Annotated in this window: 51 protein-coding genes and 1 pseudogene; 46 read left to right on the top strand and 6 right to left on the bottom strand. The window is 43.0% G+C overall.

Translation table 11 applies throughout. The annotated features are described in order from the left end of the window. The first annotated feature begins 9 nt into the window (after positions 1-9). Positions 10-1,584, top strand: a complete 1,575-nt coding sequence (locus tag G630_RS0104690) for an ATP-binding protein (RefSeq protein ID WP_049946089.1) — start codon at positions 10-12, stop codon at positions 1,582-1,584. Between the two features lie 43 nt (positions 1,585-1,627). Here the strand turns inward: G630_RS0104690 and G630_RS0104685 are convergent, their stop codons facing one another. Beyond that, positions 1,628-1,855 carry a hypothetical protein gene (locus G630_RS0104685; protein WP_026497904.1) on the bottom strand — a complete coding sequence of 76 codons (228 nt, stop codon included), beginning with the start codon at positions 1,853-1,855 and terminating at the stop codon, positions 1,628-1,630. A 591-nt stretch (positions 1,856-2,446) separates the two neighbouring features. On the opposite strand from G630_RS0104685, the gene G630_RS0104680 reads away from it, so the two are divergent. Continuing rightward, positions 2,447-2,872, top strand: coding sequence for a hypothetical protein (locus G630_RS0104680; protein WP_026497903.1), 426 nt, complete (start codon positions 2,447-2,449; stop codon positions 2,870-2,872). A 100-nt stretch (positions 2,873-2,972) separates the two neighbouring features. Further along, positions 2,973-3,722: an O-antigen ligase family protein gene (locus G630_RS0104675; RefSeq protein ID WP_026497902.1), complete on the top strand. Its 750-nt coding sequence runs from the start codon at positions 2,973-2,975 to the stop codon at positions 3,720-3,722. Here the strand turns inward: G630_RS0104675 and G630_RS0104670 are convergent. Beyond that, positions 3,715-6,036: a putative bifunctional diguanylate cyclase/phosphodiesterase gene (locus G630_RS0104670; protein WP_081667795.1), complete on the bottom strand. Its 2,322-nt coding sequence runs from the start codon at positions 6,034-6,036 to the stop codon at positions 3,715-3,717. The two genes, G630_RS0104675 and G630_RS0104670, sit on opposite strands and share 8 nt — an antisense overlap. A gap of 132 nt (positions 6,037-6,168) precedes the next feature. Here G630_RS0104670 and G630_RS0104665 point away from each other — a divergent pair, with 132 nt between their 5' ends. The 20 genes from G630_RS0104665 (at position 6,169) to G630_RS0104570 (ending at position 27,734) form a co-directional block, all read left to right on the top strand. Next, positions 6,169-7,704 (top strand): hypothetical protein, encoded by a 1,536-nt coding sequence (locus tag G630_RS0104665; protein ID WP_026497900.1) that lies wholly within the window; start codon positions 6,169-6,171, stop codon positions 7,702-7,704. 135 nt (positions 7,705-7,839) lie between these two features. Further along, complete coding sequence (locus G630_RS0104660) at positions 7,840-8,319, top strand: fibronectin type III domain-containing protein (protein WP_026497899.1); 480 nt, start codon at positions 7,840-7,842, stop codon at positions 8,317-8,319. A gap of 163 nt (positions 8,320-8,482) precedes the next feature. Next, the gene (locus G630_RS0104655; protein ID WP_026497898.1) at positions 8,483-9,847 is read left to right on the top strand and encodes a transglutaminase domain-containing protein; all 1,365 of its coding nucleotides are present in this window, start codon (positions 8,483-8,485) and stop codon (positions 9,845-9,847) included. A 149-nt stretch (positions 9,848-9,996) separates the two neighbouring features. Then, positions 9,997-10,635 carry an NUDIX hydrolase gene (locus tag G630_RS0104650; protein ID WP_022760707.1) on the top strand — a complete coding sequence of 213 codons (639 nt, stop codon included), beginning with the start codon at positions 9,997-9,999 and terminating at the stop codon, positions 10,633-10,635. Positions 10,636-10,657: 22 nt separating this feature from the next. Next, entirely contained in the window at positions 10,658-11,923 is a 1,266-nt protein-coding gene (locus G630_RS0104645) for a serpin family protein (RefSeq protein WP_026497896.1), read from the top strand. Positions 11,924-12,027: 104 nt separating this feature from the next. Next, on the top strand, positions 12,028-12,270 hold the full coding sequence (locus G630_RS20710; protein ID WP_022760705.1) for a hypothetical protein: 243 nt from the start codon (positions 12,028-12,030) through the stop codon (positions 12,268-12,270). A 391-nt stretch (positions 12,271-12,661) separates the two neighbouring features. After that, a complete protein-coding gene (locus G630_RS0104635; protein ID WP_026497895.1) occupies positions 12,662-13,240 on the top strand; it encodes a glycerol-3-phosphate responsive antiterminator in 579 nt (192 codons plus the stop codon). 53 nt (positions 13,241-13,293) lie between these two features. Continuing rightward, complete coding sequence (glpK, locus tag G630_RS0104630) at positions 13,294-14,793, top strand: glycerol kinase GlpK (protein ID WP_022760703.1); 1,500 nt, start codon at positions 13,294-13,296, stop codon at positions 14,791-14,793. 92 nt (positions 14,794-14,885) lie between these two features. After that, positions 14,886-15,608 carry an MIP/aquaporin family protein gene (locus tag G630_RS0104625; RefSeq protein ID WP_022760702.1) on the top strand — a complete coding sequence of 241 codons (723 nt, stop codon included), beginning with the start codon at positions 14,886-14,888 and terminating at the stop codon, positions 15,606-15,608. Between the two features lie 296 nt (positions 15,609-15,904). Further along, entirely contained in the window at positions 15,905-17,365 is a 1,461-nt protein-coding gene (locus G630_RS0104620; RefSeq protein ID WP_022760701.1) for an NAD(P)/FAD-dependent oxidoreductase, read from the top strand. Then, positions 17,365-18,627 (top strand): NAD(P)/FAD-dependent oxidoreductase, encoded by a 1,263-nt coding sequence (locus G630_RS0104615; RefSeq protein WP_022760700.1) that lies wholly within the window; start codon positions 17,365-17,367, stop codon positions 18,625-18,627. The genes G630_RS0104620 and G630_RS0104615 overlap by 1 nt, the downstream gene beginning before the upstream one ends. A gap of 2 nt (positions 18,628-18,629) precedes the next feature. Further along, positions 18,630-18,995 carry a DUF1667 domain-containing protein gene (locus tag G630_RS0104610; protein WP_026497894.1) on the top strand — a complete coding sequence of 122 codons (366 nt, stop codon included), beginning with the start codon at positions 18,630-18,632 and terminating at the stop codon, positions 18,993-18,995. Between the two features lie 162 nt (positions 18,996-19,157). After that, the gene (locus G630_RS0104605; RefSeq protein ID WP_026497893.1) at positions 19,158-20,273 is read left to right on the top strand and encodes a phosphate/phosphite/phosphonate ABC transporter substrate-binding protein; all 1,116 of its coding nucleotides are present in this window, start codon (positions 19,158-19,160) and stop codon (positions 20,271-20,273) included. 227 nt (positions 20,274-20,500) lie between these two features. Continuing rightward, positions 20,501-21,274 (top strand): phosphonate ABC transporter ATP-binding protein, encoded by a 774-nt coding sequence (gene phnC, locus G630_RS0104600; protein ID WP_022760697.1) that lies wholly within the window; start codon positions 20,501-20,503, stop codon positions 21,272-21,274. A 5-nt stretch (positions 21,275-21,279) separates the two neighbouring features. Further along, positions 21,280-22,101, top strand: coding sequence for a phosphonate ABC transporter, permease protein PhnE (phnE, locus tag G630_RS0104595; RefSeq protein WP_026497892.1), 822 nt, complete (start codon positions 21,280-21,282; stop codon positions 22,099-22,101). Between the two features lie 61 nt (positions 22,102-22,162). Then, positions 22,163-22,972, top strand: coding sequence for a phosphonate ABC transporter, permease protein PhnE (gene phnE / locus G630_RS0104590; protein ID WP_022760695.1), 810 nt, complete (start codon positions 22,163-22,165; stop codon positions 22,970-22,972). 3 nt (positions 22,973-22,975) lie between these two features. Then, positions 22,976-24,562, top strand: a complete 1,587-nt coding sequence (locus G630_RS0104585) for a bifunctional metallophosphatase/5'-nucleotidase (protein ID WP_026497891.1) — start codon at positions 22,976-22,978, stop codon at positions 24,560-24,562. Positions 24,563-24,851: 289 nt separating this feature from the next. Beyond that, complete coding sequence (locus tag G630_RS0104580; protein ID WP_026497890.1) at positions 24,852-25,910, top strand: FIST signal transduction protein; 1,059 nt, start codon at positions 24,852-24,854, stop codon at positions 25,908-25,910. A 13-nt stretch (positions 25,911-25,923) separates the two neighbouring features. Beyond that, on the top strand, positions 25,924-26,883 hold the full coding sequence (locus G630_RS0104575) for a methyl-accepting chemotaxis protein (protein WP_022760692.1): 960 nt from the start codon (positions 25,924-25,926) through the stop codon (positions 26,881-26,883). Further along, on the top strand, positions 26,880-27,734 hold the full coding sequence (locus G630_RS0104570) for an MATE family efflux transporter (RefSeq protein WP_026497888.1): 855 nt from the start codon (positions 26,880-26,882) through the stop codon (positions 27,732-27,734). Before G630_RS0104575 ends, G630_RS0104570 begins: the two co-directional genes overlap by 4 nt. Positions 27,735-27,821: 87 nt before the next feature. Here G630_RS0104570 and G630_RS0104565 read toward each other — a convergent pair whose 3' ends face one another. Next, complete coding sequence (locus G630_RS0104565; RefSeq protein ID WP_026497887.1) at positions 27,822-28,943, bottom strand: hypothetical protein; 1,122 nt, start codon at positions 28,941-28,943, stop codon at positions 27,822-27,824. A 599-nt stretch (positions 28,944-29,542) separates the two neighbouring features. Between G630_RS0104565 and trpD the strand changes: the two genes are divergently transcribed. From trpD to G630_RS0104480, 17 genes are all read left to right on the top strand, one after another. Further along, positions 29,543-30,577, top strand: coding sequence for an anthranilate phosphoribosyltransferase (gene trpD, locus G630_RS0104560; protein ID WP_026497886.1), 1,035 nt, complete (start codon positions 29,543-29,545; stop codon positions 30,575-30,577). A 116-nt stretch (positions 30,578-30,693) separates the two neighbouring features. Beyond that, entirely contained in the window at positions 30,694-31,470 is a 777-nt protein-coding gene (trpC, locus tag G630_RS0104555; RefSeq protein WP_022760688.1) for an indole-3-glycerol phosphate synthase TrpC, read from the top strand. A gap of 152 nt (positions 31,471-31,622) precedes the next feature. Next, on the top strand, positions 31,623-32,246 hold the full coding sequence (locus G630_RS0104550; protein WP_026497885.1) for a phosphoribosylanthranilate isomerase: 624 nt from the start codon (positions 31,623-31,625) through the stop codon (positions 32,244-32,246). A gap of 70 nt (positions 32,247-32,316) precedes the next feature. Further along, the gene (trpB, locus tag G630_RS0104545) at positions 32,317-33,507 is read left to right on the top strand and encodes a tryptophan synthase subunit beta (protein ID WP_026497884.1); all 1,191 of its coding nucleotides are present in this window, start codon (positions 32,317-32,319) and stop codon (positions 33,505-33,507) included. Then, positions 33,500-34,276: a tryptophan synthase subunit alpha gene (gene trpA / locus G630_RS0104540; RefSeq protein WP_022760687.1), complete on the top strand. Its 777-nt coding sequence runs from the start codon at positions 33,500-33,502 to the stop codon at positions 34,274-34,276. Before trpB ends, trpA begins: the two co-directional genes overlap by 8 nt. A 59-nt stretch (positions 34,277-34,335) precedes the next feature. Beyond that, positions 34,336-35,808 (top strand): anthranilate synthase component I, encoded by a 1,473-nt coding sequence (gene trpE / locus G630_RS0104535; RefSeq protein ID WP_022760686.1) that lies wholly within the window; start codon positions 34,336-34,338, stop codon positions 35,806-35,808. Positions 35,809-35,810: 2 nt separating this feature from the next. Next, entirely contained in the window at positions 35,811-36,374 is a 564-nt protein-coding gene (locus tag G630_RS0104530; protein WP_022760685.1) for an anthranilate synthase component II, read from the top strand. A gap of 203 nt (positions 36,375-36,577) precedes the next feature. Continuing rightward, positions 36,578-41,335, top strand: a complete 4,758-nt coding sequence (locus tag G630_RS23355; RefSeq protein ID WP_022760684.1) for a leucine-rich repeat protein — start codon at positions 36,578-36,580, stop codon at positions 41,333-41,335. A gap of 113 nt (positions 41,336-41,448) precedes the next feature. Further along, entirely contained in the window at positions 41,449-42,513 is a 1,065-nt protein-coding gene (srtB, locus tag G630_RS23350) for a class B sortase (RefSeq protein ID WP_022760683.1), read from the top strand. A gap of 71 nt (positions 42,514-42,584) precedes the next feature. Then, positions 42,585-43,766 carry a flavodoxin family protein gene (locus tag G630_RS23345; protein ID WP_022760682.1) on the top strand — a complete coding sequence of 394 codons (1,182 nt, stop codon included), beginning with the start codon at positions 42,585-42,587 and terminating at the stop codon, positions 43,764-43,766. Positions 43,767-43,774: 8 nt separating this feature from the next. Then, on the top strand, positions 43,775-44,767 hold the full coding sequence (locus G630_RS0104510) for an AEC family transporter (RefSeq protein WP_026497883.1): 993 nt from the start codon (positions 43,775-43,777) through the stop codon (positions 44,765-44,767). Between the two features lie 43 nt (positions 44,768-44,810). After that, on the top strand, positions 44,811-46,199 hold the full coding sequence (locus G630_RS0104505) for a TrkH family potassium uptake protein (protein WP_242829903.1): 1,389 nt from the start codon (positions 44,811-44,813) through the stop codon (positions 46,197-46,199). Positions 46,200-46,214: 15 nt separating this feature from the next. Further along, positions 46,215-46,874 (top strand): potassium channel family protein, encoded by a 660-nt coding sequence (locus tag G630_RS0104500; RefSeq protein WP_026497881.1) that lies wholly within the window; start codon positions 46,215-46,217, stop codon positions 46,872-46,874. Between the two features lie 10 nt (positions 46,875-46,884). Further along, positions 46,885-47,643 carry an SDR family NAD(P)-dependent oxidoreductase gene (locus tag G630_RS0104495; protein ID WP_026497880.1) on the top strand — a complete coding sequence of 253 codons (759 nt, stop codon included), beginning with the start codon at positions 46,885-46,887 and terminating at the stop codon, positions 47,641-47,643. Between the two features lie 5 nt (positions 47,644-47,648). Continuing rightward, a complete protein-coding gene (locus G630_RS0104490; protein WP_022760677.1) occupies positions 47,649-47,948 on the top strand; it encodes an ATP-dependent Clp protease adaptor ClpS in 300 nt (99 codons plus the stop codon). Between the two features lies 1 nt (position 47,949). Beyond that, complete coding sequence (locus G630_RS0104485; RefSeq protein ID WP_026497879.1) at positions 47,950-50,163, top strand: AAA family ATPase; 2,214 nt, start codon at positions 47,950-47,952, stop codon at positions 50,161-50,163. Positions 50,164-50,175: 12 nt separating this feature from the next. After that, on the top strand, positions 50,176-50,913 hold the full coding sequence (locus G630_RS0104480; RefSeq protein ID WP_026497878.1) for a nucleoside/nucleotide kinase family protein: 738 nt from the start codon (positions 50,176-50,178) through the stop codon (positions 50,911-50,913). 11 nt (positions 50,914-50,924) lie between these two features. On the opposite strand, the gene G630_RS24570 is transcribed toward G630_RS0104480, so the two are convergent. After that, positions 50,925-51,074, bottom strand: coding sequence for a hypothetical protein (locus tag G630_RS24570; RefSeq protein WP_155831936.1), 150 nt, complete (start codon positions 51,072-51,074; stop codon positions 50,925-50,927). 319 nt (positions 51,075-51,393) lie between these two features. Between G630_RS24570 and G630_RS24985 the strand changes: the two genes are divergently transcribed. From G630_RS24985 to G630_RS0104445, 6 genes and pseudogenes are all read left to right on the top strand, one after another. After that, complete coding sequence (locus G630_RS24985; protein WP_196805750.1) at positions 51,394-51,561, top strand: hypothetical protein; 168 nt, start codon at positions 51,394-51,396, stop codon at positions 51,559-51,561. After that, positions 51,531-52,721 carry a Gfo/Idh/MocA family protein gene (locus G630_RS20690; RefSeq protein ID WP_049946088.1) on the top strand — a complete coding sequence of 397 codons (1,191 nt, stop codon included), beginning with the start codon at positions 51,531-51,533 and terminating at the stop codon, positions 52,719-52,721. The genes G630_RS24985 and G630_RS20690 overlap by 31 nt, the downstream gene beginning before the upstream one ends. An 81-nt stretch (positions 52,722-52,802) precedes the next feature. Continuing rightward, positions 52,803-53,051 (top strand): GIY-YIG nuclease family protein, encoded by a 249-nt coding sequence (locus G630_RS0104455; protein WP_026497877.1) that lies wholly within the window; start codon positions 52,803-52,805, stop codon positions 53,049-53,051. Positions 53,052-53,084: 33 nt separating this feature from the next. Beyond that, a pseudogene (locus tag G630_RS25940) lies at positions 53,085-53,147 on the top strand (zinc-ribbon domain-containing protein); the annotation flags it as partial. Between the two features lie 48 nt (positions 53,148-53,195). Continuing rightward, entirely contained in the window at positions 53,196-54,050 is an 855-nt protein-coding gene (locus G630_RS0104450) for a PrsW family intramembrane metalloprotease (RefSeq protein WP_242829902.1), read from the top strand. Between the two features lie 229 nt (positions 54,051-54,279). Then, positions 54,280-55,080, top strand: a complete 801-nt coding sequence (locus G630_RS0104445; protein WP_049946087.1) for an Rpn family recombination-promoting nuclease/putative transposase — start codon at positions 54,280-54,282, stop codon at positions 55,078-55,080. Positions 55,081-55,378: 298 nt separating this feature from the next. On the opposite strand, the gene G630_RS0104440 is transcribed toward G630_RS0104445, so the two are convergent. Further along, entirely contained in the window at positions 55,379-56,758 is a 1,380-nt protein-coding gene (locus G630_RS0104440) for an IS4 family transposase (protein WP_026497874.1), read from the bottom strand. A 345-nt stretch (positions 56,759-57,103) separates the two neighbouring features. Next, positions 57,104-57,349, bottom strand: coding sequence for a hypothetical protein (locus G630_RS20685; protein WP_044958674.1), 246 nt, complete (start codon positions 57,347-57,349; stop codon positions 57,104-57,106). Positions 57,350-57,671 lie beyond the last annotated feature (322 nt).

Below are 57,671 nucleotides of genomic sequence, written 5' to 3'. Positions count from 1 at the left end.
AAATCTGCCATGGAGAGGAAACTTCCGGTAGGAATACAGGGGTTTGAGAAATTACGCACCGACAATTTCTTATATGTAGATAAGACAAAATACATTTATAAGTTGGCGCATAATAATGTACCCTATTTCCTTAGCAGACCAAGGAGATTCGGAAAAAGCTTGCTACTTTCTGCTATGAAGGCCTATTGGGAAGGGAAAAAGGAACTCTTCACAGGTTTGGAGATAGAGGAACTTGAAAAAAATAATGAGGATGCATGGGCGGAGTATCCTGTTTTTTACTTCGATTTTAATGGTGAAAACTATAATGAAACATCTATCGAAACTGTTTTGGATGGAATGCTTTCCGATTGGGAAGAGGTGTATGGGACGCAGTATAATCAGCGTACATTAGGAGACCGATTTCAGAAGGTACTTGAACTTGCGGTAGAAAAGACCGGGAGAAGATGTGTTGTTCTTATAGATGAGTATGACAAACCTCTTCTGGATACGCTTGATCATAAGGAACTTCAAAATCATATAAAGGATGTTTTCAAGGGGTTTTTTAGCCGCCTTAAAAAAGCTGATGAATCTATACACTTCATTTTTATAACCGGAGTATCAAAATTTCATAAGGTTAGTATTTTTAGTGACTTAAATCAGCTTCGGGATATATCTTTAGATAGAGATTATGCCGCTCTGTGTGGGCTTACAGGCAAAGAGATTCGCGATACTTTTTGGCCTGAGATAGAGACGCTTGCCAAGTATCAGGAACTAACTGAAGAAGAGTGTTTTAATGCTTTGAAAATGAATTATGACGGATATCATTTTCATTTGTCAGGAGAAGGAATTTATAACCCTTATAGTGTACTGTCTGCTTTGTTCGCAAAAGACTTTGGAGCATATTGGTTTGAGACAGGTACCCCCACTTTTTTGATTCATCAGATTAAGGAAAGAGGGTTTGATCTTAGAAAATTTACTAATAATACTATATATACAAATGAAGCTGCTCTGAAAGATTATACCGGTGACACTTTAGATCTTGTTCCGCTGTTATATCAAACGGGATATCTTACAATTGCTGATTATGATAAGGTAAAGAAAAGATATACGCTGTGCTTTCCAAATGAAGAAGTTAAGTACAGTTTTATGGAAAACCTTATGCCGGCTTATGTCCCCAAAGCAAATGCCGGGAATGGACTGGATATATTTACTTTAGATGAGTATATCGAGAGCGGAAAGCTCGAGAATATCAAAGATTTTCTTACTGCACTGTTCGCAAATATTACATACACTATCAAAGATGATCCATTTGAACATTATTTTCAATCGGTTATCTATTTGGTGTTTACTTTGCTTGGGAAGATTGTGCAGTGCGAGATGCATACATATACCGGTCGTATAGATTGTAAAGTTGAAACATCTGATTATATATATCTGTTTGAATTTAAGAGGGATGGTTCTGCTGAGGCAGCATTAAAGCAGATAGATACAAAGGATTATGCTCTTCCGTTTGTCGCTGATTCCAGAAAGCTATACAAGATAGGCGTATCATTTGATTCTGAAAGTCGAAAACTTATAGGCTGGGAAGTGGCTGAAAAAAACTAAGATGAGATGAGCCGGCGCGTCAAGCGCCGGCTCTACTTTTGCTTTAAATCAGACCTTCCTTATCATCCAGGAAAATCTCAAACAAATCATATCTTTCCAGAAACTCATAGGCTGCAAGAAGCTCATCACGTAGGAGATTGCGAGAGTGCTGGAGATAATCAAGTTCATCTCTTACATACTTATAGGTTTCTGTAGTATGCATCGCATGGATAATGGCTTTCCCGAGTTTTCCTCGTTTAAAGAGTATTTCTTTAATTTTGTTATAATTCATAAACGAAATCTCCTTTCTTTATCATCGCAAACAATAGCTATACGAAAGATATAAAGGAGAGAACGTTTTCGTAGTAAGACGTACAAAGTAGCATTCAGAATGAAAAAACGGACGATAGTAACTGTTTTTAGGGAAGATTAATTTTATGGGGTAAGAATTTAATTATTATTTAATAGAAATGTTTCTTCAAGAAAACACAATAAACACAAATGTGAGATATTAAAGGATGCATGAAACGGTATAAATATGATTGTAAATATCTTGAAAATTTAACGGCTCCGGCTTGTTGCAGGAAGCCGGAGCCAAGAAAAGTGATTCAAGGATACTATCATAAAGCTGTCCTTGTTTATATAATTATATACTATAGATATCAAAATATGCAATAACTACACAATAAGCATGAAAGGACAGTTCAAATTTAAAAAGAGAAAGAAATGATTTTATATAATAACGTGAAATTAAATATACGAAAAAAAGTATAAAATAATAATAGTGACTATTGACTTTATAAAAGCTAAATCTGTACTATAGATATGTTTTGAAAATCAAAACGCTCAAAAATACAATAAAATGAAAAGGGAGAATGTGATTATGAAGAGACTTATTGCAATGGCCCTTGCAGCAGTAGTTGTTGCTACCTCTGCACCGGCAGTCGGAAATGCAGCTAACGTTGATGCAACAGTACTGAAGGCTGAAAGCGTATCCGTTCAGGAGAAGGATCAGCAGGAGAAGTTCGAGAAGGGTGAAGTTGCTACCGTTAAGGATGAGGACGTTGAAGAGAGCGTTCAGCTTAAGGATGGTGAAGTAACTGTTACAGCTGTTAAGTCTGATGCAAAGACTGTTAAGATTAAGGGCGAAGTTAACGGCAAGCCTGTATCAAAGATCAGTGCTAAGGCACTTAAGGGCTTCAAGGGTAAGAAGATTGTTCTTGAGGACGTAAGCAAGAAGACCTACAAGAAGCTTGTTAAGAAGCTTCAGAAGAGTGCTCCTAAGGGCGTTAAGTTTAAGAGAGGATAATATCCATCTTTCATAAGAACAAGTATAAAAGAGACTGGCAGGGCTATTAAGCCTGTCAGTCTCATTCTTTATATAAAGTTTTTTGGGGAGGTTTGTTTTTTTGAATATTTCACTTACTAAACAAAATGCATCACGTGTTTATTTTCTAATGATTCTTTTGGTCGCACCCTTATATATGACTAATGGATTCAATAATACTCATGCTGATGGCATATATGTTGGTGTGATTATCGGCGGAGGATGTTTTGCACTTTTACTGCTTCACATGTATCTTGAGATGAAGCTTTCGAAAGAACAGCTTGAGTCCATTTTTAAGCGGGTATTTTGGGTATATATTGTAGTGGCGGTATTATGCTGTCTTGGCGCGATTGTTTGGGCTGTGAAAAATTATGATATGAACTTCCTAAACAGAAGAGGACTGTTGTGGTTTATTGCAGTTGATGGCTTTTTTACTCAGGAACTTCCACAGCAGATTATAGGAGTTGGCCCTGGATGTATAGACGCGATATCCATGGACTATTACTTTGAAATTGAAGAAGCTTATGGGGCATTCTATTTCATTGAAAATGCTCACAATGATATTCTTGAATATCTTTTCACAACAGGACTTTTGGGTGCTATTGCTTATCTTGGAATATATTTAAGCGTCATCGTGAGTTTTGTTAGAAGTCTTATTAAGAATGAAAATTTAGAGGGTATTGAGCTTTATGCAACTATTGGACTTGTTGGTTATATGGCTCAGTCTTTAATGAACGGACCTCATCCTTTAACCACAGCGATGTTTTTTGTACTGCTTACAATATACCGGGGGAGTAAATTACGGAAATCACAGATTTCCAACCTCACTTAAGGTAATTTTCCTCAAACTCCTCAGCTGAGCAGGGCTTACCGTAATAATATCCCTCAGCGTAGTTGATACCGATTTCACGAATCTTGTCAGCTTGTTCCTTGGTCTCAACGCCTACTGCGCAGCTGATTATATCCAGTGACCGGGCCAGGGCATGAATGGATTTTAAAAGTATAAGCGAATTATCATCTCTGTAGGCTCGTGATACTAGAGAGTGGGATATTTTTATTACCTTGAAAGTGCAGTCCAAAAAGTTGGACAGACGAAGTTCTCCGCCGCCAAAGTCGTTGAGGCAGAGAGGAAAGCCGAAATTGTAAAGATCAAGAAGGGCTTCCTTGGAGGTTTCTTCGGCGCTCAGCATAACACTTGTACTGATATCAAGCCCAAGGTTACCAACAGGAAAGTTCATATCCTTTGTGACTTTTTTTAAATGATTTATAAAGGTTGTATCCAGCAGCTGAAGTGCAGACAAATTGATAGATATATTGAGAGCCTCATCCCTGTTGCTGTTCCATGTGTTCATACGGCTTACGGCTTCGGTAACAATCCATTTTCCGAGAGAGTCCATGAGACCACATTCTTCCGCAATGGGAATCAGCTCGCCTATTGAATACTCAAAATCTGTATTCTGCTTAAGCCTGGGATATACCTCAGCGCCAAGCAGCTTACCTGTGGACATGTTAACTATAGGCTGATAGTGAAGGACGAAATCCTTCTCGGGGTCAGCCTTTTTAATTATGGATTCAAGCAGTCTGTGTTTTTCAATAGAGGCTACCAGTGCTTTGTCAAAGAATTTGTAATCATCCCTTATGGTGCTTCTTTTTACGGAATACATCGCGGCATCCGCGTAGGAGACGACGAGATTGACATCATTGGAGTCCTCGGGGTAGATAGCTATTCCGATACTTCCCGAAAGATTGAAACTGTAAGTATCAAGTGTGACAGGGGTATTGAAAAGCTTTTGAAGCTTCTCAGCTGCCTCAAGCACATCCTTTCTGCCGATAACATCCTCCATTACGATCATGAATTCGTCTCCGCCGGTTCTGAAAGGAATAAGATTTTTCGGAAGGTCTAGCATTCTCTGGCCGAATTCTGCAAGTACGCGGTCTCCCATATCATGTCCGTAGGTGTCATTGATAGGCTTGAAGTGATTTAAGTCTATAGCAAAAATCGCATAGCGCTGACCGCTCGCCGCATATTCTGAGGAGAGCTTTCTAAGATACATCGCATTGTAACGTCTGTTGTAGATTCCTGTCAGAATATCGGTTGATGAAAGCTTTTGAAGGTTTTCATAGGCAAACTGAAGGTCCTTTGTTTTTTCTTCAACCTGCTTTTCCAGAATCTGGTTCTGTTCTCTCTGCTGCTTTAAAAGCTGCTCGTCAAGCATGGAATTATCATGCGTCGCAGACATTATCCAGTATCCCATGACTGCAATGAGTATGTAGAAAAACTCATTTTCCGACAAAAATCCAATAAAATAGAAGAAACCGTCAAGGAGCACTAGGGTTGAAACCAGTACCTTGAGAAAAGTTGTACTTTTTTTGCCCCGCTGATAATTGACTATATCAAAGGAATACCCGAATTCCGCCTGTGAATATGTGCCGTGAGCAATCATGATCATGAAAAGCATATAGAGAAGATTCATATATACGTTCTCAGGATCCCGGCCCATCGCTTCTTTGTATGTGTAATCAAAGTCAATGAGAATATAGAGGAAAATCCCCAGAGGAACAAAGCAGGTTCCCTTTTTTAGGGATAGTCCCGTCACCATGGTGAGCAGGAAAAACAGAATCATCATGATGAAGAAATTAAGAAAAATATAGATAAGAGCGCGTGCGTACTGTATTGGACTTGGATAAACTCCTCCAAGCAGAACGTCAAGGAATTTACGAAGGAGAACAAAACCTATAATGGTAATTGCAAAGGCGCTGTATGCGATCCTGTTAAGTGATGACCTGTTCAGCTTTTTAAACAAGTATAATACCAGTGCCAGCCCGAAGAAATAGTTTGGGAATATGAAAAATATCGAGCCGATGGTTTCGATGGCGGGAGAGGGATTTACATACTCGAAAATGAAAGTCATCAGATCCCCTGCAACCCATGCCAGTATGCCAAGTCCAAGAAGCGTCATATGCTTTCTGTAGGCTTCAGATATATACGCGCTGATATAAGTTACAGCAGCGGCAAGACAGGCTGTGATCGGGGAAAAAAGCGTCAATAAAAGAGAAGCCCCCGCAAAGGTGCTTACCACAAAACATCCATATGAGACCATAAGTGCAATCAGGATGGTCTTGTGAATTCTCTTCATCTTTTCCATAACTCAGTCACGTGCGCTCGTTAATGATATTACGTTTATATTATAATTCAGAAGAATAGGCTATTTATAAATATAAAATGAAAAGATTATTTAAATTATGCTAAAATTGCATAGATGGGAGACAGTGATAAAATGCGAAAGAAGAATAATCTTTTTATATACATATATCTTGGAGTTTCAGTAGTTTTATGTCTTATGCTGGCAACTAGATCGTCTTTTTTGTATCCTCTGAATAACTGGGACGATGCAAACAGCTATTTTTCCATGGGTAAGGCCATTTTCAACGGGAAAATGCCCTATAGGGACGTCTTTGATCAGAAGGGGATGTATCTGTATTTTCTTTACGGGCTTTCTTACCTGATTTCACATACAACTTTTATAGGGGTATTTGTACTTGAATGTGTGCTCGGATTTGCGGACGTGATTGCTTTTTACGGGATAATCAGACTGTTTGACGCAGGGAAGAAGCCTGACTCTTTGGAAGGAAAAGTTCTTTCTGCAATCCTGGCCGTACTGACCTTTGCGGTTATTGTTTGCTCCAGGAGCTTCTGGTGGGGCGGAGCGGCTGAGGAGATATGCCTTCCGTTCTATGCCGCGGGCTTATACCTTTCACTTGCATATTTTAAAAATGATTACAACAAGGCAGTCATGCCGTTTAAAAGTGTTTTTTATGGTGGAATTCTTGCGGGCTTCATCGCGAATATCAAGTTCACCGGACTTGGATTTTTCTTTGCATGGATGATGCTGGCGTTCTTTTCATTCCTTGCACATGGTGAATTTTTGAAGGGGATAAAAGCCTGTTTCGTTTTTTTGTTTGGGATGTTTCTGCCGTTTGTTCCGTGGATAGTATACTTTGGAATTCAGGGTGGTCTCTATGAGTGGTACTGGGGATATGTGTATGTAAATGTTTTTGTGTACACCAAGGTGGAGAGCGAAGTTCCGGGAGTTATGGGGCGCCTTCTCTATATGGCGAAGACACTGTACTGGCTGATTAGAGATGACTGGCAGTATTTTGTGCCGCTTATAGTTGGAATGATCTGGAGCGTATTTGGAGTTAAGTACTCGAAAAACAAGATAAATATGCTTGCAAGACTAAATGTGCCGGTGCTTTTTGCTTTTATGTTTTTGGGATTTTTCGGAGGAGGAAGAGACCTTCCCTATTATTCGCTGCCGCTCGCTATCTTTGCGGTACTTGGCTTTTCATTTGTGGGAAATTTTGTTTCAAAGGCGGGATTTTCCGGAAAGATATTTATTCCCGCTATTTGCACAGCACTTGCAATGCTTTTTATTGCGAATAATTCCATGAACATTCCTTTCATGAAAGTGGATAGGGACAGCTATTTTATGTACAGATTCCGCGATGAAGTTCTTGAATCAGAGAATCCGACACTCTTAAATGTGGGGTGCCTTGATGCCGGACTTTACACTTTGTGCGATATTGTTCCAAGCTGCAGATGGTTTCAGACTCAGACTCTTAATGTTGACGAACCTGAAAATAATCCCTACCTCGAACAGGAGAGATATGTCAGGGAGGGGCTTATAGACTACGTCCTTGTGCGCGATCATATACCGGATTCCATTGGTGACCATTATGACCTTATCGACAAGGAGACTTACGGATGGGACGGAGCAGAGTTTAATTATTATTTATATAAAAAGATAAAATAATATTTTTATAAAAAACACAGGCACGTTTTGTGCCAGAACCATAGTCATTGACAAATAGTGTCTGCATGTTGAAGGACAATAATACAAATGACAAAATATATAGTAGATTACTATTTCTTACGAGGAGGTAACACTATGAGGAAGAGACTATTTAAGGTTCTTGGTGCAATGCTTGCGACAGCTATGCTCTTTACGGCTGTTCCGGTTTCTACATTTATCGGTCCGGATAAGGTAAATGCCGAAGAGGACGAAGATGTCGATGAAGAGCTGAAAATAAAAGCTCCTGCCAAGGTAAAGGGCGTTAAGGCTACAAAGATTAAGAAGACCTATAAGATTACCTGGAATCGTATAGCTAAAAACTGTAAGGGATACGAGATACAGGTTTCTCCTTATAAGAACTTCGAGATGCCGGAAGAGGACGACGAGAGCGATGAAGATATTGAATATGAGGAGATTCAGGAATTCACAAATGAAGGAAAAGGGAAGACCTATGTGAAGGTATCCGGTCTCACCAAGAAGAAGGTCTATTATGTAAGGGTCCGTGCTTTTAATGAGAATGATGACGGAACAAAGTACGGAAAATGGTCTAAGGTGAAGAAGTTTAGGTATAAATAAGCAGATTAAAAAAATCGGCACTGTTTTAATATTTAAAGGAATATTTATGTTTTTTTAATATCAATATCTTGCGTGAATTACTATAATAATAGTGAAAGGGGGCTTATGGCTCCCTTTCGTTTTCGGTTAACGGATTAACGATTTTTCACAAGGATGTGATGATATGAGGATATTAGAGAACATTGCTTACGGATTAATGGGATTAGTATTTGCATGCCTTGCTTTTATTCTTGCATGCGTGGTAAATCCCGATATTGGGGTATGGGTTGGTGCCCTCCTGCAGCCTGCGGATGAAGAAGAGGTTCAGGTGGACACTTCTAATAAGTATTATGTCGAGGTCCCGGACTGGGACTATATCTACGGCAATTCTGAAGAAACTGATTCCCACGATGTTGAAAGTGAAGAAAATTCTTCCTCCGGTTTAGGTGACATGATTACAAATGCAGTCACCGGTATTTCTGATGCCATTGCGGAGCTTGAAGCAACCGAGGTTGATAATCCTGCAGACAACGACGTTACCGTTGAGGATGTTGCAAACGCTGCCGATGCTATGGTTGACGTACTCAAAGGAAAAGGAATTCATGTCGTTGTTGAGTCTGATGATAATAAGACCAAAGCAGAAGATACAGTCTCTTCGGATGGTTCAGACAATGCGGAAGCTGTGGCTTATGCTCCCGGGGTTCCCGTTGGAAAGAGCGGCTATGCAGCTTTTGATCCTGAGATAATTGAGCTTGATGATGAAGGGCTTGCAAGACAAGCCATAAACAGTGTGGACTACGGAGATCTGGGAGAGGGTCTGACCTTTGATTCGCAGTTTTATCCCTATTACAATATGCTAAGTGAAGAGGGAAAATCTCTTTACAGGCAGATATATGCGAATACAAGAGCTTTGAATCCTGCCTTCAGACCGGTTCAGCAGGTAACAATGGACACGATGCAGATGATAATCATGAGTGTTGTGCTTGATCATCCCGAGCTCTTCTGGCTTGATACAACTTTTTATCAGGAATATGACTATCAGGGAGTGGCTGTGAAGCTTCGCCTTCGATACTACGATAAGATAAAGGACATTCCTTCAGCGAACAGTCAGTTCCTGGCTGCGGCTGATCAGATTGTGGCAGGTGCAAGCGGGCTCCCGGATGATCTTTCGAAAGAGGTTTATATCCATAATTTGCTTGCGGAAAAGCTGAACTATAAGCATAATCCCCTCGATCAGAGCGCTTATAGTGCTATTGTCGGAAATGATACAGTGTGCGCGGGCTATGCCAAAGCGTTCCAGTATCTGATGCAGAGACTTGGCGTTCCGACTTATCTCTGTGCGGGCTACGCCGGACAGATGCATGCCTGGAACATAATAAAGCTCGGCGATAACTACTACAATGTGGATGTAACCTGGGATGACCAGGATCCTACAGTCTACGATTACTTCAATCTCTCCGACCGTGATAATTACAATCACAAGAGGATGTATAATTCGGTCTATCTGCCAGCATGCAATGAAGGCGTGTTCATCGCTGTGGCGGATTAAGGGGAAGCAATTGGCCGAGTCATGACATGGGATTATGTAAAACTTAAGGGAAAGTCTTAGCGGTTGGATTTATCTCCAACCGCTTCTTCATGGACAAAAAAATATGGCTGAACTATTATTAGTAAAGTAATAAAGGAGATGGAACAACTATGAATAAATTTCCGTTCAACAAAGAAAACGACAAAAATTTGATTTGGGAAGAGGTTAAGACCGAGCACATAATTAAGAATGAGTGGATTGATTTCAGACAGTCTGCCTTCAGGTTCCCTGACGGAACTGAATTTGAGCCCTACTACAGCTACAGCAGAAGAGATTATGTGGTAATTGTACCCTTTGATGAGGATGGGAATCTGATCTGCGTAAGGCAATACAGGCAGGGGATTAGACAAGTGACCACAGAGTTCCCGGCTGGTGGAATAGAAAGAAGTGACGGAAAAGAGTACAGAGATTTTTCACAAAATGGTGATAACATCAATTGTAGCAAAGCGGAGGAGGCACTTGAAGCTGCAAGGCGTGAACTGACCGAGGAGACAGGGTATGAGTCGGACGATTGGACACATCTCATAACAATTCCTTCAAATGCAACAATTGCTGATAACTATGCATATGTTTTCATGGCAAAAGGATGCAAAAAGGTCTCCGGGCAGCAGCTTGATGACACTGAATTCCTGAACGTTTACAGTATTAAACCGGAAGAAATTGATGAGCTTATAAAAAGCGGAGAGTTTCAGCAGGCGGTGCATGTGATGGCCTGGCTTATGGCATTAAGAGCGCTCGGACAAAAATAATTATTACTTGAGGAGGACATATATGAGGAATGTTTTAAAGGGACTGGCGGTAATAGTGGCCGGCATACTGTTTTTTATAGCCAGCCTTTCAGCTATAAAAAGCATAGGAAGCAGGAGAGCTGTAGCTTCGGACGAAAAATCAGAAAATACAGATATCGAAGAAGACACAAATGATTCCGCTGAAACTGCAGATACTACCCCCGAAGGAGACGATGATATGACAGAAATATCCACTAACTTTGACGAAGAACTCATTTCTTTTCTCGAAAAATCCGGATACAGCGATAAAAACTATATGGTGTCACCGGCATCCTTCAGAGCGGTTCTTGCTCTGGCTGTGGCAGGCGCAGACTCAGACACAAAGACGAGTCTAATAAAAGCTATGGGATTTGAAAAAGAGGAGGAGATGAACGAATGGTATAACAATGTATTGTTTGCGCCAGATACGGCAAGTGGATTTATAACCTTCAAAATGCTGAACTCTGCATGGCATAATACCGCATCAAAGGGCAGCATAAACAAAGCATATAAACAGAACATCAGGCAGCTGTATCATGCTGATGCGGAGGATGCTGCACCCGATAAGATCACAGATGCTGTTAACGACTGGGTTAATGAAGGAACTGAAGGCCTGGTTCCCAAGATGAGTGATGATCTTTCTCAGGTAGATATGGTCCTTGCAAATACAATCTATTTGAAGAGTAGCTGGGTAGAAAATTTTGAAAAAATGAATACGAAGGAAGGCGACTTTAAGAGCATAGACGGAGATACCGTTAAGAAGGATTTTATGGAGCAGACCGATCACTTCCGATATTATGAGGATGCTGATGGGAAATTTGTAATCCTGCCTATGCAGGGAGATGTCGATGTTATCTTTATGCTGGGAGACATTGAGGATGTTTGCGGCAAGATAGATGATTGCAGATCGGAAAATGTCCATGTCAAGCTTCCGAAATTTGAAACAGAGGCATCTTTTGACAATGGCGAGTTGACAGAATTCATGAAAAGCAGGGGAGCAGGGATTGCTTTTTCACCAGAGGCAGATTTTTCAGCTATGATAAGCGATTCGGAAGTTTTTATTTCCGACATTATTCAGAAGACAAAGATCAAAGTGGATGAAGAAGGAATTGAAGCTACTGCAGCGAGCATAATAGCAGTGCTTGGGGCGGCGCCTCCCGGTGAAAAGATTGAAGCAAAGGAATTTATAGCCGATGAGCCCTTCAAATACTATATTGTCACAGATAACGATGATCCGAAGATACTTTTCTACGGGCAGATTGTAAAATGATGAAAAGGTTATCAATTTGTTATCGTTATTTAATAGAATTTTATAATTATTCGGATATAATTATCATAACAACACTGTTTCTTATGGAAAGGGGAATTCTTATTATGAGCAGAGTATCAGAAGTTACAGGATTGCAGCAGCAGAGAATAATGAAATATGATCAGGTAGTAAAAAAGGGCGATGATGCTGAGATTCAGAAAATGGCGCTGGAGAACATGATGATGGCTCTCAATGATATTTCGCAGACTCTTGCCATGATCGCAGACAGAGATTCAGCAAATCAGCATGATACATTTGAGTCGATGGCACGAAGCCTTGCAATGATGGCTGATGCGGGGAAAAAGTAACGTATCCGAATGCTTTAAAGATAATTCATTAATGCCGGCAAAACATGTCAGATACTGCATTTGACAAGTTTTCGCCGGCATTGTTTGTGATAAAATCTATACATTTTGACTATGCCTTATGAAAAAGGTAGACAAATAGCACAAACAAAAATCGATTTAACGTGTTAAAGTGTAAAAAATACACATAAAAAATAAAAAAACTATAAATTTTATGTTGAAAATTTCATAAAAGGGCGTTATCATAGATTCATAAGTTAATGAGCGCCGGTGAGATTAGAGAATGTGGCTTTTACAAATATACAGGCTGAAACCTGTTTGTTAGACATGTTCTTTTTTTGCGCCATTTTTTAAATAAATACGATTTAATAAATTGAGATAAGGCTGAATTTTAATGCATAGAGATTTTATAGATAAGATAGAAGAAAATCCGGTAATCGCCGCAGTTAAGGATGACAAAGGATTATCGGCAGCACTGAAGACAGACTGCGGAATCATTTTTATTCTATATGGTGACATTTGTACCATTGGTGAAATTGTACAAAAAATAAAAGATGCCGAACGAATAGCGATGGTTCATGTAGATCTGGTGACGGGCCTGAACAACAGTAAGGACGTAAGCCTTGATTTCATCAAGAACAACACTAAGGCAGACGGAATTATAACCACTAAGAGCAATCTTATACAGCATGCCAGAGATTTGGGGCTTTATTCAGTGCTCAGGTATTTCGTAATAGACAGTATGGCTCTGGTGAACATTGAGAAACAGGCTCAGTACGGATCATGTCAACCGGATGTGATTGAGATTCTTCCGGGAGTTGTGGTTTCAAAGATTATAAAGCGCGTCAACGGAATAAGCAGAGTGCCTGTTATTGCAGGCGGACTTATTTCAGACAGAGATGACGTTATGAATGCGCTCTCAAGCGGAGCGATGGCGGTTTCCACTACCAACAAAGAGGTATGGAACATGTAAATGTGCCTAAAGCCGAAACGGCTATATAAATAGACTAAAGGAGGATAAGAAAAATGGCAAAATATGTAATGGCTCTGGATGCAGGAACAACCAGTAACAGATGTATCCTTTTTAACGAAAAAGGTGAGATGTGTTCTGTAGCTCAGAAGGAGTTCACACAGTATTTCCCGCAGCCCGGTTGGGTTGAGCACGATGCCAACGAAATCTGGCAGACACAGCTTTCCGTAGCACGTCAGGCTATGCAGAAGGTTGGAGCTAAGGCTGAAGATATCGCAGCAATCGGTATTACTAACCAGCGTGAGACAGTTATCGTTTGGGATAGAACAACAGGTCAGCCCGTTTATCATGCAATCGTTTGGCAGTGCCGTCGTACTGCAGACTATGCTGAGCAGATGAAGGGCAAGATCCCCGGAATCGTTGAGAAATTCCAGCAGAAAACAGGTCTTAAATTTGACCCTTACTTCTCAGGAACAAAGATCCGTTGGATCCTTGAGAATGTTGAAGGCGTTCGTGAAAGAGCAGAGAAGGGTGAGCTTTGCTTCGGTACTGTAGATACATGGCTTATCTACAAGCTGACAAAGGGTAAGGTTCATGTAACCGATTACTCCAACGCTTCAAGAACACTCCTTTACAACATCAATACACTTGAGTGGGATGATGAGCTCTGCCAGATCCTCGAGGTTCCGAAGAGCATGCTTCCTGAAGTTAAGCCTTCAAGCTGCATCTATGGCGAATCTGATCCTGAGTTCTTTGGCGGCCCTATCCGCATCGCAGGCGCAGCCGGCGACCAGCAGGCAGCTCTGTTCGGACAGACCTGCTTCCAGGAAGGCGAAGCAAAGAATACTTATGGTACAGGTTCCTTCATTCTTATGAACACAGGCGAGAAGCCGATCTTCTCCAAGAACGACCTTCTTACCACAATAGCATGGGGCCTTGACGGAAAGGTTACCTACGCTCTTGAGGGTTCTGTATTCGTAGCAGGCGCAGCTATTCAGTGGCTCCGTGATGAGCTTAAGATCGTTGATTCCTCACCGGATTCAGAATACTTCGCAACAAGAGTTAAAGATACAAACGGATGTTATGTAGTTCCCGCATTTACAGGACTCGGCGCTCCCTATTGGGATCCTTACGCACGCGGAGTTATCACAGGACTTACACGTGGCGTAAATAAGTATCATGTAATTCGTGCAACTCTTGAGTCACTTGCATATCAGAGTTATGACGTGCTTCACTGCATGGAACTTGACTCCGGCAAGCACCTTACATCCCTTAAGGTTGACGGTGGTGCTTCCATGAACAACTTCCTCATGCAGTTCCAGTCAGATATCATCAACACCAACGTTCTTCGTCCTTGCTGCGTTGAGACAACAGCTATGGGTGCTGCATATCTTGCAGGTCTTGCAGTTGGCTATTGGACAAGCAAAGAAGACGTTATCAAGAACTGGGCAGTTGATAAGGAATTCAAGCCCGAGATGGCTGACGAAGACAGAACAAAGGCTCTTAAGGGCTGGTCACAGGCTGTTGCAGCTACACGTGGATGGGCAAAAGAGTGATCCACACTGGGATGAAAAAGTTTGTATGAAAAGTTAATAATCGGTCCGCCATAGTGGCGGACCGCAATAAAAAGAAACGGGGGTAACCGAATATGTCAGTTTATATTGGCGAGTTTATTGGTACTTTATTACTTGTTTTACTTGGCGATGGTGTTTGCTGTAACGTTTCGCTTGAGAAGTCCGGCTTCAAGGGCGGCGGAGCAGTACATATCCTTATCGGATGGGGTATGGCAGTTATGGTTCCTGCATTTGCAATGAGCAATTTCACAGGATGCCCTTCGGCTTTTAACCCTGCTGTAACAATCGGTCTTGCAATCAGATCAGGTGACTGGAGCACAGTTGCTGGTCAGATCGTAGCTCAGATGCTTGGTGGTTTCTGCGGCGCAGCTATCCTTATGGTTCTCTATGGAGATCACATCAAGGCTACAGCTAATGATGATGTTGTTCGCGGATGCTTCTGCACAGCACCTTCAATCCCGAACCAGGTATTGAACTTCCTTTCTGAGTTCGTAGCTACATTCGTTCTTGTATTCACACTTGCTCTGATCCCTGCTGGCTCAGATCGTACTGTATGGGTACTTGTATACGGCGTAATCGTTGCTTGCGGTGCTTCCTTCGGAGGACTTACAGGATACGCAATGAATGCAGCAAGAGATACAGCTCCTCGTCTTGCTTATCTTGCACTTGCTCCCAGCTTTGGCAAGAAGAACGGCAACTGGAGCTATGGATGGATTCCTGCTGTAGCACCTATCTGCGGCGGTATCGTTGCATCTCTTCTTTACAACGCACTTGCAGCTGCTCACATGTTTGGCTAATTTCTAAATTTTTTAAAAACAGTAATCTTGTATTACTTTTCTGATTCAATAGGGATTATAATATGAGAAGAAGTTCCTATTCTGAAATGGAAATAACTTAATAAAGATACACTGAGGGATGGAGTCGGTATGAAACGTATGATGAGATACGCTTATTAACCGACTCCATTTTTAATGTAGCTAGGGCCGAAAGGCCTGTCTCCGGGGCGAAAAGGCAAGTATACTATATGAGCCACGGAGAGCAACGGAGGCAGGCCTTTCGGCCTTAATATAATAAAGAAATAGGAGATAAAACTATGTTATATGATGTAATTGTCATAGGCGCAGGAGTTTCGGGAAGCGCGATTGCCAGAGAACTCTCCCGTTATGAAGGCAACTTCTGTGTCCTTGAAAAATGTGAAGATGTTTGTGAGGGAACATCAAAAGCAAATTCCGCAATTGTGCATGCAGGCTTTGATGCTGCTGCAGGTTCACTTATGGCAAAACTGAATGTGCGCGGAAATGAGATGATGGATGATCTTTGCCGCGATCTGGACATTCCATTTAAGAGAAACGGATCCATGGTTGTATGCATCCATAAGGAAGCACTTCCCGGACTTCAGGACCTCTACGACAGAGGAATCAAGAACGGCGTTAAGGATATGAAGATTCTTAGCCGCGAGGAAGCTCTTGAGATGGAGCCTAATCTTTCAGACAACGTAGAGGGTGCTCTCTATGCACCTACCGGTGGAATTATCTGCCCGTTCAAGCTTTGCATCGCTATGGCTGAAAATGCAAATGAGAATGGAGTTGATTTCAGATTCAATACTAAGGTTGAAGATATTAAGAAGAAAGAAGACGGATTGTGGCATATTCGCACAAACAACGGCGAGTATGTTTCAAGATATGTAGTAAACGCAGCAGGCGTTTATTCCGGAGTAATCCACAATATGGTATCTCAGGATGACGACAAGATTGAGATTATCCCGAGACGCGGAGATTACTGCCTGCTTGATAAGGAAGTTGGCGGACATGTAAGTCATACAATTTTCCCGCAGCCTACTAACCTTGGTAAGGGCGTACTCGTATCACCTACTGTTCACGGCAACCTCATTGTAGGACCTACAGCTATTGATATTGAAGATAAGGAAGGAACAAACACAACAGCAGCCGGAATCAATGATCTTATTGCAAAGGCTAATGACCATGTAAAGAATCTTCCTATGAAAAAGGTTATTACTTCCTTCGCAGGACTCCGTGCGCATGAAGCTCGTCATGAGTTCATCATCGGAGAGGTAAAGGGCGCTGAGCACTTCATCGACGTAGCAGCCATCGAGTCACCCGGACTTACATCCAGCCCTGCTATCGGTGAGATGGTTGGAAATATGCTGAAGGATATGATGAGTCTCACAGCTAAGAAAGAATGGAAGAGCACAAGAAAAGACATCATGAATCCTGCAGATCTTTCTGTAGAAGAGAGAAATGAACTTATTAAAAAGAATCCCGCATATGGCAACATCATCTGCCGCTGCGAGTCTATTTCCGAGGGAGAGATCCTCGATGCAATCCATAGACCTTTGGGAGCAAGATCACTTGATGGTGTAAAGAGAAGAACAAGAGCAGGAATGGGAAGATGCCAGGCAGGCTTTTGCTCACCACGTACAATGGAAATCCTTCATCGCGAACTTGGACTTTCATATGAAGAAATAACCAAGAGCGGCGGGACTTCCAACATTGTAATGGAACGCACCAAACACCAGAAGGGAGGAGAGCAGTAATGACTTCTTATGATATCGTAATCGTTGGTGGTGGCCCTGCAGGCCTTGCTGCCGCTATCTCCGCAAGAAAAGCAGGAGTAGATAAAATTCTTATATTAGAGCGTGACAGAGAACTTGGTGGAATCCTTAATCAGTGCATCCACAACGGATTCGGACTTCACACCTTCAAGGAGGAGCTCACAGGTCCCGAGTATGCACAGCGTTTCATCGATCAGGTTCTTGATGAAAAGATCGAGTACAGACTTCATACCATGGTAATGGATATCTCAGCTGACCGCGTTGTTACGGCAATGAGCCGTGAGGACGGAATGTATCAGATAAAGGCTGGTGCTGTTATCCTTGCAATGGGTTGCAGAGAGCGTCCGAGAGGAGCCCTCAATATTCCCGGATATCGTCCGGCAGGTATCTTCTCAGCCGGTACCGCACAGAGACTTGTAAATATGGAAGGCTATATGCCGGGCCGCGAGGTTGTTATCCTCGGTTCCGGTGATATTGGACTTATCATGGCAAGACGTATGACTCTTGAGGGAGCAAGGGTTAAGGTTGTTGCAGAGCTTATGCCTTATTCCGGCGGACTTAAGAGAAACATCGTTCAGTGTCTTGATGACTTTGGCATCCCGCTTAAGCTTTCACACACTGTTGTGGACATTGAAGGAAAAGAGCACCTTACAGCAGTTACAATTGCTGAGGTTGATAAAAACATGAAGCCCATACCTGGAACAGAAGAGCGCTACACCTGTGATACACTTCTTCTTTCCTGCGGACTTATTCCCGAGAACGAACTTTCAAGAAATGCAGGCGTAGAGATGAATCCTGTTACATCAGGACCTGTTGTTAATGAGTCTCTTGAGACCAACATCCCCGGAGTATTCGCTTGTGGTAACGTTCTTCATGTTCATGACCTTGTTGACTACGTTTCTGAGGAAGCAACAAGAGCCGGTGCAAACGCAGCCAAGTTCGTAAAGGGCGGCGAGACAGCCGGAGATAAAGTGGTAGAACTTTTTGCTACAGACGGAGCCCGCTACACAGTTCCTTCAACAATTAACGTTGATCGCATGGATGATCTTCTTACTGTAAGATTCCGTGTAGGTGCTGTTTACAAGGATTCATACGTTAGTGTTTACTTCGATGATGAGCGTGTTATGCACAATAAAAAGCGCATCATGGCTCCCGGAGAGATGGAACAGGTAATACTTCAGAAGACAAAGCTTCAGGAAGCTTCTCCGAAGAAGATAACAATCAAGATTGAGGCGGAGGACTGATCATGGAAAAAAGAGAACTTACATGTATCGGCTGCCCCATGGGCTGCCAGATCACAGTAGAATTGGAAGAGAGCGAAGTTATAGCCGTAAAGGGCAACACCTGCGCCATTGGTGATAAGTATGCAAGAAATGAGGTTACTCATCCCGAGCGCACAGTCACAAGTACTGCAGTTATCGAGGGAGGAGACAAGCCACGCGTATCAGTTAAAACTGCATCAAATATCCCGAAGGATAAGATTTTCCAATGCATGAAAGAAATTGATGATGCATGTGTTAAAGCACCCGTCCACATCGGCGATGTTGTGGTAAAAAATGTTGCGGGAACCGGAGTTGATGTTGTGGCAACAAGAGAAGTTGCTGCTAAGTAATTTGGAAACTTAAGAATATCTTAATATTTTCCGAAACATCATCTCGTTGACATTAATTTGTAAGTTAAATATAATTTTAATGGTTGTTGTATGGAGCTCATGTGGGGATTCTGCATGGGCTCTTTTTACGAAAAAAAGGAATATTTTTTAGCAGGAGGAATTATGAAGAGATTATTAGCAATGATGATCGCAGGTGTCAGCACAATCACAATGCTTGCAGGCTGCGGAGCTAAGACAACAGACACAGCTACTGAGACTCAGACAACAGAGGCTACAGAGGCTACAGAAACCACAGAGGCTACAGAAGACACAGAGACTGCTGCAGCACCTGCTGAGACAGTTAAGATTGATAAGCTTACAATCGGTTTTGTACCTTCACGTGAGCCCGATGAGATCGTAACAGCTACTGAGCCCCTTAAGCAGCTCCTTACAGACGAGCTTGCAGGCCTTGGCTATGAGGTTGGTACAGTTGACATCACTGTTGGAACAAGCTATGAGGCAGTTGGTGAAGGCCTTTCAGCAGGCACTATCGATATCGGACTTATCCCCGGTGGTACCTTTGTTCTTTACGAGGATGGCTGCGATGTTCTTCTTACAGCAACAAGAGACGGCCTTTCAATCGAGAGCCCCAATGCTAAGGATTGGAATGACAACAAGCCCACAGAGCCCACAGAGGATCAGGTTACTTTCTACCGCGGACTTATCATTGCAGGTCCTTCAGAGGCAGGTCAGGCTGTAGCTGAGAAGGTTAACAACGGTGAGAGCCTTACATGGGAAGACCTCGACGGACTTAACTGGAGCGTAATGAACTCTTCATCTTCTGCAGGATATATTTATCCTTCACTTTGGCTTCAGGCAAACTATGAGAAGCATGTAACAGATCTTTCACACGCTGTACAGGCTGACTCTTACGGTAATGCATTTGCAAGACTTGCTTCAGGCCAGATCGACGTTGTTTGCTGCTATGCTGATGCAAGACGTGACAACGAGGACAAGTGGACAACAGATTACGGCAGAGAAGCCAGCATCTGGGATGAGACAAACGTAATTGGTGTAACAGACGGTATTTACAATGATACAATCAGCGTAAGCAAGACATCTCCTGTTATGGATGATGCTTTCAAGGCTGCGCTCAAGACTGCATTTATCAATATCGGCAATTCAGACGCAGGAAAAGAAGTTATCTCAATCTACAACCACAACGGTTATGTGGAGGCTAATTCAGCAGATTACGACGCTGAGAGAGCTGCGCAGGAACTTATCAAGTCTATGAACTAACACCGGTTTCAGTCATAATATAGTACACAAAGGGAAGGTGTTTTAGGATACCTTCCCTGTTTTATTGTGTTTTAGCCTTCCCCTTGGGGGGCGCTCGACGTCCAGGGGACGTCGGTTCAGCGCGGACCGAAACGGAGTGAAGACAGGTGTCAGCGCAGCTGACGGATGAGGGGATACAATAGGCCAGCCTAATATAATTGATTTTGTAAGAATTCAGGAGAAATATCATGATCAGGTTTGAAGATGTAGGAAAAAAATATCCCAATGGTTTCGAGGGCTTAAAGCATGTTAACCTTGAAATTGAGCAGGGAGAATTTGTAGCAATTATCGGACTTTCAGGTGCAGGTAAATCCACACTTATTCGTACCATCAACAGGATGCACGATGTTACGAGCGGAAAACTCACCGTGGATGATGTTGATGTGATGAGTCTGTCCGGAAAGCAGCTCAGAAGGTTTCGCAGAAAGATTGGTATGATATTCCAGTCCTTCAACCTGATCACAAGAACTACCGTAATCAAGAACGTACTTACAGCATTTGTTCCGGATATGCCTTGGTTTAGATCTACCTTTGGCATATACACAAAGGATGAAAAGATGAAGGCGCTTGAGTGTCTTGATAAGGTTGGGATCCTTGACAAGGCTTTTGTTCGTGCAGATCAGCTTTCAGGTGGTCAGCAGCAGAGAGTTGCTCTTGCGAGAACTCTTGCACAGAGTCCGCAGATAATTCTTGCGGATGAGCCGGTTGCTGCTCTTGATCCTGTAACAGCTAAGCAGGTTATGGATGACTTTAAGCGTATTAACGAAGAGATGAATATTTCAATTCTTATCAATATTCACCACGTAGATCTCGCGCTTCAATATGCTACAAGAGTCGTTGGAATCAGAGAAGGAGAGATTGTATACGACGGTCCTGCCGGCGAAGTAGATAAGGAGGTACTCAGCCTTATCTATAAGGGAAAAGTGGATGCACAGGGCAATGTCCAGGATGAAGAGGGGTGATTACAGTGAGCATATACGATAAGATTTTCAAACCTAAAGTATATACACTGCCTAATGGGAAGACTGTGGAAAAGAAAGCATCAAGAATGCCGGTTTATTTTATTCTTGTTTTTCTTATGTGTGCTGTTTCCGTAAAAGTCACAGGCTTTGATATGAAGATATTATCCGAGCGAATCGGACAGTTTTTTGTAATTCTGGGAGAGATGTTCCCGCCTAACGTTTCTTATATTGAGAAGGTGTGGTCACCTCTTTTCGACACTATAAAAATGTCACTTCTGGGATCTGTTCTGGGAGCGCTTTTATCAGTACCATTTGCGATGCTTGCAAGTACTAACGTATGTCCCAATAAGGTGGTTGTATCAGTGATAAGAGTTATGTTTTCACTAATAAGAACTCTTCCTACACTGGTTACAGCGCTTGTAGCAACACTTGTTTTCGGACTCGGAACCCTCGCGGGTACTTTTGCGATTGCGGTATTTTCCTTTGCATATATCGGTAAGCTCACCTACGAAGAGATTGAGACGGTAGACATGGGAGCGTTCGAGGCTATGGAAGCTATGGGAGCAACAAAGGCGAGAGCATTTATATCTGCAATTGTTCCGCAGGTGCTTCCGTTCTATCTTTCAAACTGCCTCTTTAACTTTGAGGGTAACGTAAGATATGCAGCTGTTCTCGGATATGTAGGAGCAGGCGGTATCGGTCTTATTCTTAATGAAAAAATCTCCTGGAGAGAGTATTCAAGCGTGGGAACCGTGCTTGTTGCACTTTTCATAGCAGTATTTATCATTGAGTCAATCAGCAGAATGCTTCGTAAGAAGCTTGTATAAGTTCACTGCTTAGAGGACTTGATGAGTTTTTTTAACACGGTTGATTTTTTAGGAGATAATTATGAATCAAAGAATTAAAGAAGCATATGAAAAGCGTCCACGTACTTGGATATATCATCTTGCTATTGCAATTATATTTGTCGGACTTATGGTTTGGAGCGGAACTGCTGTTGAAACTGCCGGAACCACTATGGATGGCGGTGAGATAGCCCTGAATATCATAAAGGGAATATTCCAGCCGGATCTGTCCTTCCTTTTTAACCTGACTACAAAAGGCGTTCCTTATCTGATGCTCGAGACTATATGTATCGCATTCCTTGGAACAATTGTCGGAGCTATACTTTCAGTTCCGCTTGCCTTTATATCAGCATCAAATCTTACACCTAAGCCGATAGCTTTTGCAGGCAGAATCATTATTATGGCTGTCCGCACAATACCGGCAGTTGTGTATGGTCTTATGTTTATCCGTGTAACGGGTCCCGGACCTTTCGCAGGTCTTCTCACAATGGGCGTGTGCTCCGTCGGAATGATCAGTAAGATGTACATCGAGGCAATAGAGGACCTCGATACTCGTGTTGTAGAGTCTCTTGATGCTGCAGGTTGTGATACCTGGCAGAAGATCCGCTATGGTATTTTGCCTCAGCTCTTACCCAACTTTGCATCAACAGCAATATACAGATTCGATATCAACCTTCGAGACGCTACAATCCTTGGTATGGTTGGAGCCGGTGGTTTTGGTGCACCTCTTATTTTCGCAATGAATTCCTACAAATGGAACGAAGCAGGCGCTATCCTCGCCGGACTTATCGTACTAATTCTCATAATAGAGTATATTTCTACACAAATTAGAGTTAAACTAACAAGAGGATAAACCATGCGAATAATATTCACTTCAGACACACACGGACACGTCTTTCCGATCAACTATGCTACAAACAGCCATGAAAACTCAGGCCTTTTTGGCATAGCGGCCCAGATGAAGGGTGAGAAGGAAAAAGACGGTAATACACTGGTTATAGACGGCGGTGACAGCCTTCAGGGAACGCCGCTTTTAGCCTATTATCTTAGCCACATGGATGAGTGTGAGCTTAATCCTATGGCTGAGGGCTTTAATGCCATGGGACTGGATTGCTACACATTGGGTAATCACGATTTCAATTTCGGTTATGAAGCAATCAGGGATTTTGCCAAAGCTATGAGAGCTACTCTTGTGTGCGCCAATGTAACTGACAAAAAAGGCGACCTTGGAATAAAGAAGCACATAGTTAAAACTCTTGAGGACGGAACCAGGGTTGGAATTACAGGTGCTGTAACAAGCTATGTAAACGTATGGGAGCAGAAGAAAAATCTCGTCAATTTTGAGATTGAAGATCCCGTCACTGTTTTAAAAGATGAGCTTGCTGAACTTAAAGGACAGTGTGATATCACTGTTTGTATCTATCACGGCGGCTTTGAGGAGGATATGACCACAGGCGATAAACTTTCGGAATCGGATGAGAACCAGGCCTGCAGGATCGCCAGAGAACTCGATTTTGACATCATACTTACAGGACATCAGCATCTGCCGATAGAGGGAATATTCCTGGATGGAACCTTCGGAGTTCAGCCTCCGGATAAGGCGATGAGATATTGCGTTATCGACGCCGATTATGTGGGCGACAGCGATGAGAAGGTTTTGAAGGGAAGTACCAGAACCTCCGGTGGATGGAGCGTTGTTTCATATCTTATCCCTGTGGAAAAAGAGTATGCGGATTTTGATAAAATACAGGCAGAGAATCCGGGACTCAAGGAGATGAACGAGAAGCTCCAGGTATGGCTTGATGAGCCCATCGGAAGCCTTGAAGAGGAGATTCTCCCCGAGAAGAAGTTGGATGTTGCTCTTAAGGGTAGCAGAGTTGCTGCAATTTTTAATCAGGTTCAGCTGGAGCTTACCGGCGCTGATTTTTCATGCACAAGTCTCTCAAATGAGCCGCTTGGACTGCACAAGGATATAACGGTCAGAGATGTACTTGGAATTTATCAGTTTGCAAATACTGAGGAGGTCAAGGAGATGACCAAAGCTGATCTGAGGGCGGCCCTTGAGAGATCAGCAGAATATTATGATTATGATGAGACTACCGGTGAAGTAAAAATTTCAGAAGCATTTCTTCAGCCCAAGGTTGAACATTATAATTACGATATCTATGCAGGACTCTGGTATGAATTTGATATCAGAAGACCTGTGGGCGACAGAGTGGTCGTTATGAGAAAGCTGGATGGAACAGAATTGTCCGATGATGAGACCTATACGCTGGTAACCAGTAACTACAGGGCGACAGGAACCGGAGGTTATTCGAGCATCGGTAAGGCTAAGACCATAAGGACCTATCCTGATGAAATGCCGGATCTGGTTATCGATTTTGTAAGGAGAAACAGCCCTGTAGGCAATATTTGCAACAACAAATTTAAATGTATTTACTAAATTCTGGATACATATTTAAACGGTCTGAATCAAGCAAGACATCCTTTGAGATTGATAAATAATCTCAAAGGATTTTTTTCTATATTTTTGTATGGGGTGTTTATGAAATTTTAATAGATTCTTTAATGAAATATTGTTTTTAGGGCATTGTTACCCTATATATAAGAATGTTATCATTTATGTTAAGTGGAGAAATTATGTTTTAATTTTCTGCGCTTATGTAGTGTGATAACAATTTATGCGGCAGATTTCGTTATGAAGGAGCCAGAGTGTAAGGAGTATATGCCTTATGAAAATGTTTAACGCGAAAAGTTCATCAGCTGATGTGTCGGAAGCTACAAGAGGATTATCCGGACCGAAGCTTATTTTATTCACAAGCGATGCAAATCACTTTGATGCGAATGTAGCGGAGATTGAAAAGAAATATCCGGGTGTTCCAAGTATTGGCTGCGTAGCTATGGGCTACGACTCTTCGATTCAGGAGAGTGGGCTTATTGTTACTGCTTTCACTGAGGGAGTTAAGGTTAAGACCGGAGTTCTTGAGAAGGTATCCAAAATGCCTGCCCGCTATATCGGAAGGCTTGAAAAGGATATAGAGGAAATCAGACCAGGAAAAGAGAATACTGCGATAATCGATTTTTGCGCAGGAAATGATGCAGCGGTTCTTACAACTCTTCGCGGACTTATTGATAAATATAACCTTCAGGTTATGGGCGCGACAGGCGATGCCGGAAAGGTTTCCGTAAACGGCAAAATCTATGAGGACGCAATGACCTATGCGGTAATAAGAAATGAAGGCGGTAAGGTTAAAGCCTATAAGGAAAATATTTATGAGCCCAAGGATAACAGACAGCTTATCGCGTCAAAGACAGATAAGGCGAAGTATTACCTGGGTGAACTTAACGGTCGTTCCTCCAAACAGGTATACATGGATCTTACCGGCGCGACAAGCGATAAGCAGATTATAGACCAGACCTTCCAGAATCCTCTCGGAAAGATGATAGGTAATGATGTCTGCATCTGTTCCATCAAGGATGTATCGGGTAGCGGACTTATTCTCTACAGACAGATCAACGATTCGGATATCCTGACGCTCCTTGAAATGAGAGATCCCATGGAGGTTGCTCAGCATACGGTTGAAAAGATTAAGAACGATTTTACAAGGATTTCATGCATCTATTCCGTTAACTGCATCTTCAGATATCTGGTACTGAAGGAAAGAGGCGAGCTGAATACGTACCTGTCAAAAATTGCTTCGCTTGGACCTTCCTGCGGACTTATCGGATTCGGAGAGCATTACAATACACAGTTCGTTAATCAGACAATGACCTGTATAGTCTTTGAATGAGGGAGATAGAAATATGCTGACAGATATTTTTAAGAAAAAAACTGAAGAAATCGCAGAAACTGTTGAAACTCCGAAATCCGCATCGGATGATGAAAGGCGCGAATCCCTTATTTACATAGCGGATTCTGTTAAGAAATTCCAGCGCGAACTCGTGGAAAACGAAGTTACTTCACTTACAGAAATCCATGATATGGGTGAAGCTATTGAGGATGTAATTGAAAGCAATACTCAGCTTCATGATCAGATGGACGCATTTAATGAAATGTTTGCGGCAGTAAATGACAGTGCAGGTAAATTCGAGGACGTTAAGGTCAATATTTTAAATAGCGTTCAGAATGCTCAGAATAAAGTTTCAGAGCTTAAGGACAGTTCCAATGAAGTACGTGCCACTTTTGATGAAATGACACAGAGCTATGAAAACTTTAAGAGTGCGGTCGATCAGATTTCCGATTATATGAAGAAGATTATCGGAATCGCAACCCAGACCAATCTGCTTGCACTTAATGCTTCAATTGAGGCTGCAAGAGCCGGCGCTGCAGGAAAAGGCTTTGCAGTAGTTGCTACCGAAGTAAGAGAACTTGCTGATGAGATTAAGGTCATGATCAGCCAGGTTAATGCTTCTATCGAGGCAGCAGGAGAAGAGAGTGAAAAACTCTCTCAGAATATTCAGAACTCTATAGCAGCCATGGATAAGAGTATTGAAGAGGTAGACGAGACCAACGCAACCTTTGATGAAATTATTGAAAGTGCAAACGGAGCAAATGCGGTTCAGCAGGAGATTTCAGATACTGCTGATACAGCTTCCGATGAGCTTAACAGAATCGGCAGCAGCTTTTCTGATATCAACAGCAAGTATGATGCTCTTGTTAGACAGCTTGAACGCGTTAATTCCCTTGGAACAACAAAGAGCAGTGTATTTGAGCATATCGACAATCTGATTTCACAGATTGAGCCTATTGTAAAGGATAGATGAGTAATGAATTATTTGAGAAAGCACCGATAAGAACCGCATATTTGAAGCTTGCAATTCCTGTTGTACTCAGTATGGTGGTGTCACTTGTTTACAGTATGGTTGATACATACTTTATAGCGTTGACGGGAAACACGGCACTTATCGCGGGAGTATCTATCTGTGCGCCTCTGTTTACATTGTTCCTTGCATTTGGAGATATGTTTGCACTTGGAGGAACCTCTTATATTTCGAGACTTCTTGGAGCTGGAAAAGGGGAGGATGGAAAGAGACTGAGCGTTTTTTGTCTGTATGGTTCAGTGGCATTTTGGTTCATAGCAGCAAAATGTGATGGTTTGTCGGTTGATCCCCGTGACTTTGGCCTTAAGGAAGGTGAACTTGCAAAAATCTTTGCAGTAGGTCTTCCCGCATCGGTAACGAATTTTACTCAGACACTTGGAATTACACTTACTAATCGTGCCTTGTCGGCTTACGGCAGTGATTCCATTGCCGTTATGGGAATTGTAATAAAAATTGTAAATATAGTCATGTTGATAATCGTGGGACTTGCCTTTGGCGGACAGCCGCTTACAGGATATATATACGGATCCGGTAAGAAGGAGCGTCTGCGCAAGGTTCTTTCCTTTGCCTACAGAATTGTTGCGGGCACAGCTGCAGTTCTGGCAACAGTAGTTGCGCTTTTGGCGCCGCTTTGCAGGCAGGGAGTTGTGTACGCAGCAGTAATAGCTGCATTCTCCGCACTTTTCGGCTACATGGGAGTCGTTTCCGCTCAGCTCGGTTCGGATGTCATATCAGTGGTTATTGCAGCTGTTCTTTTTTGGATGGTAATAAAGCCGGAACTGGCTTCGAATTAGGTCGTGATCGCTATATAAAGATAAAAAAGGAGTCAGTCGGGAATTGTATCACAATCCCAACTGACTCTTCGTTTTTTTGTATGCGCTTTATTCTACAACTGTAGGATTAACAAAGAATGCTACATCAGCACAAGTGCCATTAAATTCGGATTTATAGAACTGTAAGGTTCCTGTGATTGATTTGCCTTCGTCTGCGCTGTAATCATAGACGTAATCAATTACATAGCCGTTCTCATCGAGAACAAGTGCCTTAATATATCCGGGGGTGAATTTGTCAGCTGAATACACTGTATAATCAATCTTCAGATCACCGTTATCTGTGCCGACAGACCAGTCACTTTCCCAGTATGCATCTTTGAAGCTGGAATCAGGTATCTGGATTTCATCCCAGTGAATCTCACCGGTAGGAACATCAGTACAAGGAACATCAAAAATTGCTGTGTTTCCGGGACCTACAGCTGATTCATAAAGTGAAAACTCGCCAATATTTTCTCCGGAAGAACCCTTTGCATAACCTGTGCCGTCAAAAACAATAGCCTTGTTATACAGATTTGTTACGCCAACAATGAGATGATAATCATCTTCTGTGTAGAAAGGTGTTACGGAGATTACAAGGTAATCCATACCGGTGGGAGAATACTGAACACCCCATTTTACTTTGTTGTAATCAGATTCAAGCTTATCAAGAGTTGCCTGTGCATCTGCATTCAGATAGCTTGCTGTATTGGCAGATGTATTGCTGCTTTCGCTATCTTTTTCTGTAGTCCCGGGATCGGAAGCTAAGGTGTTATCCATATCCTGATCGCCTGCAGTCTCATCCGTAGTATCATTTGAAGCTACATCGGAATTGTCATCGGATTTGTCTTCGGTGGCAACGGAGCTATCGATAGTTTCATCAGTAGTGTCGATAGGATCCTCAGGTGCATCGCTGGCAGCATCTTCCTGACCATCAGTTACATCCTCAGACTCAGGTGTGAGCAAATCGTTGTCCTCAGTAACGATTTCTTCTGTAGTCTCATCAGTGGCTACTTCATCATCATAGTTGGTATTCCCGGGATTTTCTGCTGCAGCATCTTTATCCTTTTTTGCATCCATTGCTACTTTTGCAACGTCATATGCGATTCCGACAAAACCGCAACCTGTAAGGCTTGTGGCTATAGTCACAGCGCACATCCCTGTTAATAAAATCCTAACAATCTTATTTTTCATACTTTACTCCTTTTATTACAATGTATTGTTTTTTTGCTCTTATACCATATATACAGACTGGGTCATGAAAATGTTGCAGCCCCTTCATAAATTTTTTAATTATATTTCTCAGACTTACCGCATAATTCCGGCAAACGCCTTACTATCTTACCATATTTGGATGAGAGAAACTAAAAAAGTTGTTGACAATCTATTTCACAGACAGTATCATGTATAACAAGTTAATACTTTAAACCGATGAAGCGGGGATAAAGGTAATGATGCCTACACAGAGAGTCCGGGGTGGTGAGAGCCGGGTAAGAAACAAGTTATCAAATGGACCGCTGAGGGTACGATACAAAAGTGAGTAATTGCTGAGTATATCGTAACGTGATGGCATACGTCAGTTGCCGGGGATATGTTGGTATCCTGCTAAGCGCGTAGCACATAGCTATGAATTCAAGGTGGCACCGCGGATAATAGATTATTCGTCCTTGACAGAAATATATTTCTGTCAAGGATTTTTTTATTGGCTCAAACCTTGTAATAGCAAGAAACTGAACAAGTACAATCCCTAAATACAAAGAATAGTTGGACCGGCTTAAAAGGAGGAAAGGAACATGATTAAAGAGGCAATCGTAAAAATCGTAAACAAAGAGGATCTCACATATGATGAGGCATACGCTGTAATGAACGAAATAATGGGCGGCGAGACAACTCCCACTCAGAATGCTGCATTCTTATCTGCACTCTCAACAAAGAGTGCAAGAGCAGAGACAACCGAGGAAATCGCAGGCTGTGCGGCAGCCATGAGAGACCACGCGACCAAGGTAGATACAGGAATGGATATATATGAGATTGTTGGTACAGGCGGTGACAACGCTCACAGCTTCAACATCTCAACAACCTCAGCACTCGTTGCGGCAGCAGGCGGAATGAAGGTTGCAAAGCACGGAAACAGAGCTGCCTCATCAAGCTGCGGAACAGCTGACTGCCTTGAGGCTCTCGGAGTTAACATCCAGCAGGATCCCGAAAAGTGCATAGAGCTTCTTAATGAAGTAGGAATGTGCTTCTTCTTTGCTCAGAAATATCACACATCAATGAAGTACGTCGGTGCTATCAGAAAAGAGCTTGGATTCAGAACTGTTTTCAACATCCTTGGGCCACTTACAAATCCCGGTTCACCTAAGATGCAGCTCCTTGGCGTATATGATGAATATCTTGTTGAGCCACTGGCACAGGTGCTTGTAAGCCTTGGTGTAAAGAGAGGCATGGTTGTATACGGAATGGATAAGCTTGATGAAATATCCTTAAGTGCACCCACCAAGGTTTGCGAAATCAAGGACGGATGGTTCAAGACTTACATGATAAAACCTGAAGATTTCGGACTTACAAGCTGCACCAAAGAAGATCTTAAGGGCGGTACACCTGAAGAAAACGCCAAGATCACAAGAGAAATTCTTGCAGGAGCCAAAGGCCCCAAGAGAGATGCGGTTCTCATGAATGCCGGCGCATCACTCTATATCGGTGGAAAAGCAGAAAGCTTTGCAGACGGAATTAAGCTTGCAGCAGAGATCATCGATTCCGGCAAGGCAACCGAGACACTTGAGAAACTAATTGAAGTAAGTAATAAATCGGTAGAAATGACTGCGTAAACCAGCCTTCCCCTCGGGGGGCGCTCGACGTCCGGTGGACGTCGGTTCAGCGCGGACCGAAGCGGAGCGAAGACAGGTGTCAGCGAAGCTGACGGATGAGGGGACAAGGAGCGAAAATGACAATACTCGACGAACTCGCAGAATACGCCCGCGTACGCTGCGATCAAAATAAAAAAACAATCTCTGCCTCTGATTTACGAAGAGAGGCAGAGAACCTCCCTAAAGGCGATTTCGCTTTTGAGAAGGCTCTGAAAAAAGAAGACATATCCTTTATATGCGAGTGTAAAAAAGCTTCCCCGTCTAAGGGACTTATAGCAGAGGATTTTCCTTATCTTGAGATTGCAAAGGATTATGAAAAAGCAGGAGCCGATTGTATTTCGGTCCTTACCGAACCCAAGTGGTTCCTGGGAGATGACAGATATCTTAAGGAGATAACACAGGCGGTCACTATCCCCTGCATAAGAAAAGATTTCACAGTGGATGAGTATATGATCTTCGAAGCAAAGATACTCGGAGCATCGGCAGTCCTTCTTATATGTTCAATCCTTGAGAAAGAGGAGATCAGAGAGTACATAAATATCTGCGATGAGCTTGGCTTATCCGCACTTGTTGAAACTCATGATGAAAAAGAGATTGAGAGTGCCATTGATGCCGGAGCAAGAATAATCGGGGTAAATAACAGAAATCTCAAGGACTTTTCGGTTGATACGACAAACAGCATGCGACTTAGAAAACTGATTCCGGAGGACGTGATCTATGTCTCAGAGAGCGGCATCAAAACCGCAGAGGATATAAAACGCCTTAGAGAAGCCGGAGTGGACGCGGTACTTGTCGGTGAAACACTTATGAGAGCGCCAGACAAAAAGGCAATGCTCGCCGAACTGAAATCCTAAAGAATAATGCCTTCCCCTAGGGGGCGCTCGACGTCCGGGGTTGCTACTCGTCCGGGGGACGAGTGCTTAGCAACGACCGGAGTGGAACGTAGACCGTCGGTTTAGCGCGGAGCGGAGCGAAGACAGGTGCCCGAAGGGCGGATGAGGGGCCTATGACAAAAACCAAATTTTGTGGTCTCACGAGACCCGAAGATATCAAAATTGTAAACAGGCTTAAACCGGATTACATCGGTTTCGTATTTTTCAAAAAGAGTAAGCGAAACGTGGAGCCGGAGGAAGCAAAAAAACTAAAGGAAAAGCTTGATTCTAACATAAAAGCGGTTGGCGTATTTGTTGATGAAAAACCGGAGTTCATTGCAGGACTTGCAAACGAAAACATCATCGAAACAATACAGCTCCACGGAAATGAAGATGAGAAATATATTGGACAGCTAAGAAAACTGACAGCTGCAAAAATCATAAAAGCTTTTCAGATAAAAAATTATAACTGTACTAAAAACGGGACAGAAGATTTTTTGGAAGAAGTTCAAACATCCTCTGCTGACATGGTTCTTATTGACTCAGGACAGGGCACCGGCACAGCCTTCAACTGGGAGATACTAAAACAGATTACAAGACCATACTTCCTCGCTGGTGGAATTAACACTGAAAACATCGAGGAAGCTGTAACAGACATAAAGCCTTACGCCATCGATGTCAGCTCCGGAATAGAGACTGACGGTGTCAAGGATGAGGAGAAGATGAGTTTTATTATATCAATTATAAGAAATGACTAACCTCTATCTTAAGCCTTCCCCCTGGGGGGAAGGTGCCCGAAGGGCAGATGAGGGGAATGGGAGAAGAACAATGACCAACACAAACGGAAGATTCGGAGTACATGGCGGACAGTACATCCCAGAGACACTCATGAATGCGGTAATAGAGCTTGAAAAAGCCTACAACCATTACAAAAACGATCCTGAGTTCAACAGGGAACTCACAGAACTTTTAAACGAATATGCGGGCAGACCTTCAAGACTCTATTACGCTGAGAAGATGACAAAGGACCTTGGCGGAGCGAAGATCTATCTCAAGAGAGAGGACCTCAACCACACAGGTTCACACAAGATAAACAACGTTCTTGGTCAGGCGCTTCTTGCAAAGAAGATGGGAAAGACAAGACTTATCGCAGAGACGGGCGCAGGTCAGCATGGCGTAGCAACTGCAACAGCTGCGGCTCTCATGGGAATGGAATGCGTTGTATTTATGGGAGAAGAGGACACCAAGAGACAGGCCCTCAATGTATACAGAATGAGACTTCTCGGCGCAGAGGTAATCCCTGTAACTTCAGGTACAGCAACCCTTAAGGATGCGGTTTCAGAAGCAATGAGAGAGTGGACTTCCAGAATTGATGATACTCATTACTGTCTTGGATCTGTTATGGGACCGCATCCTTTCCCGACAATCGTAAGAGACTTCCAGGCAGTTATCTCAAAAGAGATAAAAGAACAGATTTTTGAAAAGGAAGGAAGACTTCCCGATGTGGTCATGGCCTGTGTAGGCGGCGGATCAAATGCCATCGGAACCTTCTACAATTTTATAGAAGATAAAGACGTTAAGCTGATTGGCTGCGAAGCAGCGGGAAGAGGCATTGATACCTTTGAGACAGCAGCTACCATCAATACCGGAAAACTCGGAATTTTCCATGGTATGAAGTCATATTTCTGCCAGGATGAGTACGGACAGATTGCTCCCGTTTACTCGATTTCCGCAGGACTTGATTATCCCGGAATCGGACCGGAGCACGCAAACCTTCACGACACAGGAAGAGCTCAGTATGTGCCTGTAACTGATGACGAAGCGGTTAACGCATTTGAGTATCTCTCCAAGACAGAGGGAATAATTCCTGCGATTGAGTCAGCGCATGCTGTGGCTCACGCAATAAAGATTGCTCCGACAATGAGCAAGGACGAGATAATAGTAATAACCATTTCAGGAAGAGGCGACAAGGACTGCGCCGCTATCGCAAGATACAGAGGGGAGGACATCCATGAGTAAAATAGCAGAGGCTTTCAATAATAAAAAAGCATTCATTCCATTTGTGACCTGCGGGGATCCCGACCTTGATACAACCAAGAACATCTTAAGAGAGCTTCAGAAAAACGGCGCTGACCTCATCGAACTTGGCATTCCATTTTCAGATCCCACAGCCGAGGGCCCGGTGATTCAGGGAGCCAACATAAGAGCACTGAAAAACGGCATAACCACCGATGACATCTTTGCCATGGTAGAAGAAATCCGCAGTGAGATAACGGTGCCTATGGTTTTCATGACCTACGCCAATGTGATCTTCTCCTATGGAATGGACAGATTTTTTGAAAAGTGCCAAAAGATCGGAATGGACGGAGTGATACTTCCCGATGTCCCTTTTGAGGAAAAGAGCGAGTTCGACAAATCGGCCGGCACCTATGGAGTCGATTTTATTTCAATGGTTGCTCCAACATCTGAGGACAGGATTGCGATGATTGCTAAGGAAGCCAAGGGCTTTATCTACATCGTATCAAGTCTTGGTGTTACAGGAACCAGAACCTCCATAACAACCAACGTTAAGGACCTCGTTGATCAGATAAGAAAGGTCACCGATGTTCCCTGCGCAGTCGGATTTGGAATCTCAACTCCCGAGCAGGCATCAAATATGGCAGAAATTTCAGACGGTGCAATCGTTGGATCCGCAATCGTCCGCATCATCGAACAGAACGGCAAGGATGCACCTGCCAAGGTCGGAGAATTTGTAAAGAACATGAAGAGCGCCTACAAGGCATCATAATAAATAATGCCTTCTCCTCAGGAGAAGGTGTCAGCGAAGCTGACGGATGAGGACATAAAATGAAAATTACACCTGACTTTACCGAAATTGAAAAGCTTGCCGCTACCGGAAAATACAACGTACTTCCTGTCAGCTGCGAAATCCTTTCAGATTTTATAACACCCATAGAGGCTATGAGAATCCTCAAGAAAGCATCAAAGCATGTCTATATGCTTGAGTCTGCGCAGGCTAATGAGACCTGGGGAAGATACTCATTTCTTGGCTATGATCCGACCATGAAGATAACCTGCATCGACGGGAAAATCGGCATCACGGATGAAAACGGAAATGAGACGACAGCAACAGGAGATCCTTCTGAGTGCCTTAGAAAAATCCTAAAGGACTACAATAGCCCCAGATTTTCAGATCTTCCGCCCTTTGCGGGAGGAATGGTGGGCTATTTTTCCTATGACTTCCTGGGCTATAGTGAGCCTACAGTCAGAATGAATGTAGAGGATTCCGAGGGATTCATGGACGTAGATCTCATGCTCTTCGACAAGGTTATTGCCTTCGATAATACTAAGCAGAAGATCGTACTTATAGCTAACATGAAACTTGATCCGTCCGCTTTACAGACGAATTATGATAAAGCAATAGCTGATCTTGAGAACATAATAAAGCTCCTTACCACAGGAGAAAAAGCGACTGAAGTTCGCGGCAGACTCCTAACTGAGATGACACCTCTTTTCAATAAAGAACAGTACTGTGAGATGGTGGAGAAGGCAAAGAGACACATATTTGAGGGCGATATTTTTCAGATAGTGCTCTCCAACAGATTTAGTGCACAGTATGAAGGAAGCCTTTTTGATACTTACAGACTCCTTCGAACAATCAACCCGTCACCTTACATGTTCTATTTTTCAGGAACCGATGTGGAGGTTGCCGGTGCTTCTCCCGAGACGCTGGTTAAATTGAAGGATGGCATTTTGCACACCTTCCCGCTTGCGGGAACCAGACCCAGAGGCGCTTCTGTGAAGGAGGACAAAGAGCTGGAAGAGGAACTTCTTGCTGATGAAAAAGAGCTTGCTGAGCACAACATGCTTGTGGATCTTGGAAGAAATGATCTAGGGAAAATCAGTAAATTCGGAACTGTAGAGGTTGAAAAGCTGCATTCGATAGAGCGCTATTCACATGTAATGCACATAGGATCTACAGTCCGCGGAGAAATAAGGGATGACAGGGATGCGCTTGATGCGATATCCTCCGTGCTTCCCGCAGGAACACTTTCCGGGGCACCCAAGATCAGAGCCTGCCAGATAATCGGTGAACTTGAAAATAACAAGAGAGGCATCTACGGCGGAGCTATCGGTTATATTGATTTCACCGGAAACATGGACACCTGCATTGCAATCCGAATTGCCTACAAGAAAAACGGAAAAGTCTTCGTAAGAAGCGGCGCCGGAATAGTAGCCGATTCCGTTCCGGAGAAGGAATTCGAGGAGTGCATGAACAAGGCGAAGGCTGTGATGAAGGCACTTGAGACGGAGGAATAATAATGATTTTATTAATAGATAACTACGACAGCTTTTCCTATAACCTTTACCAGCTTATCGGTGAGATAGAACCGGACATAAAAGTCATAAGAAACGACGAGATGACGATATCCGAAATTGAGGCTCTTAGTCCCGACAGGATAATCCTCTCCCCTGGCCCCGGAAGGCCTGAGGATGCCGGTATTTGCATGGAGGTGGCAAAAACAATTGCAAAGAAAATCCCGACCCTGGGTGTATGCCTGGGGCATCAGGCTATCTGCGCCACATATGGAGCTACGGTAACCTATGCCAAAAGGCTGATGCACGGAAAACAGTCCGATGTCAAATTTGACCTTGATTGTCCGATTTTCAAAGGACTTCCGGAAGAAGCACCTGTAGCAAGATACCATTCTCTGGCAGCGGATGATTCTACAATACCTCAGGAACTAATAGTTACCGCACGCACCACGGATGGTGAGGTTATGGCGGTAAAGCACAGGGATTATCCGATCTACGGAGTTCAGTTCCATCCCGAATCCATAATGACACCGGATGGAAAAGCGATGCTGAAGAATTTTGTTCTGTAAATATTTGCCGGACGGCTCTTACATTGACAAATTGTAAGCGGCCGGACGGCTTTTTGTTTATCTTCATAAACTAATTCTGAAACCTTTATTAAAAGAGTGAGATATAGGCCCTAATTCGTTGAAAACGCTCATTATAAAGAATATATTTGAAATAGGAGCCTAAAATCGTGATTTCGCAATGCTTTATAAAGGAGAGATGAACGATGTTAAAGAAGGTTTATAGGATAATTACAATTGCGCTCTCTGTCATGATGATATTGGGAGTGTTAGGTACGAACACTCTAAATTCAAAAGCAGCGTCACTTGTCATTTTTTTTAATATAAGATGGACGATTGGCAATATTTCCGGTGAAGGAAAAATCGAGAAAAACAATATAGATGTTTTTAATAAGTGGGATAGAAATGAGATAAAAAGTGCCAGGAATCTCACCATCTCCGAACAATACGGTGAGTATGTTTATGATTTTAATGAACAGATTAATACCGGAGAAATCGAGAATATTACAGTAAAGCTAAGTAATCAGAGTAAAGCGATTGCAATAAAACTATATAATTCCTGGTCTCAGGTATCTAATACTGATGCCAACGAGCATAGTCAGGTTGTGTGGAATCAATTCCGTGACGGAAACGGGGATATAGTTATAACACCGTCCTATAGCGGGAATTTCCGTTGCATAGGTTTTATGTCAGTCATGTCCGGTTCTACATCCCTGTCTATAGAATCAATTACGATTAATAAAAAGGCTGCATCAGGCGGGACTTCAGGCGGATCATCCGGTGCTTCTTCAGGTTCATCAGCTTCAACTGCTACGGATAATCAGAAACTTACGACGATTACTTATGATTGTACAAATAAAAATCTCAAAAGTAGTGGAAATAATGGAAATAAAGTAAAGTTTATAAACAGATGGTCTCAGGATGATGTTGGAAAAAATATAATTGAAGATGGAAAACTAACTTTTGTAAGAAACTGGCAGGAGACAGCTTTTGCACTGGGCAGAGAAATAGATGTAAGTAAGCTAAAGGCTTTGAATGTATATGTTGAAAATCAGGATCCGAATCTTAAGCTTGCATTTATGCTATACGATTCATCGGGTGATCATTCGTTTGTTCAGTACGATATGGATGAAAGCAGTGTCTATAGCATGGAACCAACTGGTGGAGCGGCATATTACTTCGGCGTAATGTCCAATACAGGTACCAGAACTGACGATTATTATTCACCCTACAGGAAGGTGAATATCACTAAGGTAGAGTTTGTGCTTGCGGATACGGTTAATCCGAACCTTGATTCGAGTGTTATTATACAGGTTGTTAAGGACGCAACCGCTGAGGCAAAAATAGAAGAAAAGAATGCTAAAAATGCAAAAAAAACAGTAAAGAATAATCCTTCGGCTGAAACTATAGCAGCGGCAAAGGAAGCAGCTCAGAAGGCTACAGATGCTGCAACTGTAGCAAGGAATGCGGCGCAGACAGCCACAGATCTTGCAGCAGGAACAAGCGACAGTACGGTTAAATCCAAGGCAACAGATGCTGCCACCGCAGCAACAGAGCAGGCAGCTAAAACGGAAAAGGCTGCTAATGATGCTTTGGATGCAGCCAATGCCGCACAGGAAAAGCTTGATAAGGCTGTAAAGGATGCAACAAAAAAAGCGGAGTCCGCAGCGACTTCAGCAAAAAAAGCAACAACAGCAGCCGGTAATGCAAAGACAGCTGTCTCAGGTACAGCCTCAACCACTACAATAGCAGCGGCCCAGAAGGCTGCAGATGCAGCGGAGTCCGCAGCAAAGACTGCTGAGGATGCGGCAAGTGCGGCAGAAAAGGCAAAGGCCGGGGTAAGTGATGAACTTGCAACAGCAGCTCAGAAGGCAGCGGATGCAGCGCGAGATGCGGCAGAAAAAGCTAAGGCTGCGGCTAAGGAAGCTGATGAAGCAGCCAAGACTGCTCAGGAAGAGCTTGATGCTGCGGCTGAGACAGCGATTCAAAATGCTAATACAGCAATAGATGCGGCAAATGCAGCAAAAGAAGCGGTTAATAGTGCAAAGGAAGCACTTGGAGAAAATGGAGAAAAAGCTACGGCAGGTTTAGTAGCAGATGCCAAGGCAAAGGCGGAAGTTGCTAAGACTGCGGCAGAGAATTCTATAGCAGCTGCTGAGGCTGCGGAAGCAGCGGCAAAATCCGCAAGTAGTAATGAAGCTGCAAATGCAAATAAAGCTGCGCAGGATGCGAAGGATGCCGCCAGTGAAGCAAGCAAAGCAGCACAGGAGGCAGAAACTTTAGCGAATACTGCACAGGAGAAACTGGACGAAGCAGCGGCAAAGGCAGCTGAAAATGCTACGGCAGCCGAGACGGCAGCAGCTAATGCAAACAGTGCGGCAGAGGTTGCGGAGGTTGCAGCTAATGCAGCAACTGCGGCAGCAAAAGCAGTAAGAACTAACCAGTCGGATGCGACAATAAAAGCAGCTGAAAATGCTGCTCAGACAGCAAGAGATGCAGCAAAAGCAGCGGCCGAAGCACAGAAGGCTGCGGAAGAGGCAGCCAAAAGTGCGGAAGGTCAGGCTAAGACAGATGCAGAGGCTGCGGCAGCTGCAGCGAAGGATACTGTAGAAAAAGCGGAAGCTGCAGCAGGAGATGCAGAACAAGCAGTAAGTGATGTAAGGAGTAAGCTTGCTGATGACGCAAAAGAGGCAGCTATTAGTGCGGCAGAGGTTGCAAAGGGAGCAGCAAATACAGCAAAAGAGGCGGCAGAAGCAGCAAAAAAGGCGGCAGAAGCAGCAGAGGATTCGGGAACAACCGGTGCTATAGAAGCAGCAGAAGCTGCAGCAGCGGCAGCCAGATCAGCAGCTGAAGTCGCTACAGAAGCTGCAGAATTAGCAGAAAAGGCAGCAGAGGCTACCAGTGATAGCACGGCAAAATCAGAAGCAAGCAGCGCAGCTTCGCTGGCAGCACAGGAAGCAGATAATGCTAAAACAGAAGCAGACAAAGCAGAACAAGCTGCAAGTAATGCCAGAGCTGATCTCGATGAAGCAGCAGGCACTGAGGCAGGAAATGCCAGAAATGCGGCAGGTGCTGCAATAAAAGCAGCAGAGGCTGCAATAGCAGCAGCTGAGAGTGCAGAAAGTGCAGCAGATGAAGCAGGAGCAGATCCATCTATAGCAAAACTTGCAAATGCTGAAAATGCTGCAAAGACAGCATCCGGTGCAGCATCTGATGCAAACTATTCAGCAGATGATGCAAAAGCAGCTGCAGAGAGTGCAGAAAAAGCAGCGACATCGGCAAATACCGCTACCGTAAAAGAAGATACAACAGCTGCAGCTAAGGATGCGCGGGCAGCAGCAAGCGCAGCAAAAGCAGCAGCAAAAGCTGCAGATGCAGCAGCGGCAGCGGCAAGGGCAATAGCTGCTACTGCAAGAGCAAAGGAAGCAGTTTGGGAAGTAAATAATAATAATAATCCGTCAGCATCAGCAATTAGTGCTGCAAAAGCAGCAGCAAAATCTGCTAAGACTGCAGGAGAAACAGCTTATGCAGCAGCTACTGCAGCAAAAGAAGCTGCAACTGCAGCAGAAAATGCTAAAGCCGGAGTAAGCTCTGATATTGCAAGCAGCATTCAGGATGCTGCAGATGCGGCAAGAAAAGCAGCAGAAGCAGCAGAAGCAGCAGCAGAGAAAGCAAAAAATACGGCATCATCAGTTGAAAGTGACGCAGATACAGCTGAAAAGGGTCTTTCTGACAAAGCAGCACAGGCAGCAAGGGATGCGGCGGAAGCAGCTAATAACGCGGCAGGCTTGGTGGATGCAGCGATTAAGGCTGCTGAGGAAGCAGCAAAAGCAGTTTCGGATAATCCTAATGAGGATACTATAGCAGCAGCTGAGGAGGCAGCGAGGGTTGCAGAAAGTGCAGCAAAAACTGCTTCAGATAAGTCGAAGGCAGCTACTATTGCTGCAGGTGCTACCGAAGATAGTACAGCTAAGGGCGATGCTCTTGATGCAGCCAAGACAGCTAAGGATGCGGCTAGTAAGGCCAATACAGCAGCTCAGAAGGCCAGGGATGCAGCACAGGCAGCCAGAGATAAACTGGACAAAGAAGCAAAAACTGCTGAAGAGGCTGCTGAGAAAGCCGAGGAAGAGGCTCGGATAGCTGCAGAAGAGGAAGCAAAGAGACTAGAAGAGGAGAAGAAGGCCGAAGAGAAAGCTAAAGAGGCTGAGGTAACTCCCAAGAGTAATTCGGAAGGTGATGGTAATGGTGCCGGAGGTGAAAATCCTCAGGGTGAGAATCCTGGCAGCACAGGAAATGAAGGCGGTGCCGGAGCCGACACAATTCAAGGCGAAAATGGTGAAGGAAATGAGCCCGGTATCGGTGAGAATGGAGAAAACGACGAATTCGGTGAGGATATCGATGACGACAGTAACGTCCTGAATACAGGTGGTAACGGAGGTGGAAGCGGCAATGGAAATGGAGCCGGAAACGGCAACGGATCCGGAACCGGACAGGGCACAGTAGCTGAGAGCACCGGTAATGGAGCAGAAGGCGGAGCCGCCGGCGGTAACTCAGCTCTTCCGATGATTGTAGACATAAGAGGTGTCACATATTATATCGGAACCGACGGTAATGCTATAGCTAAGAGGATTGGCAAGGTGAAGAGTGTTTCAATCAACAAGATCACTGTTAAAGGTGTTTCCTATCCTGTAACCGAAATCTCCGCAAAAGCCGGTAAGGGTAATAAACAACTAAAGCGTGTATCTATCGGCTCAAATGTGAAGAAAATCGGTACCATGGCATTCTTCAAGTGTAATAAGCTTAAGAAGGTTAAAATAGCTCCAAATAAGTCTCTGAAGGTAGGAAAAAATGCCTTCAAGAAGATAAGCGACGGAGCGGTTATCACAGTAAAAGGCAAAAAAGGAAAAGGCAAGGATAAGATTATAAAGAAGATTAAGAAACAGACAAATGCAACGGTAAAATAACCACTTTGGAAGGAACGCTGTCACACTCGTACAGGTGTGGCAGCCTTCTTCTTTATATGGTACTATTATTGCTGTACGTTTAGTTTTATTAAGAAGTTGGGAAAGATTTTACAGTGAGCAGTTTTAAGAAAAAATTATTTACAAAACTGGTACAGAATGCCGGCGAATATAATAAAAAGCATAAAAGCAGTGCAAAGCGCGTGACATATTTTACGCTGGGACTCATCGTTTTTTTGAGCATCCTGTTTTTTATACCTGAGAAGATTTGTGAGCTTCTAGGTCTTGTTTTCAAGAAAAAAGGCGTATTAATTTCAATAGCAATAATTGCAGCGTTGGCGCTTCTTTACGTATGGCATGCATCAGCGCCTCAGAAGAGCACAACCACTGTTCAGGAAAATGCAGAAGAAGTTGTGACATCGGAGGAAACACAGGAAGAAGGTACAACAGCTTCAGATGTAGCTCAGGAAGATAAGATTGAAGAATCATTAGAAGAAAGTAACGAGAGTGAGACTTCGGAAGTGCAGCCTGTAGCAGATACTCCCGAGACTGATGAGCCGAAATCCTATGTTACAGAGTCCGACCAACCTGCATCAGAAAATTCCGATTTTCCTCAGATTGACCTCACTGCCTACATAAAAGAAAATCCTGATGTTGTAGGATGGCTTGTCGTAGACGGAACCCAGATCAGTTACCCTATAATGCAGGCTGAGGATAATGAAAAATATCTGACCAGTAATTCCGACGGAGAGACTTCGGATACAGGTGCGATTTTCTTAGACAGCAGATCCAAATCCGATTTTACCGATTCAAATTCGATTATCTACGGACATAACATGAAGGATCGTTCCATGTTCGGAAGCCTTCGCGACTACAGATTTGAAAAAGGCTTCTATGATGATCACAAGTACATCTATGTTATTACTGCGGAGAAGATACTTAAATATCTGATATTCTGCTACATGGATGTGCCTAAGGATTATGTGATCTACGATTATGTTGGGGCTGCTTCGGATGAGTTTGTTGCGGACGCAGAACCTGTAAGACTTAAGTCCTACATGGATTCGGAGATTCCGGTTAAGAGTACAAGTAAAGTCATTACATTATCCACATGCACGGACAGTAAGGACACTCACAGATTTGTGGTATGCGGTGTTTTGGAAGAGGAGATTTCGGACTGACAGAATTTTAGGAATTAATGGTCTGATTGGAAACGTGTGAAAAAGAGTTTTTTGAAAATGGGGAGATTTCTATGAGGCTCTTAATACATGATCTTAATGACGAGGAATGGAATAGAATCGAAGACGATTACAAGGACTGGGAGATAATATCGGATAACGGTAGTATTAAGCCCTGTGTGGGCTGTTTTGGATGCTGGACCAAGACTCCCGGCGTATGCATGATTAAGGACGGCTATGACCGCATGGGAGTATTGTTCCACAAGGCAGATGAAGTCGTTGTTATGAGCAGATATACCTACGGCGGCTTTAGCAGCTTTGTGAAAAATGTATTCGACCGCAGCATAGGCCTGGTGCTTCCATATATGAAAGTGTTTAACGGGGAGATGCACCATGAAAAAAGATATCCCGAAAAGCAGGAAATCACTTTTATTTTCAGAGGGAAAGCTTTTACTGACACACAAAAAGAGCATGCAAAAAAGTATGTGGAAGCGGTGTGCAGAAATTTTCACGGAGATATCAAGGCACTTAAGTTTGAAAACATCGAAGAATCTGATAAAACATTCTCGGATAACGTAGCTGAAAGCAAAGAGAATACCAGCTCTTTAGAGACGGTATCAGAATCTCAAAATATTCTACTGATCAACTGCAGCTCAAGGGGCGATGATGCAAATTCTCTGAAATTCCTGAAATACTTAAGCGGCAGCATAGAATGCGAGACAGAAAGCATCAATCTTTTGACCTACTTAAATAAGTACGATGAACTTGCAGAGCTTGTTACTTCATATAAAAGGATTGTCTTCGGAATGCCACTCTATGTCGACGGGATTCCCTCTACTGTTTTGAGACTCTTGGAAAAACTGGAGGCGAACGTAAACAGAGACAAAAAGAAGATATATGTCGTAGCTAACATGGGATTCTACGAAAGCAGACAGATATGCAAACTCCTTGGCATGATGGAAGAGTGGGCTGAAACATGCGGATATGAATATTGCGGAGGAGTTGCAATAGGTGCAGGAGAGATGATGGGACAGATGATGCGCATGCCTGATCCCACAAAGGGACCGGCCAGAAATGTCGCGCTTTCACTTAAAAGGCTTGGACAGGCTGTAAATGAAGGCACTTCTATAGAGAATATCTATGCGGATGCATATAAGTTTCCGCGCGTGCTGTATCAGATTGCAGGGAACTCAGGCTGGCCAAGATCAGCCAAAAGAAACGGACTTAAGAAGAAAGACCTGCTTAAGAGGTGGTAGTGTAAGATATGCAAAATTTGGTTTTTAGTTTAAATGCAACACTTCCGATTTTCTTCCTTATGACACTCGGAAATGTGTTCAGGAGACTTGGAATAATAGATGATAACGCTGCGGCGTTTATGAACAAATTTGTATTTAAAGTTGCACTGCCGGTTCTGCTCTTTTCGGATCTGGCAAAGCAGGACTTTATAGGGACCTGGAATCCGGGCTTTGTACTCTTTTGTTTTGTCACCACAATAGTCAGCATACTTTTTATAAGTTTGTTGTCACGAATATTTGTAAAAACGCCCTCCAGACGAGGCGAGTTTTTACAGGGCGCTTATCGAAGCAGCGCAGCGCTTCTGGGTATTGCGTTTATTCACAGCATTTACGGCGAATCCAGTAGCGGAATGGCACCTCTGATGATCCTTGGAAGTGTGCCATTATATAACATCTTTGCAGTTATTATACTGACAGTGACAGCTCCGGAGGACGAGAATGTATCGACTGACGGTAAAAACGTGGGACGCTCGTCAACTGATAGCACCACATTGGTAAAGAAAACCATACTTGGGATTATCAAAAATCCCATCATACTTGGAATATTGACGGGACTTATCTGGTCTGTTTGTAAGCTGCCCGTTCCCAAAATCATGGACACCGTAGTAAGTGACGTCGGCGCACTTGCGACACCGCTGGGGCTCATGTCGATGGGTGCGACCTTCGATTACAGAAAAGCTTTGCAGAATGTAAAACCCGCACTGGTGGCAAGCTTCATCAAGCTGTTTTTACTGGTTATGATATTCATGCCTGTCGCAATTCGTCTTGGTTTTGCGGGAGAGCAGCTGGTGGCGATTCTTGTGATGCTCGGTTCAGCCACTACAGTCAGCTGCTATATCATGGCGAAGAACATGGGACATGAAGGGACGCTCAGCAGTAGTATAATAATGATAACTACCTTTGGCTGTTCTTTTTCCCTTACGTTTTGGCTCTTCGTATTAAAAACGCTTGGGGTTATTTAAACCTTAGGTTACAAGTAAACTATCGCTTACAGAGGTACACCGATTGCGAGTTTTTAATGAAACAAAGATAGAAAAAAGCAGATTAACATCAACACAGATAATTGTGCTTGGCTTTTTGCTGGCAATAGTGGTTGGTTCATTTCTTCTGATGATTCCGGCAGCAACGGCAAGGGGCGAGCACACTGACTTTATCACCGCTCTGTTTACGGCAACCACTTCAATATGCGTTACCGGTCTTGTGGTGGTCGACACCTTTTCTCACTGGTCATTTCTTGGACAACTGATAATCCTGATATTAATTCAAATAGGCGGATTTGGCGTAATTACGTTGTACTCCGCGATAATGATGCTTATGAAAAAGAAGTTTTCCTTAAGCACCAGACTTCTGATTCAGGACTACTACAATCTTGATTCGATTCACGGACTGATCAAATTCCTCATAAGAGTAATAAAGGACACCTTTATTGTTGAGGGCATCGGAGCTGTTCTTTATTCATTTGTCTTTATTCCAAAGTTCGGTTTTTTCAAAGGAATATGGGTGTCTGTCTTTAACGCAGTTTCGGCTTTTTGCAATGCCGGAATGGATGTGATGGGGGCCAATTCTCTTATTGATTATCAGGCCAATATCCCGGTGAACCTGATCACAATCACACTGATTGTTCTTGGCGGCGTCGGATATGTCGTATGGTTCGATTTTATTGAAAACCTGAAAAGATCGGTAAAACACAGATACAATATCAGAATCTTCTGGAAAAGGCTTGGCGAGCATTCCAAGCTTGTAATCAACCTGACGTTGTTTTTACTGATATCCGGAACCATTCTGGTTATGCTTTTTGAGTGGGATAACCCTGATACAATAGGAAAAATGACAGTGGGGAATAAAGTCCTTGCAAGCTTTTTCCAATCAGTGACCTTCAGAACAGCCGGCTTTGCCACTGTTCCCCAGGAGTCGCTGACACCTTCAACCTGTATTGTGGGATGCATGTACATGTTCATCGGAGGATCTCCGGTGGGTACGGCGGGAGGAATAAAGACGGTTACAATCTTTGTGGTTCTCCTCAATGTCTTTTCATTTATCAGGAACAGGACAGAGCCCGTTGTGTTCAGCAGAGCTGTCTCGGAAAAGCTGATCAACAAGGCAAGTGCCATCGTTATGTCAAACCTTATGCTGACTATGGTACTGATGATCGCACTTATGCAGGTGTGCGATGCACCGGCGCTTTCCGCGGCCTATGAGATATTCAGCGCAACAGGAACCGTAGGCCTCTCCAGGTCGCTCACGGCGAGTCTTAATGTGCCGGGAATGATAGTGGTAATGATCGGAATGTATGCAGGAAGAATAGGACCTATTTCCATGGCACTATTTTTCAGCACTAAGCGTTCGGATAAAAATGATATCAGATTTTCAAACGGACACTTTATAGTAGGATAAAAGGAGAGCGGACTGATGAAGTATAATTCTTTTGTGGTATTTGGTCTTGGAAAATTCGGCCAGGCAGTGGCCGATAAGCTTATAGAGAGCGGTGCGGATGTTATGGTAGTAGATAACGACGAGGACATCATCGATTCCTATTCCGCCAAGGCGACAACAGCTATTGAGGCTGATCTTACGGATCCCGCTGCCATAAAGGCGCTTGGCATATCCAACATCGACTGCGCTGTGGTTGCCATGGGTATGAGCCTTGAAGCGAGCATAATGTGCACGATGATATCCAAGGAGTGCGGAGTTAAGTGGGTTGTTGCCAAATCAAGTAACGAGAGAATGGGATCTGTTTTATCCAAAATCGGAGCAGATGAGGTTATCTATCCCGAAGAGGAGAGCGGTATAAGAACGGCAAGAGGGCTTATTTCCAGCAACTTCCTTGAGTATTTCGAAGTAAGTGATGATATATGTCTGATAGAGATGCTGCCCAAGGAAAAGTGGGTGGGTAAGTCATTAAAAGAGCTTAACCTCAGAAAAAAATATGGTATAAACGTGGTTGCAATAAAAGATGGTGTTGTCAATGAGTATGTGGATCCTGATGTTCCGCTAAAGGCGAAGGAGGCACTGCTCATGCTGATTCATAAAAAGAACCTTTCAAAGCTTGATAAAGATATTGTCTTATGAGGAGAGTAAAGTGAAAACAGTTTTTATTACAGGAGCGACATCCGGAATAGGGCAGGAATTTGCCAGAGTGTATGCGAAAATAGGATATAGGCTAATCCTCACGGGAAGGCGCACAGATCGCCTTGAAGCCATGCGTACAAAAATCGGTGAAAACTGCAAAGTTATAACAACGGATCTATCTGATGAGAGTCAGTGTAAAAAACTCTTGGAGAGTATTTCCGAAGAACATATCGATGTTTTCATAAATAATGCGGGTTTCGGGACAGCGGGATCTTTTCTTGAAACTGATCTTGAAAAGGAAATATCAATGATAAAGGTCAACGATATTGCCATGCATATTCTTTTCAAGGGTGTGCTTCGCAAAATGAAAGCGCAGGGAACGGGGACAATCCTGAACGTAGCTTCATCGGCAGGCCTTCTTCCGGCAGGCCCTTACATGGCGACCTACTACGCATCCAAAGCGTATGTTGTTTCGCTTACCAAAGCTGTTGCGAGAGAGCTTAAAGAACAGGGAAGCGGCGTTTATGTTTGCTGCCTCTGCCCGGGACCGGTGGATACTGAGTTTAACAGTAAGTCGGATGTGATGTTTGCTCTTAAAGGTATATCCGCTAAACAATGCGTAAAAGAATGCCTTACGGGTATGAAGAAGAGGCAGACAGTAATAATTCCGACTCTTGGGATGAAGCTTGCTATTGCTTTTCAGCATTTCATTCCGGAGAGTCTATTGATAATGATCACAGGAAGACAGCAAAAAAAGAAAAGGCGGTGATTATTATGGCAGTTCAGGGACAGACAAAGGAGCGTACAAAGGATAAAGTTAAGGAGCCGCGTCAGTTCAACGTGGTCATGTACAACGACGACTTCACCACTATGGAATTCGTGGTGGAGATTCTAATGGATATATTTCATAAGGACGAGGTCACAGCTCAGTCCATTATGCTTGGTGTCCATAAAAAGGGACAGGCAGTTGTTGGAAAATATCCTTACGACATCGCATCAACCAAGGTGAACGCAGCCCTGATGCGGGCGAAACAGGAGGGCTTTCCGTTTCGCATGAGCGTGGAGGAGGCATAATATGAATCTATCTGCAGAAGCTATGCTTGCACTTCAAAATGCGGTGGAGTATGCAAGTAGTAACCAATATGAATATGTGACACCGGAGCTGGTGCTCCTTATGATGCTTGATGATGAGGCATTTCGCGAGGCTTATGAGGAGTGCGGCGGTGATATTCAGGCTCTTTCGAAGAACCTTATGAATTATGCGGCAAAATACATTGAGAAGGTAAAAGGAAAAGAACCTGTGCTCTCTCTTTCCACACAGCATATGATTAATTTTGCGGGACAGAGTGCCTATTCAAGCGGCTGCTCCGAGGTCCATATAAGGCATCTTATCCATGCAATCTGGAATCTTGATAACAGCTATGCAGTATATTACATGGAGCAGGATGGGCTTACGGAAGCTGAACTTCTTGAGGAACTTTCATATATTGAAGATGAGAACGTAGACTATGGCGGCAGTGCCTCTACAGGCGGTCCCGAGCGCGAGGAGGATACGGGCAATCTCAAAATATTTGCACCCTGCCTTAATGATACTTTGGAGGATGTGAATCCCCTTATCGGTAGGAAGGAAGAACTTGAGAGAACCATCCAGATTCTGTGCCGCAAGGACAAGAACAACCCGCTTCACATCGGGGAACCCGGAGTCGGTAAGACAGCAATAACCTATGGACTTGTGGAGCTCCTTAGGAAAAACGAAGTGCCGGATGCAATAAAAGGTGCCAGAGTTTTTGCATTGGATCTCGGAGGTATGCTCGCCGGAACACAGTACAGAGGTGATTTTGAGAAGCGCTTCAAGAAGGTATTGTCAGAGATAGGAAAAGAAGAAAAGCCAATTATTTATATCGATGAGATACATAATCTTTCAGGTGCCGGCGCAGTTGGAGAAGGCTCTTTTGATGCATCGAACATGCTTAAGCCCTATCTTGCAGATGGACATATCAGATTCATCGGGGCGACAACCTTTGAAGAATACAAGAAGTATTTCGAGAAGAACAAGAGCCTAGTCCGCCGTTTTCAAAATGTGGAGATAAAGGAACCCTCAGAGGAGGAGAGCATCCGAATACTTGAGGGACTAAAGGATAAGTATGAGAACTATCACGGCGTAATATATGAGGATGAAGTTCTTCCTTATGCTGTGAAAATGAGTGCAAAATACATAAATGAAAGATATCTTCCGGACAAAGCGATTGACATTATCGATGAGGCAGGATCCTTCAGAAAGCTTCATCCGTTAAAGGCTAAGAAGCAGATTGTTGATAAGGAAGTAATTAACGAGATTCTCACCAAAATATGCAGGGTGCCTATTGAGACTGTTGAGACAGATGATGTTACAGGGCTTGCAACTCTTGAGAATAGACTTAAGGGCAAGATTTTCGGCCAGGATGAGGCTGTATCACAGGTTGTAAATGCTGTGAAATTCTCCAAGGCAGGTCTTTCGGAGGAGAACAAACCTCTTGCAAGCCTTTTATTTGTGGGACCTACCGGAGTCGGAAAAACAGAGATTGCAAAAAGGCTTGCGGATGAGCTTGGTGTCAAACTCATTCGTTTCGATATGAGTGAATACGGCGAGAAACATGCGGTTGCAAAGCTAATTGGATCTCCTGCGGGCTACGTTGGCTACGAGGAGGGTGGAATACTCACAGAGGCCATAAGGAAGAGTCCTTCTGCCGTTCTTTTGCTCGATGAAATTGAAAAGGCTCATCCCGATATCTATAATGTCCTGCTTCAGGTCATGGACTATGCGACGCTGACCGATAACCAGGGACGAAAAGCCGACTTCAGGAATGTCGTCGTTATTATGACCTCAAATGCAGGGGCTAACAAGCTTGGCAAAAGCGGCATAGGCTTTGTCAGCGAGGGGCATGACAACAGCGTCCTCATGGAGGAGGTTAAACGCGTCTTCCAGCCCGAGTTCAGGAACCGTCTGAGTAAAGTTGTCGTATTTAACAGCATGGATAAGGATATGGCAAGTCTCGTGGTAGACAAGAAATTATCCGAATTAAAGGATCAGCTTTCCGTGAAAAAGATAGTATTTTCTGCAGATAAAAAGGCCAAGGATCTGGTGATAAAGCGAGGAATCAGCCAGGAATTCGGAGCAAGGGAAGTTGACCGTGTCATTCGAAACGACATCAAGCCACTGTTTGTAGACGAGATTCTTTTCGGCAAATTAAAGAACGGCGGCAAGCTAACACTCACAGTAAAGAGTGGGGAGTTTTCGGTCCGCACATAAAGAGGCCTTTTTATGAATTACAACGTAAACATAAACGGAATAGACGTGCACGCAAGCTACAGTGAAGAATCCTTGCGCAAAATATTCATTCCTTTATTGTCAGAACTGACTATATTGCAAAAAGAAAAGGACAGGAGAATCCTTGTCCTTCTGGCAGCGCCTCCCGGAGCCGGTAAGAGCACATTATGCAGCTTTTTGCAGAGCCTGTCTGAGAAGTATGAGGAATATACCGATATTCAGGCAATCGGAATGGATGGTTTTCACAGATACCAGGATTATCTCCTTACACATAACACAATTCGTGACGGTAAGGAAATTCGCATGGTCGATATCAAAGGAGCACCGATAACCTTTGATTTGGACCTACTAACAGCGCGTATAAAGGATGTCGTCAGCAAGGAAAAAGTAGGCTGGCCTACTTATGACAGGCACCTTCACAATCCGACTGATAATGCGATTACAATAGAGAAAAACATCGTACTTCTCGAGGGGAACTATCTTCTGCTTGATGAGGATGGCTGGCGCGAGATTAAGACTTATGCCGATTACACTATCTCTATCGCCGCAGATGAAAATATGCTGCGTGACAGACTTGTGGACAGAAAGGTTAAGAGCGGCAATACACTTGAAGTAGCAGAAAAATTTGTGGACTTTAGCGACATGGCTAATGTCCGTCTGTGCCTTTTAAAGACCATGAAGGCCGATCTGGAGCTTATAGTAGACGAAAATGGGGATTATCAGTGCAGCTGATTCCCCATTTTTTATGCTATTGCTATGCTATCAGCAAAACTGATAAGTTCCGATTCAATCTTTTGATAGTCAGATTCCTGCATATATCCAAAGCTGTCAGTATTAACGGTTTTTGCAATACATCCGATTTTTGATTCGATCATCTCAATAATATAATCCATGGTAAATTCTCCTTTATAATTTAAATGTTCTATTATCTTCCGCAAGGGCAGGTGATGTATCTCTTAATGTGAATTCCGAATAAGTTAAGAATGTTAATAATCATTGTCATGGTGATTACCTCCTTCTATGTGAAACTCATTAGCTGTTTTCCTTTTGTTGAGTTAATCATATCAGTGTGAACATCACAGAATTATCACACTGAGGAAAACTTACATTTTCTTTTTGATGCCGGAAGTTTGCGATATAATATTCTTATGCTGAAACGATTCTCGCAATAAGAGAGGAGTCCGTATATGAATAAGCAGCCGGCGTCAAATTTTGAAAAAGAATTCTTTTGGAAAGAACTCCTTTTCAGGCACGAAAAAGGGGTTGCTTGTCAGAAAACCTAAATTAAAAACAGCAAAGAAATACATTTGTTATAATACAATGCCATCATGTGAGAAGGAGAGAACGGAATGGGTTCAGGACAAAAATATAAAAAAGTAAAAACCGCAATTATCGGTTGCGGAATGATCAGCGATATTTATATCCGAAATCTGAAGGAGATGTTTGATATCATCGATCTCGTTGCAATAGCCAATCGCTCGATGAATGGTGCCAAGGCCAAGGCTGAGAAATTCGGTATAGCCAGGGTTATGACAATAGATGAAGTTGCTGCTTCTGACGATATTGAACTTGTTGTGAATCTGACACCGGCTGATGTGCACTATGAGATAGTAAAGCAGATGCTTGAAGCCGGAAAGCATGTATATACTGAGAAGATGTTTACCACAAGTCTTGAGGAAGCCGAGGAGCTTATAAAAATATCCGAAGAAAAGAATCTGATGATAGCGGTAGCACCTGATACGGTTTTAGGGGCCGGAATTCAGACCGCAAGAAATTATCTTGATTCCGGAATCATAGGAGAGATAACAAGTGGATTCGTCAGTGTCAATCGTGACCAGTGCCTGATGTCTGAGCTTTTCAGATTTCTGCAGCAGGAGGGCGGCGCTATTCCCTATGATGCAGGAATATACTATGTTGGTGCTCTTATAGCACTCCTTGGAAGTGTGAAAAGAGTTACAGGTTTCGGAGCACCTTCCCTGATGCATGACAAGCAGCTCTTATATGTCAAAGGTAATCCGGATTCCTGGCAGATTCCCGGGACAAATGTACTTTGCGGGGCGTTGGAATTTGAGAACGGAGTACTGGTATCACTACATTTTAACGGAAATAATGTGGGCGGAGAGAAGACCAGGTTCGAATTATTCGGAACCAGGGGCAACATGGAAATAGGAGACCCCAATAAGTTTGACGGAGATGTCATCATATCACTTCCTGAAAATGAGCCTGTAAAAATGCCCTTTACACATGGCTTTAACGGTAAAAATATGGTAGGCGAGGCGATGCCTTTTGACGGCTACGGCCACCGTGGAGTGGGCGTTGCTGAGCTTGCATACGCTATCAGACAGGGAAGAGAGAACAGATTAAGTAAGGAATATGGCTATCACTGCATGGAGGTTCTGCTTGGACTTGATGAATCCATCAGAACAGGCAAAATATATGAATTGAAATCTAAAGCGGAGGTTACTCCCTTGAAACCGGGATACTATTCCTCTATGTTTGGAGGACAGGTAAGAGCCGATGCGGAGTTGTCGCTTATATGAAGAATATAGGTGAGATCTGTCGCCTTTATGAAATGGTAACGCTTATTTGCAAGATACTATGGAACGGGCAGGGATAATCTGATGAACTACACTTACTTGGTCGAATGCGCCGATGGTTCTTTATACTGCGGCTGGACTAATGATCTGGAAAAGCGAATCGCCGACCATAACGCCGGAAAAGGAGCTAAATATACAAAGCCCAGACTTCCGGTGAAGCTCGTATATTATGAGACTTTTGATACGAAGGAAGAAGCCATGAGCAGGGAGTGGCATATTAAACATTTACGCAGAAATGAGAAATTGAAGCTGATAAAAGATACAAATATTTAAAGGGCTTAATTCATTGTCAGAGAGGAGTCAGACGTGTACTGTACTAATTGTGGAAGCGAGATACAACCCGGGCAAAAGTTTTGCGGCAACTGCGGAGCTGCTACGCAAAATTCGAACTTGTCGGTGCAAAACCCGAGTCTACATGTGCAAAATTCAAGTCCGTCAGTGCAAAATCCGAGCATAACGGAACAGAAGGACACATTCTATGTTCGAAAGCTCCCTATGGTTCTGATAGTCGTCCTGACTTTAAGTCTGATTTTTACTTCCCTTGTCATGGGAGCCGGCAGCATGACGCTGGCAATGCTTCTATCATGTGCGCAGGGGATTATATTGATATTTTTTATATACAAACTGGACAGCATCGAACCTGAACCGATACCGCTTCTTATCAAGCTGTTTCTATTCGGAGCTATTCCGCTTCCGATTGTTGTAACTATAATTGAGTCGGGAATTCAATATGTTGTGGATATATTAACTCCTCAGGGATCTCTGATTAACAGCGTCCTGGTAGCATTTCTGGTTGCGGCTTTTTCGGAAGAAATTTGTAAATATGCTGTATTGAAGAAGCTGACCTGGAAACATCCTGCATTTAACTACCGCTTTGACGGAGTGGTTTATTCGACCACCGTAGCTATAGGCTTCGAGGTTGTTGAGAATCTTTTATATCTCTTTACTTCCGATGCCGGAACAGCGTATCTGAGGGCAGCTTTTCCCGGCCACTGTATCTTCGGAATTTACATGGGTTATTACTACGGACAGGCCAAGAGCCTCGAACTTAGCGGCGACGAAAGCGCAGCAAAGCAGATGAGGACAAAAGGCGTCCTTATTGCAATGCTTATTCATGGTATCTACGATACCGTAGCTATTTCATGCAGCGCATCGGAAGACGGCCTGTTTATCTTGTCCGGTATGCTTGCGCTTGTAGTGATAATGTGCGTTTTAAATGTTAATGCATATAAAAACATCAAGAAGTATGCGCATGAAGACAGACCTGTGTGATGTAAAAATGAGTAATAATATGCAAAACTATAAAAAGGGTGCAATGGAAGGAATGAACCTTCCATTGCACCCTTTAATGTTGACTCGAATAAATTATTGTGATATCGTATCAAAGTCTTAATTCATTGGTGGGGTCGCCAAACTATTCAAAAAATAAAACAAATATATAAACGTTCGAAACATGGTGGTTTTTTGCCCTTTTTTCGAATAAAATATAAGGAGAAGATATTTGATTAAAGATTTAGAAGAGTATGAACATTTAACAATTACAAATAACTTTATTTTCTGCAAAATTATGCAGTATTATCCTGATTTATGTAAGGAATTGGTTGAACTTATTTTAAACAGGAAAATTGGAAGCATAGTAAAGAATGACAGCGAACATACAATAGAGACAAGTCCGGATGGTAAGGGCGTTCGCTTGGATGTGTATTTTGAAGATGATCTTTCTTGCATGTATGATATTGAAATGCAAGTGATAGATAATAAGGATTTGCCACGCAGATCAAGATTTTATCAAAGCATTATCGACAACAGAGATCTGGAAAAGGGGTATGATTACACACAGCTTAGAGATAGTTATGTGATATTTATATGTCCCTTTAACATCTTTGATGAGTATGGCTACCATATTTACACATTTCAGGCGCGTGCAAAGGAAAACACAAACATTATTTTGGAAGATGGGACATCCAAAATATTTGTTTGTGCTAAAGGTTGCAGTGATGATGTTCCAGAGAATATGAAATTATTTTTGGATTATCTTTCTGGTGAACTTAGCGACAACAACTTAGTTAGAAAGCTGGATGATGCTGTCAAGTTTGCCAGGAAAAGCAAAGAATGGAGGGCAGAATATATGCTTACACAGCAAGACAAATTGATAATGCAGCACGAATATGAAGCTCTTCTATCTGAGAAGGACGAAGCCTTGGCAGAGAAGAACGAAGCTTTAGCAGAGAAAGACAAAGCCATAGCAGAGAAGAATGCTGAGATTGCCAGGCTTAAAGCACTCTTGGATAAAAAAGAGTAAACTTAGTATAGTCCAAAAACTATAAAAATCGGGTAATCGATATTCGTGAGGGTTTCCCAAAGTTTATGAGGGTCAGTCCTGAGGGCAATGCTAATAAGTTAAGAGCTGTTTTATCTCTAAAACATTATAATTAGCGAAAAACCGCGAAAAGCCTATTAAGTTAAGCAAATAATTTAACATAAGACCATGTTTGCAGAGTATATCTGTTGCATGGTCTTTTCTTTTGCCTATTTTTATGCACTGCAAATAGACCGGATTTATTCATCCGATCTAAAAATAAGTTATTTATTCTCAGAGTCTATGCCACGCGGTAAACAAACCAGACTGCTGATTTTGCCTTCATATTCCGTTTATCAGCTCGCCCGCTTATCACAGGGCGAGTAAAGGCAAGCAACTCTGCGTATATCTGATGCAATGGTTCATGTGAATGAAGCGAGAAATACTTGCGCACAAGTGTTGCAGCATCCTTGAATGATACAACATACCTGTACTTTTTCTCATTAGACTGTGGTACATATACCACATTGATAGTCCTGCTTACTACATTGAACATGATAAGGTGAGCAATAAGCTCCATCTCCACAAAGTCGTCCTTGCGGGAATGAAACTGCACTGCTCCAAGTGCATATTTGAGTTCTCTGAAAGACGTTTCTATATCCCATCGCATGTGATATAGCTCCTTCATTTTTCTGATAGGGAATTCGAAGCGGTTAAGATTGGTCAATAAGACTTCCCATTCCTCTTTCCCAGTATCGGGTTCATTTATCTTAAACTTGACCACGCGGCATTTGATACTTTCAAACTGTTTGAAATCCCAACGCTGATATCTTGTATTCGGAGACAGGTACTTCTTATGAGTATTCTTAGGAGCGTTTATCAGATGGATATTTTCAGAATCTTTATTTTGCAAGTAATACTGTCCTGACGTTGTGACTTTAAAAGTCATTTCGACATCACATTCCTTATCAGGAAGTTCGTAAATCTCCTTTATGCCACCATATCCTGCTTTAGTGCGGATCACATAGTAGCCGTCATCATTAAGCCTGTTGCCGTGCTCAATCATGTTGAACCCGTCATATCCCCTATCCATGAGTACAATATATGGATTCTCAGGATGCAGACGTTCAAACATCTCAATGGCAGCCCCGCGTTCATCAGCGCGAGCCTTTGGCTGAATAATTATATCCCGATATGTCCTGTCAGTAATGTTGTAGAGAAGATTCGCATGTAACTGACTAAAGGGCTTATAAGTCTCTCCGTCTTTGCGTGGTCTTCCTGTAGGCGCTTTACAGGCATATTTGGATTTGCTCTGGTATGGCATATTGAAGTCAGAGCCATCCGTTGCATACAGTTCATATTTGCCGTTGAAGAGATTGCGACGATAGGATGTCTTGTTATATTCGTTGAATATGTGCATGAACAGTCCCGGCGACAGCTTCGCTTTCTGCTGTTCATAAGCAGATGCAGTCATCCTGTCATCCATGTCTGGAAATGCATGGATCATCTCAGTATTGAGCGACTGTCCTTCCATATTCAGAGTGACTTTGATAGTTGTTGCTGCGTCCAGTTTACGTTTGCGACTAAAATCACCCGGCTTCTTGGTAAACTTTGAGATGTCTGCTACTGTATCTGCGATGACATCATTAAGCTGTTCCAATGCCGTGCCTTTCTTGTGCATATCTGCACAGACCATTGGTATCACCACCTTCCTTGGCGGTGTTTCCACTTCATTTCCATGGGATATTATGGCGATATGCGAGAGAATCCTTGACAGAAAAATTTTGAGAGGTTATAATTCCAAAATGTAAGGAACGAACTTACAGTATTGAATAGTTAACGTGGTGGAAACACCTTGGAGCATCTGCAAACTTTGGTCGGTGGGCAGGTGCTCTTTCTTTTGTATATAATTATCCATTTCTAATTATATAACATAATCCGGTGTTTTCCATTCAACGCGTTGTTTAATTCTGTTCGTTTCAAATATGAATTTTTCAGTTAGAAGAACAAAGATAGAGTGTAAAAATCAATCGTCAGCTTCTGCACTTGTAATCGCATTATTTGGTATTTCCCCTGGGAAATCTCTTTGTAGTTTTTCCTTCAAAGCGATCTTAATATATGTTGTTGGTTTCATCCCTACCCTTTCGCATAGTGGCTTTATAAGTTGCTCATACTCGTCTTTTTTGAAACGTATATTAAGCTGTTTTAGCTTATCTTTCATATATTTAACAGTTGCTTTTCTGCCTGTTTCATTATATCCGTTGTATGTCATTCTTTATACAAATCCTTTCTGCTGTACAGTTTATTGGACTATCTATTTGATAGTATAATCATAACAGATACCCAAAAATATAGCAACCTATATTGACATATAGCAACCTATATGTTATAATTACATTACAATCAAACAAGGAGCTGTACAGAAAGCAAAGAAATATCAGCTTTCTGCCATATTTATAGTATAAAAACAGAATAAAGGTTAGTGCTACGCAAGTGTTATTCACCAAGAGATAATCAATGGCGATCCGGAGCTTTGAATTTGCATACAGCGGGGTGACTGAAATATGTCGATACCGGTTATCTGAGGCAGTAGA

Origin of the sequence: Butyrivibrio sp. WCD2001 (assembly GCF_000424485.1) — a bacterium.
Classification (GTDB): Bacteria; Bacillota; Clostridia; order Lachnospirales; family Lachnospiraceae; genus Butyrivibrio.
This window is presented reverse-complemented; position numbering and strand designations above follow the sequence as displayed.

What these genes read in the sequence shown, in the direction of transcription:
- glpK (WP_022760703.1), top strand. Translation starts at nt 13,294, where the DNA reads ATGGCAAAATATGTAATGGCTCTGGATGCAGGAACAACCAGTAACAGA.
- G630_RS0104635 (WP_026497895.1), top strand. Translation starts at nt 12,662, where the DNA reads ATGCATAGAGATTTTATAGATAAGATAGAAGAAAATCCGGTAATCGCC.
- G630_RS0104510 (WP_026497883.1), top strand. Translation starts at nt 43,775, where the DNA reads ATGCAAAATTTGGTTTTTAGTTTAAATGCAACACTTCCGATTTTCTTC.
- G630_RS0104670 (WP_081667795.1), bottom strand. Translation starts at nt 6,036, where the DNA reads ATGGAAAAGATGAAGAGAATTCACAAGACCATCCTGATTGCACTTATG.
- G630_RS0104650 (WP_022760707.1), top strand. Translation starts at nt 9,997, where the DNA reads ATGAATAAATTTCCGTTCAACAAAGAAAACGACAAAAATTTGATTTGG.
- G630_RS24570 (WP_155831936.1), bottom strand. Translation starts at nt 51,074, where the DNA reads ATGGATTATATTATTGAGATGATCGAATCAAAAATCGGATGTATTGCA.
- G630_RS23345 (WP_022760682.1), top strand. Translation starts at nt 42,585, where the DNA reads ATGAGGCTCTTAATACATGATCTTAATGACGAGGAATGGAATAGAATC.
- G630_RS23355 (WP_022760684.1), top strand. Translation starts at nt 36,578, where the DNA reads ATGTTAAAGAAGGTTTATAGGATAATTACAATTGCGCTCTCTGTCATG.
- trpA (WP_022760687.1), top strand. Translation starts at nt 33,500, where the DNA reads ATGAGTAAAATAGCAGAGGCTTTCAATAATAAAAAAGCATTCATTCCA.
- trpB (WP_026497884.1), top strand. Translation starts at nt 32,317, where the DNA reads ATGACCAACACAAACGGAAGATTCGGAGTACATGGCGGACAGTACATC.
- G630_RS0104610 (WP_026497894.1), top strand. Translation starts at nt 18,630, where the DNA reads ATGGAAAAAAGAGAACTTACATGTATCGGCTGCCCCATGGGCTGCCAG.
- trpE (WP_022760686.1), top strand. Translation starts at nt 34,336, where the DNA reads ATGAAAATTACACCTGACTTTACCGAAATTGAAAAGCTTGCCGCTACC.
- G630_RS0104690 (WP_049946089.1), top strand. Translation starts at nt 10, where the DNA reads ATGGAGAGGAAACTTCCGGTAGGAATACAGGGGTTTGAGAAATTACGC.
- G630_RS20710 (WP_022760705.1), top strand. Translation starts at nt 12,028, where the DNA reads ATGAGCAGAGTATCAGAAGTTACAGGATTGCAGCAGCAGAGAATAATG.
- G630_RS0104485 (WP_026497879.1), top strand. Translation starts at nt 47,950, where the DNA reads ATGAATCTATCTGCAGAAGCTATGCTTGCACTTCAAAATGCGGTGGAG.
- G630_RS0104620 (WP_022760701.1), top strand. Translation starts at nt 15,905, where the DNA reads ATGTTATATGATGTAATTGTCATAGGCGCAGGAGTTTCGGGAAGCGCG.
- G630_RS0104570 (WP_026497888.1), top strand. Translation starts at nt 26,880, where the DNA reads ATGAGTAATGAATTATTTGAGAAAGCACCGATAAGAACCGCATATTTG.
- phnC (WP_022760697.1), top strand. Translation starts at nt 20,501, where the DNA reads ATGATCAGGTTTGAAGATGTAGGAAAAAAATATCCCAATGGTTTCGAG.
- G630_RS0104585 (WP_026497891.1), top strand. Translation starts at nt 22,976, where the DNA reads ATGCGAATAATATTCACTTCAGACACACACGGACACGTCTTTCCGATC.
- G630_RS0104490 (WP_022760677.1), top strand. Translation starts at nt 47,649, where the DNA reads ATGGCAGTTCAGGGACAGACAAAGGAGCGTACAAAGGATAAAGTTAAG.
- G630_RS20685 (WP_044958674.1), bottom strand. Translation starts at nt 57,349, where the DNA reads ATGACATACAACGGATATAATGAAACAGGCAGAAAAGCAACTGTTAAA.
- G630_RS0104665 (WP_026497900.1), top strand. Translation starts at nt 6,169, where the DNA reads ATGCGAAAGAAGAATAATCTTTTTATATACATATATCTTGGAGTTTCA.
- G630_RS0104565 (WP_026497887.1), bottom strand. Translation starts at nt 28,943, where the DNA reads ATGAAAAATAAGATTGTTAGGATTTTATTAACAGGGATGTGCGCTGTG.
- G630_RS0104660 (WP_026497899.1), top strand. Translation starts at nt 7,840, where the DNA reads ATGAGGAAGAGACTATTTAAGGTTCTTGGTGCAATGCTTGCGACAGCT.
- G630_RS0104580 (WP_026497890.1), top strand. Translation starts at nt 24,852, where the DNA reads ATGAAAATGTTTAACGCGAAAAGTTCATCAGCTGATGTGTCGGAAGCT.
- G630_RS0104685 (WP_026497904.1), bottom strand. Translation starts at nt 1,855, where the DNA reads ATGAATTATAACAAAATTAAAGAAATACTCTTTAAACGAGGAAAACTC.
- G630_RS0104550 (WP_026497885.1), top strand. Translation starts at nt 31,623, where the DNA reads ATGACAAAAACCAAATTTTGTGGTCTCACGAGACCCGAAGATATCAAA.
- trpD (WP_026497886.1), top strand. Translation starts at nt 29,543, where the DNA reads ATGATTAAAGAGGCAATCGTAAAAATCGTAAACAAAGAGGATCTCACA.
- G630_RS20690 (WP_049946088.1), top strand. Translation starts at nt 51,531, where the DNA reads ATGGGTTCAGGACAAAAATATAAAAAAGTAAAAACCGCAATTATCGGT.
- G630_RS0104480 (WP_026497878.1), top strand. Translation starts at nt 50,176, where the DNA reads ATGAATTACAACGTAAACATAAACGGAATAGACGTGCACGCAAGCTAC.
- G630_RS0104625 (WP_022760702.1), top strand. Translation starts at nt 14,886, where the DNA reads ATGTCAGTTTATATTGGCGAGTTTATTGGTACTTTATTACTTGTTTTA.
- phnE (WP_022760695.1), top strand. Translation starts at nt 22,163, where the DNA reads ATGAATCAAAGAATTAAAGAAGCATATGAAAAGCGTCCACGTACTTGG.
- G630_RS0104680 (WP_026497903.1), top strand. Translation starts at nt 2,447, where the DNA reads ATGAAGAGACTTATTGCAATGGCCCTTGCAGCAGTAGTTGTTGCTACC.
- G630_RS0104615 (WP_022760700.1), top strand. Translation starts at nt 17,365, where the DNA reads ATGACTTCTTATGATATCGTAATCGTTGGTGGTGGCCCTGCAGGCCTT.
- G630_RS0104575 (WP_022760692.1), top strand. Translation starts at nt 25,924, where the DNA reads ATGCTGACAGATATTTTTAAGAAAAAAACTGAAGAAATCGCAGAAACT.
- trpC (WP_022760688.1), top strand. Translation starts at nt 30,694, where the DNA reads ATGACAATACTCGACGAACTCGCAGAATACGCCCGCGTACGCTGCGAT.
- G630_RS0104655 (WP_026497898.1), top strand. Translation starts at nt 8,483, where the DNA reads ATGAGGATATTAGAGAACATTGCTTACGGATTAATGGGATTAGTATTT.
- G630_RS0104500 (WP_026497881.1), top strand. Translation starts at nt 46,215, where the DNA reads ATGAAGTATAATTCTTTTGTGGTATTTGGTCTTGGAAAATTCGGCCAG.
- G630_RS0104455 (WP_026497877.1), top strand. Translation starts at nt 52,803, where the DNA reads ATGAACTACACTTACTTGGTCGAATGCGCCGATGGTTCTTTATACTGC.
- G630_RS0104530 (WP_022760685.1), top strand. Translation starts at nt 35,811, where the DNA reads ATGATTTTATTAATAGATAACTACGACAGCTTTTCCTATAACCTTTAC.
- G630_RS0104605 (WP_026497893.1), top strand. Translation starts at nt 19,158, where the DNA reads ATGAAGAGATTATTAGCAATGATGATCGCAGGTGTCAGCACAATCACA.
- G630_RS0104645 (WP_026497896.1), top strand. Translation starts at nt 10,658, where the DNA reads ATGAGGAATGTTTTAAAGGGACTGGCGGTAATAGTGGCCGGCATACTG.
- G630_RS0104440 (WP_026497874.1), bottom strand. Translation starts at nt 56,758, where the DNA reads ATGCACAAGAAAGGCACGGCATTGGAACAGCTTAATGATGTCATCGCA.